At 63.3% G+C, this 57,671-nt stretch carries 57 protein-coding genes and 2 tRNA genes (1 of these 59 cut by a window edge); 23 read left to right on the top strand and 36 right to left on the bottom strand.

All coding sequences use genetic code 11. The features are described from left to right. Positions 1–109: 109 nt before the first annotated feature. From CPI83_RS26315 to CPI83_RS26345, 7 genes are all read right to left on the bottom strand, one after another. Entirely contained in the window at positions 110–532 is a 423-nt protein-coding gene (locus CPI83_RS26315; protein WP_021342697.1) for a DUF2752 domain-containing protein, read from the bottom strand. Positions 533–562: 30 nt separating this feature from the next. Continuing rightward, a complete protein-coding gene (locus CPI83_RS26320) occupies positions 563–1,132 on the bottom strand; it encodes an RDD family protein (RefSeq protein WP_030535670.1) in 570 nt (189 codons plus the stop codon). 121 nt (positions 1,133–1,253) lie between these two features. Continuing rightward, positions 1,254–1,326, bottom strand: a tRNA-Thr gene (locus CPI83_RS26325). 30 nt (positions 1,327–1,356) lie between these two features. Further along, complete coding sequence (locus CPI83_RS26330) at positions 1,357–2,586, bottom strand: DNA polymerase III subunit delta' (RefSeq protein WP_019746652.1); 1,230 nt, start codon at positions 2,584–2,586, stop codon at positions 1,357–1,359. Between the two features lie 33 nt (positions 2,587–2,619). Then, positions 2,620–5,556 (bottom strand): type I DNA topoisomerase, encoded by a 2,937-nt coding sequence (gene topA, locus CPI83_RS26335; protein WP_097387957.1) that lies wholly within the window; start codon positions 5,554–5,556, stop codon positions 2,620–2,622. A 192-nt stretch (positions 5,557–5,748) separates the two neighbouring features. After that, a complete protein-coding gene (locus CPI83_RS26340; protein ID WP_003946106.1) occupies positions 5,749–6,333 on the bottom strand; it encodes a hypothetical protein in 585 nt (194 codons plus the stop codon). A gap of 183 nt (positions 6,334–6,516) precedes the next feature. Continuing rightward, complete coding sequence (locus CPI83_RS26345; protein WP_003946117.1) at positions 6,517–6,720, bottom strand: cold-shock protein; 204 nt, start codon at positions 6,718–6,720, stop codon at positions 6,517–6,519. A 456-nt stretch (positions 6,721–7,176) separates the two neighbouring features. Between CPI83_RS26345 and CPI83_RS26350 the strand changes: the two genes are divergently transcribed. Continuing rightward, positions 7,177–9,465, top strand: coding sequence for a DEAD/DEAH box helicase (locus CPI83_RS26350; RefSeq protein WP_097388256.1), 2,289 nt, complete (start codon positions 7,177–7,179; stop codon positions 9,463–9,465). Between the two features lie 7 nt (positions 9,466–9,472). Here CPI83_RS26350 and CPI83_RS26355 read toward each other — a convergent pair whose 3' ends face one another. The 7 genes from CPI83_RS26355 to ssd form a co-directional block, all read right to left on the bottom strand. Next, a complete protein-coding gene (locus CPI83_RS26355) occupies positions 9,473–9,823 on the bottom strand; it encodes an Rv3654c family TadE-like protein (RefSeq protein WP_019746648.1) in 351 nt (116 codons plus the stop codon). Next, positions 9,820–10,179 (bottom strand): TadE family type IV pilus minor pilin, encoded by a 360-nt coding sequence (locus CPI83_RS26360; RefSeq protein WP_097387958.1) that lies wholly within the window; start codon positions 10,177–10,179, stop codon positions 9,820–9,822. Before CPI83_RS26360 ends, CPI83_RS26355 begins: the two co-directional genes overlap by 4 nt. After that, complete coding sequence (locus CPI83_RS26365) at positions 10,179–10,382, bottom strand: DUF4244 domain-containing protein (RefSeq protein ID WP_042446719.1); 204 nt, start codon at positions 10,380–10,382, stop codon at positions 10,179–10,181. Before CPI83_RS26365 ends, CPI83_RS26360 begins: the two co-directional genes overlap by 1 nt. A gap of 65 nt (positions 10,383–10,447) precedes the next feature. Beyond that, positions 10,448–11,032 (bottom strand): type II secretion system F family protein, encoded by a 585-nt coding sequence (locus tag CPI83_RS26370; protein ID WP_060939215.1) that lies wholly within the window; start codon positions 11,030–11,032, stop codon positions 10,448–10,450. Next, positions 11,029–11,817 (bottom strand): type II secretion system F family protein, encoded by a 789-nt coding sequence (locus CPI83_RS26375; protein ID WP_097387959.1) that lies wholly within the window; start codon positions 11,815–11,817, stop codon positions 11,029–11,031. The genes CPI83_RS26370 and CPI83_RS26375 overlap by 4 nt, the downstream gene beginning before the upstream one ends. After that, positions 11,814–12,995 carry a TadA family conjugal transfer-associated ATPase gene (locus tag CPI83_RS26380; protein WP_092765749.1) on the bottom strand — a complete coding sequence of 394 codons (1,182 nt, stop codon included), beginning with the start codon at positions 12,993–12,995 and terminating at the stop codon, positions 11,814–11,816. Before CPI83_RS26380 ends, CPI83_RS26375 begins: the two co-directional genes overlap by 4 nt. Further along, positions 12,992–14,086 carry a septum site-determining protein Ssd gene (ssd, locus tag CPI83_RS26385; RefSeq protein ID WP_019746642.1) on the bottom strand — a complete coding sequence of 365 codons (1,095 nt, stop codon included), beginning with the start codon at positions 14,084–14,086 and terminating at the stop codon, positions 12,992–12,994. Before ssd ends, CPI83_RS26380 begins: the two co-directional genes overlap by 4 nt. Positions 14,087–14,398: 312 nt before the next feature. On the opposite strand from ssd, the gene CPI83_RS26390 reads away from it, so the two are divergent. Beyond that, positions 14,399–15,217: an HAD-IB family hydrolase gene (locus tag CPI83_RS26390; RefSeq protein WP_019746641.1), complete on the top strand. Its 819-nt coding sequence runs from the start codon at positions 14,399–14,401 to the stop codon at positions 15,215–15,217. Positions 15,218–15,607: 390 nt separating this feature from the next. Here CPI83_RS26390 and CPI83_RS26395 read toward each other — a convergent pair whose 3' ends face one another. From CPI83_RS26395 to CPI83_RS26415, 5 genes are all read right to left on the bottom strand, one after another. After that, entirely contained in the window at positions 15,608–16,357 is a 750-nt protein-coding gene (locus CPI83_RS26395) for a hypothetical protein (protein WP_020905979.1), read from the bottom strand. 56 nt (positions 16,358–16,413) lie between these two features. Then, entirely contained in the window at positions 16,414–18,138 is a 1,725-nt protein-coding gene (locus CPI83_RS26400) for an ABC transporter ATP-binding protein (protein WP_020968270.1), read from the bottom strand. Positions 18,139–18,143: 5 nt separating this feature from the next. Next, the gene (locus CPI83_RS26405) at positions 18,144–19,100 is read right to left on the bottom strand and encodes an ABC transporter permease (RefSeq protein ID WP_019746638.1); all 957 of its coding nucleotides are present in this window, start codon (positions 19,098–19,100) and stop codon (positions 18,144–18,146) included. Next, on the bottom strand, positions 19,093–20,019 hold the full coding sequence (locus tag CPI83_RS26410; protein ID WP_019746637.1) for an ABC transporter permease: 927 nt from the start codon (positions 20,017–20,019) through the stop codon (positions 19,093–19,095). Before CPI83_RS26410 ends, CPI83_RS26405 begins: the two co-directional genes overlap by 8 nt. A 125-nt stretch (positions 20,020–20,144) precedes the next feature. Beyond that, complete coding sequence (locus CPI83_RS26415) at positions 20,145–21,761, bottom strand: ABC transporter substrate-binding protein (protein WP_097388257.1); 1,617 nt, start codon at positions 21,759–21,761, stop codon at positions 20,145–20,147. Between the two features lie 364 nt (positions 21,762–22,125). Here CPI83_RS26415 and acs point away from each other — a divergent pair, with 364 nt between their 5' ends. After that, entirely contained in the window at positions 22,126–24,057 is a 1,932-nt protein-coding gene (gene acs / locus CPI83_RS26420) for an acetate--CoA ligase (protein WP_029254340.1), read from the top strand. Between the two features lie 37 nt (positions 24,058–24,094). On the opposite strand, the gene CPI83_RS26425 is transcribed toward acs, so the two are convergent. Then, complete coding sequence (locus CPI83_RS26425; protein WP_070796560.1) at positions 24,095–24,520, bottom strand: MarR family transcriptional regulator; 426 nt, start codon at positions 24,518–24,520, stop codon at positions 24,095–24,097. 107 nt (positions 24,521–24,627) lie between these two features. Here CPI83_RS26425 and CPI83_RS26430 point away from each other — a divergent pair, with 107 nt between their 5' ends. From CPI83_RS26430 to CPI83_RS26450, 5 genes are all read left to right on the top strand, one after another. Then, positions 24,628–25,707 carry a substrate-binding domain-containing protein gene (locus tag CPI83_RS26430; RefSeq protein ID WP_020905975.1) on the top strand — a complete coding sequence of 360 codons (1,080 nt, stop codon included), beginning with the start codon at positions 24,628–24,630 and terminating at the stop codon, positions 25,705–25,707. Between the two features lie 110 nt (positions 25,708–25,817). Then, positions 25,818–26,438, top strand: a complete 621-nt coding sequence (locus CPI83_RS26435) for an AmiS/UreI family transporter (RefSeq protein ID WP_097387960.1) — start codon at positions 25,818–25,820, stop codon at positions 26,436–26,438. Positions 26,439–26,464: 26 nt separating this feature from the next. Next, positions 26,465–27,502, top strand: coding sequence for an aliphatic amidase (locus CPI83_RS26440; protein ID WP_019746630.1), 1,038 nt, complete (start codon positions 26,465–26,467; stop codon positions 27,500–27,502). A 10-nt stretch (positions 27,503–27,512) separates the two neighbouring features. Beyond that, positions 27,513–28,568, top strand: a complete 1,056-nt coding sequence (locus CPI83_RS26445; RefSeq protein ID WP_029254336.1) for an AAA family ATPase — start codon at positions 27,513–27,515, stop codon at positions 28,566–28,568. Positions 28,569–28,703: 135 nt separating this feature from the next. Further along, complete coding sequence (locus tag CPI83_RS26450; protein ID WP_019746628.1) at positions 28,704–30,389, top strand: allantoin permease; 1,686 nt, start codon at positions 28,704–28,706, stop codon at positions 30,387–30,389. A 55-nt stretch (positions 30,390–30,444) separates the two neighbouring features. Here the strand turns inward: CPI83_RS26450 and CPI83_RS26455 are convergent, their stop codons facing one another. Then, the gene (locus CPI83_RS26455; protein WP_019746627.1) at positions 30,445–31,836 is read right to left on the bottom strand and encodes an MFS transporter; all 1,392 of its coding nucleotides are present in this window, start codon (positions 31,834–31,836) and stop codon (positions 30,445–30,447) included. Between the two features lie 257 nt (positions 31,837–32,093). Between CPI83_RS26455 and nhaA the strand changes: the two genes are divergently transcribed. From nhaA to CPI83_RS26470, 3 genes are read left to right on the top strand one after another with little or no spacing between them, the layout of a single operon-like run. Further along, complete coding sequence (gene nhaA / locus CPI83_RS26460) at positions 32,094–33,344, top strand: Na+/H+ antiporter NhaA (RefSeq protein WP_003946111.1); 1,251 nt, start codon at positions 32,094–32,096, stop codon at positions 33,342–33,344. Next, entirely contained in the window at positions 33,341–33,850 is a 510-nt protein-coding gene (locus tag CPI83_RS26465) for a phage holin family protein (RefSeq protein WP_019746625.1), read from the top strand. The genes nhaA and CPI83_RS26465 overlap by 4 nt, the downstream gene beginning before the upstream one ends. 15 nt (positions 33,851–33,865) lie before the next feature. Continuing rightward, positions 33,866–34,801 carry an alpha/beta hydrolase gene (locus CPI83_RS26470; RefSeq protein WP_019746624.1) on the top strand — a complete coding sequence of 312 codons (936 nt, stop codon included), beginning with the start codon at positions 33,866–33,868 and terminating at the stop codon, positions 34,799–34,801. A 3-nt stretch (positions 34,802–34,804) separates the two neighbouring features. Here CPI83_RS26470 and CPI83_RS26475 read toward each other — a convergent pair whose 3' ends face one another. From CPI83_RS26475 to nth, 4 genes are read right to left on the bottom strand one after another with little or no spacing between them, the layout of a single operon-like run. After that, a complete protein-coding gene (locus CPI83_RS26475; protein WP_019746623.1) occupies positions 34,805–35,995 on the bottom strand; it encodes a MarP family serine protease in 1,191 nt (396 codons plus the stop codon). After that, positions 35,992–36,711 carry a CoA pyrophosphatase gene (locus CPI83_RS26480; RefSeq protein ID WP_019746622.1) on the bottom strand — a complete coding sequence of 240 codons (720 nt, stop codon included), beginning with the start codon at positions 36,709–36,711 and terminating at the stop codon, positions 35,992–35,994. The genes CPI83_RS26475 and CPI83_RS26480 overlap by 4 nt, the downstream gene beginning before the upstream one ends. Continuing rightward, entirely contained in the window at positions 36,708–37,361 is a 654-nt protein-coding gene (locus tag CPI83_RS26485) for a TlpA disulfide reductase family protein (protein ID WP_020905971.1), read from the bottom strand. Before CPI83_RS26485 ends, CPI83_RS26480 begins: the two co-directional genes overlap by 4 nt. 6 nt (positions 37,362–37,367) lie before the next feature. Next, complete coding sequence (gene nth / locus CPI83_RS26490; protein ID WP_003943471.1) at positions 37,368–38,153, bottom strand: endonuclease III; 786 nt, start codon at positions 38,151–38,153, stop codon at positions 37,368–37,370. Between the two features lie 80 nt (positions 38,154–38,233). On the opposite strand from nth, the gene CPI83_RS26495 reads away from it, so the two are divergent. The 6 genes from CPI83_RS26495 to CPI83_RS26520 all read left to right on the top strand — a co-directional run bounded on the left by CPI83_RS26495 (position 38,234) and on the right by CPI83_RS26520 (position 42,968). Continuing rightward, positions 38,234–38,506 carry a hypothetical protein gene (locus CPI83_RS26495; protein ID WP_019746620.1) on the top strand — a complete coding sequence of 91 codons (273 nt, stop codon included), beginning with the start codon at positions 38,234–38,236 and terminating at the stop codon, positions 38,504–38,506. A 255-nt stretch (positions 38,507–38,761) separates the two neighbouring features. After that, entirely contained in the window at positions 38,762–39,436 is a 675-nt protein-coding gene (locus CPI83_RS26500) for a Crp/Fnr family transcriptional regulator (RefSeq protein WP_003943506.1), read from the top strand. A 130-nt stretch (positions 39,437–39,566) separates the two neighbouring features. Continuing rightward, positions 39,567–40,037, top strand: coding sequence for a nuclear transport factor 2 family protein (locus CPI83_RS26505; RefSeq protein ID WP_019746619.1), 471 nt, complete (start codon positions 39,567–39,569; stop codon positions 40,035–40,037). 15 nt (positions 40,038–40,052) lie between these two features. Next, complete coding sequence (locus CPI83_RS26510; RefSeq protein WP_021342679.1) at positions 40,053–40,613, top strand: TetR/AcrR family transcriptional regulator; 561 nt, start codon at positions 40,053–40,055, stop codon at positions 40,611–40,613. An 85-nt stretch (positions 40,614–40,698) separates the two neighbouring features. Continuing rightward, complete coding sequence (locus CPI83_RS26515) at positions 40,699–41,991, top strand: carboxylesterase family protein (protein ID WP_042950498.1); 1,293 nt, start codon at positions 40,699–40,701, stop codon at positions 41,989–41,991. 50 nt (positions 41,992–42,041) lie between these two features. Next, positions 42,042–42,968, top strand: coding sequence for a LysR substrate-binding domain-containing protein (locus CPI83_RS26520; RefSeq protein ID WP_019746616.1), 927 nt, complete (start codon positions 42,042–42,044; stop codon positions 42,966–42,968). A 60-nt stretch (positions 42,969–43,028) separates the two neighbouring features. Here CPI83_RS26520 and CPI83_RS26525 read toward each other — a convergent pair whose 3' ends face one another. The 9 genes from CPI83_RS26525 to CPI83_RS31090 form a co-directional block, all read right to left on the bottom strand. Then, on the bottom strand, positions 43,029–44,387 hold the full coding sequence (locus CPI83_RS26525) for an MFS transporter (RefSeq protein WP_019746615.1): 1,359 nt from the start codon (positions 44,385–44,387) through the stop codon (positions 43,029–43,031). A 184-nt stretch (positions 44,388–44,571) separates the two neighbouring features. Next, complete coding sequence (locus tag CPI83_RS26530; RefSeq protein ID WP_020968257.1) at positions 44,572–45,567, bottom strand: amidohydrolase family protein; 996 nt, start codon at positions 45,565–45,567, stop codon at positions 44,572–44,574. A 3-nt stretch (positions 45,568–45,570) separates the two neighbouring features. Next, positions 45,571–46,092, bottom strand: a complete 522-nt coding sequence (locus CPI83_RS26535; protein ID WP_003943511.1) for a 3-hydroxyanthranilate 3,4-dioxygenase — start codon at positions 46,090–46,092, stop codon at positions 45,571–45,573. After that, positions 46,089–46,541: a RidA family protein gene (locus CPI83_RS26540; RefSeq protein ID WP_097387961.1), complete on the bottom strand. Its 453-nt coding sequence runs from the start codon at positions 46,539–46,541 to the stop codon at positions 46,089–46,091. The genes CPI83_RS26535 and CPI83_RS26540 overlap by 4 nt, the downstream gene beginning before the upstream one ends. Next, on the bottom strand, positions 46,538–47,311 hold the full coding sequence (locus CPI83_RS26545) for a fumarylacetoacetate hydrolase family protein (RefSeq protein WP_042950503.1): 774 nt from the start codon (positions 47,309–47,311) through the stop codon (positions 46,538–46,540). Before CPI83_RS26545 ends, CPI83_RS26540 begins: the two co-directional genes overlap by 4 nt. Before the next feature lie 42 nt (positions 47,312–47,353). Next, positions 47,354–48,829 (bottom strand): 2-hydroxymuconic semialdehyde dehydrogenase, encoded by a 1,476-nt coding sequence (locus CPI83_RS26550; RefSeq protein WP_020905966.1) that lies wholly within the window; start codon positions 48,827–48,829, stop codon positions 47,354–47,356. Between the two features lie 250 nt (positions 48,830–49,079). Continuing rightward, positions 49,080–49,865, bottom strand: coding sequence for an MBL fold metallo-hydrolase (locus CPI83_RS26555; RefSeq protein WP_046377838.1), 786 nt, complete (start codon positions 49,863–49,865; stop codon positions 49,080–49,082). Beyond that, positions 49,865–50,335 carry a RidA family protein gene (locus CPI83_RS26560; RefSeq protein ID WP_019746608.1) on the bottom strand — a complete coding sequence of 157 codons (471 nt, stop codon included), beginning with the start codon at positions 50,333–50,335 and terminating at the stop codon, positions 49,865–49,867. The genes CPI83_RS26555 and CPI83_RS26560 overlap by 1 nt, the downstream gene beginning before the upstream one ends. A 5-nt stretch (positions 50,336–50,340) precedes the next feature. Next, the gene (locus CPI83_RS31090; RefSeq protein WP_003943454.1) at positions 50,341–50,505 is read right to left on the bottom strand and encodes a hypothetical protein; all 165 of its coding nucleotides are present in this window, start codon (positions 50,503–50,505) and stop codon (positions 50,341–50,343) included. Between the two features lie 53 nt (positions 50,506–50,558). Between CPI83_RS31090 and CPI83_RS26570 the strand changes: the two genes are divergently transcribed. Then, positions 50,559–51,572 carry an ArsA-related P-loop ATPase gene (locus CPI83_RS26570; RefSeq protein ID WP_019746607.1) on the top strand — a complete coding sequence of 338 codons (1,014 nt, stop codon included), beginning with the start codon at positions 50,559–50,561 and terminating at the stop codon, positions 51,570–51,572. Continuing rightward, a complete protein-coding gene (locus CPI83_RS26575) occupies positions 51,572–52,750 on the top strand; it encodes an ArsA family ATPase (protein ID WP_029254327.1) in 1,179 nt (392 codons plus the stop codon). The genes CPI83_RS26570 and CPI83_RS26575 overlap by 1 nt, the downstream gene beginning before the upstream one ends. Before the next feature lie 19 nt (positions 52,751–52,769). Here the strand turns inward: CPI83_RS26575 and CPI83_RS26580 are convergent, their stop codons facing one another. Next, a complete protein-coding gene (locus CPI83_RS26580) occupies positions 52,770–53,093 on the bottom strand; it encodes a WhiB family transcriptional regulator (RefSeq protein ID WP_019746605.1) in 324 nt (107 codons plus the stop codon). A 293-nt stretch (positions 53,094–53,386) separates the two neighbouring features. Here CPI83_RS26580 and CPI83_RS26585 point away from each other — a divergent pair, with 293 nt between their 5' ends. Then, the gene (locus CPI83_RS26585; protein WP_097387962.1) at positions 53,387–55,759 is read left to right on the top strand and encodes a transglycosylase domain-containing protein; all 2,373 of its coding nucleotides are present in this window, start codon (positions 53,387–53,389) and stop codon (positions 55,757–55,759) included. Positions 55,760–55,853: 94 nt separating this feature from the next. Here the strand turns inward: CPI83_RS26585 and CPI83_RS26590 are convergent, their stop codons facing one another. Beyond that, a complete protein-coding gene (locus CPI83_RS26590) occupies positions 55,854–56,330 on the bottom strand; it encodes a GatB/YqeY domain-containing protein (RefSeq protein WP_003943491.1) in 477 nt (158 codons plus the stop codon). A 132-nt stretch (positions 56,331–56,462) separates the two neighbouring features. Between CPI83_RS26590 and CPI83_RS26595 the strand changes: the two genes are divergently transcribed. The 3 genes from CPI83_RS26595 to CPI83_RS26605 form a co-directional block, all read left to right on the top strand. Beyond that, on the top strand, positions 56,463–57,431 hold the full coding sequence (locus tag CPI83_RS26595) for a metallophosphoesterase (RefSeq protein ID WP_097387963.1): 969 nt from the start codon (positions 56,463–56,465) through the stop codon (positions 57,429–57,431). A 54-nt stretch (positions 57,432–57,485) separates the two neighbouring features. After that, positions 57,486–57,559: transfer RNA gene (locus CPI83_RS26600), tRNA-Pro, on the top strand. 74 nt (positions 57,560–57,633) lie between these two features. Continuing rightward, positions 57,634–57,671: the 5' end (the start) of a hypothetical protein gene (locus tag CPI83_RS26605; protein WP_019746603.1), read on the top strand. Its footprint extends 286 nt past the window's final position; the window shows 38 of its 324 coding nt (coding positions 1–38); it begins with the start codon at positions 57,634–57,636; its stop codon lies beyond the right edge, outside the window.

Raw genomic sequence — 57,671 nt, forward strand, 5'->3', positions numbered from 1 at the left:
CGTCGTCCTTCTTGCCGAAGACACGTCGTGCCGTCGGAATCAGGATGATCAGCGCGCCGAGCAGAACGATGAGCGAAAAAACCTGCAGTGCCATGTCGACCTCTTACCGTCACGCCGGCGCGAGCCAGCTCCCCCACGGGGTGTTTCGAACAACCGTAAATGCAACGAGAACTCCGAGCACCACGATCGTCACAGTCGGCCGAAGCACGATCATGCGATCCCGCGTGCCTTTCCAACGGCGCACTGTCCAACCGATCCACGCGATCACCAACACCGCGACAAACGGCACGATCAAGACATTGCTGGACACTGCGGCGCCAACATCCAGATTAGTCAGGTCATTGACCGCACGAAGGCCACCACACGCCGGGCACCACAATCCCGTCAACGCGTACATCGGACAAACGCCGTAACTACCCGCACTGTGGGGATCACGGAAGTGGAGTACCGCGGCGGCCGTCACCGCCACTGCAGCAACACCGACGGGTGCGGCCAGCGCGCGTCGTCGACTTGCGACCACTTCCAACTCCATGACACCCACTGTAAGAGACCTCGGCAGCGACTAGCGCGCGCGAACGACTACCGACCGGACCACCATGTCGTGCCAGCACTGGTGCTTCGAGTCCCAGAGCGGCCAGAGATAGTTGAGGAAGCAGGCGCCACCCAGGATCGCCATCATGATCCAACGAAGCAGCGCCATCACCGGGCCGAGAGGCACACCGTCGGACTCCCGAATCACCGAAATTCCCAGCCACTTCTTGCCGAGCGTCTGTCCGGTGTTCCCTTGCCTGAAGACGAGATTCCACACCTCGATCAAGAAGATCGCCAGTATGCCGACGACCATGACGATCACCCCGACCGGATTACCGCCTTCAGCGCTCACGCTGCCGTCGTCGTATGTGGTCACTTCGGATCCGGAGAACGCGATCACTGCTCCGATGCCCGCGAGGATGACGCCGGGGAGCGGAACGACAAAGCCGTCGAGAATTGACGCGAGCACCCGAGAGATCCAGCTTGCGTACGGATAGGCGGGCGTCGGCGGCTGAAAACCCTGCGGCGGCATCGGCGGCATCTGCCCGTACGGCGGCTGATTCTGCGATGGATGGCCTGGTCCCCAGTTCTGATCCGACATCGAGGTCTCCCCTGTTCAGGCACGTGTTCGCCGAACTCAGGATAAACCGCACATACGCAAGAATTGGGAACTAACGACAAGAGCCCCACATCCGGATTTCCGGGTGTGGGGCTCTTGGCCGAGCTGCCTGAGAGAATCGAACTCTCGACCTTTTCATTACGAGTGAAATGCTCTACCGACTGAGCTAAGGCAGCGTGCCTTTCGGCGGTGGCGAGTCTATCTGGTCAACCCCCGGATCGCGAAAACGGGGGTCGGAAAGCGGCTCCGATGGAGGCAACCATCGCATCGAGCGCCCACTGCAACTTGACGTTGAAGTCGACGGCCTCGCGGCATTCGAGCACCGCTTCGATGCACTTGAGCAACCCCTCCGGGGACGTGCGTGCAGCCAACTCGGCGGCCTGCCGAGCCATGTCGGGATGGGTCGCCGTCGACGTCGACCCCAGCGAATAGGAAAGCGCGTCCCGGTACATGCCGGCCAGGTCGATCAGCGTCCGGTCGAGAAGATCGCGGCGGGCCCGGGTGTCGCGCGATTTCTGACGCGCTTCGAGGTCCTTGATCAGACCAGCCGATCCGCGCAGAGTCCCGGCTGTTCCCTTGCCGGTTCCACCACCACCCAAGGAGACCTTGAGCTCCTCGAGTTCCTGTTCCTTGAGTTCGGCGTAGAACGCCTTGGTGTCAGCCTCGATCGACTTCACCAAGTTCTCTGCGGCCTTGTACGCCGTCGAAGCACCGATCGCGTCTGCGGCTAGCCGAAGCGAACGCTGACGCTCGTCCCGCGCGCTCTCGTCAGTGGCGAGGCGCCGCGCCCGACCGACATGTCCGCCGCTGATCGATGCGGCGATTCTCGCTCGCTCCGGATCCAGCCCGTCGCGGTCGATCAGTACCTGGGCGATCGATTCGACGGACGGCGTCACCAACGGCATGTGCCTACACCGCGAACGGAGGGTGACAGACATGTCTTCCGGATCGGTCGTCGGCGCGCAGAGCAGGATGACCGTGCGGTCCGGTGGCTCCTCGACAACCTTCAGCAGGGCGTTGGCTGCGCCTTCGGTCAAACGATCGGCATCCTCGACCACGATGACCTGCCACCGCCCCGTCGTCGGCCGACGCGAAGCGATGTTGACTATCTCGCGCATGCCTTTGACGCTGATGCTCAGGCCGTCGGGGATGATCCGTCGTACGTCACCGTGGGTTCCACCCATCGTCGTCGTACACGCATGACACTCACCGCACCCTGGTGCACCGTCGGAGGTGCATTGCAGGGCTGCGGCGAAGCAGAGAGCAGCAACCGAACGACCAGAGCCGGGTGGCCCGGTGAAGAGCCACGCGTGGGTCATCTCCGAGCCGCTGGAATCGCCACGAGCCGACAGCGCAGCATCACGCAGGCTCTGCTCGACGTCGTGCTGACCCACCAGCCGACCGAACACACCTCGTTCGGCCACTTCAGTACTCATGCAAAAACCCTAACCGTCGGCACCGACGAAGCCTTACGAGTCCTTCTTCGCGGGAGCCTTCTTGGCGGCAGCCTTCTTGGCCGGGGCCTTTTTTGCGGCTGTTTTCTTGGCAGCGGCCTTCTTTGCCGGAGCCTTCTTGGCAGCAGCCTTCTTCTTGACCGGGCCGCGCGCACGACGATCAGCCAGCAACTCCGACGCACGAGCATCAGAAATGGATTCGACGTCGTCGTCCTTGCGGAGGCTGGCGTTGGTCTCGCCGTCGGTGACGTACGGACCGAAACGGCCGTCCTTGATCACCATCGGCTTCTCGCTGACCGGATCGACGCCCAACTCACGCAACGGAGGCGTTGCCGACGCCTGACGCCCACGACGCTTCGGCTCGGCGTAGATCTTGAGGGCCTCGTCGAGCGTGACGGTGAACATCTGCTCTTCGTTGGCGAGCGAGCGTGAATCCGTGCCCTTCTTCAGGTACGGGCCGTAACGGCCGTTCTGCGCGGTGATCTCTTCCTTGGATTCGGGGTCGACACCCACGACGCGCGGAAGCGACAGCAGACGAAGCGCATCTTCCAAGGTGATCGTCGCCAAATCCATGGACTTGAGCAGCGATCCCGTCCGCGGCTTGGGGCCCGCGACCTTCTTGGCAGCCTTCTTCGCGGGTGCCTTCTTGGCTGCGGCCTTCTTCACCGCAGTCTTGGTACTGCCCGAACTGATTTCTTCCGGCTCGGGAGCGGAGACGGGAACGATGTCCGGTTCCGGCTCGGCCGGCGGTTCGGGCAGGATCTCGGTCACGTAGGGACCGAAGCGGCCTTCCTTCGCGACGATCTCGTGGCCCGTCAGTGGGTCGACGCCCAGCTTGCGGCCCTCTTGAGGCGTCGAGAACAGATTCTCGGCGTACTCGGGAGTGAGCTCGTCCGGCGGCAGGTCGTCGGGAAGATTTGCCCGCTGCGAGATCAGATCGCCTTCGGGATCGTCCGGGTTCTGAACCATGCGCTCGAGATACGGGCCGAACCGGCCGACGCGCACGTGAACCTCGCGGCCCTCGGCGTCGTCGAAGAGACGGATGGAGTTGACCTCGCGAGCGTCGATCTCCTCGAGGTTGACACCGACCATCTTCTTCAGCCCGCCCTCGCGGGCGACCGATCCCTCTGCGCCTGTCTCGCCGCCGAAGTAGAAGCTGCTCAGCCAGTTGCCACGCTGCTCACGACCGCCGGCGATCGCGTCGAGATCGTCTTCCATTCCTGCCGTGAAGTCGAAGTCGACCAGCCGGCCGAAGTGCACCTCGAGCAGTCCGATGACGGCAAACGCCACCCAGGACGGAACCAGCGCGCTGCCACGTTTGTAGACGTATCCGCGATCGAGGATGGTCTTGATGATCGACGAGTAGGTCGAAGGACGGCCGATGCCGAGTTCTTCGAGCGTCTTGATCAGGCTGGCTTCTGTGTAGCGAGCGGGCGGGTTGGTGCTGTGCCCGTCCGGATCGAGCTTGGTGGCCGTGACTTCCTGGCCCTTGACCAGTACCGGAAGCCTGGATTCGGCGTCGTCGGACTGACCGCCGGCTTCTTCGTCGACACTTTCGACGTAAGCCTTGAGGAAGCCGGCGAACACGATGGTGCGACCCGAAGCGGAGAACGTGCAGTCCTCGCCGGTGCCTGCCGTGCCGGAGATGCGGAGCGTCAGCGTCGTACCGCGGGCGTCGGCCATCTGCGAAGCGACGGTCCGCTGCCAGATCAGTTCGTACAGCTTGAACTCGTCGGAATCGAGCTTGGAGTGCAGCTGACCCGGGGTCTGGAACACGTCGCCGGCGGGGCGGATCGCCTCGTGCGCTTCCTGCGCGTTCTTGACCTTGCGGGTGTACTGACGCGGCGTCGGATGCACGTATTCCGGACCGTACAACTCGGTGGCCTGCGCTCGAGCGGCTGCAATCGCCGACTCCGAGAGCGTCGTCGAGTCGGTACGCATATAGGTGATGTAGCCGTTTTCGTACAGACGCTGCGCGATACGCATGGCGCGCTCGGACGTGAAACGAAGTTTGCGTCCGGCTTCCTGCTGGAGAGTCGACGTCATGAACGGCGGGTAAGGCTTGCGCGTGTATGGCTTGTCCTCGGCGGAGGAAACCGTGAGGTCGACGCCCTGCAACGCTTCCGCGAGACGACGCGCGTACGCCTCGTCGAGCACGGTGACTGCGCTGCCCTTGAGCTTTCCGTCAGCTCCGAAATCACGGCCGGAGGCGACACGCGAACCGTCGACGGAGACCAGGCGAGCACCGAAACTACGCGGGCTGGCCTCCGCACCGGCGTCGAGTGTCGCGGAAATGTCCCAGTACGACGCCGACTTGAACGCCATGCGCTCGCGTTCACGCTGGACGATGACGCGAGTGGCCACCGACTGGACGCGGCCGGCCGAGAGCTTCGGCATGACCTTCTTCCAGAGAACCGGGCTGACCTCGTAACCGTAGAGACGGTCGAGGATGCGGCGGGTTTCCTGAGCATCGACGAGGTCGGTGTCGAGTTCGCGGGTGTCTTCGGCGGCAGCACGGATTGCCGGCTCGGTGATCTCGTGGAAGACCATTCGACGAACCGGAATCTTGGGCTTGAGAGTCTCGAGGAGATGCCAGGCGATTGCCTCGCCCTCGCGGTCGGGGTCAGTTGCGAGGAAGAGCTCGTCGGCGTCCTTCAACAGAGACTTGAGTTCGGCGACCTTGCCCTTCTTTTCCGGGCTCACGACATAGAGCGGCTCGAAGTCGTGATCGACGTTGACGCCGAGACGGGCCCATGACTCGCCCTTGTACTTGGCCGGAACGTCTGCTGCGCCGCGCGGCAGGTCGCGAATGTGACCGACCGATGCCTCTACGACGTAGTCCTTACCGAGGTAGGGAGCGATTTTGCGCGCCTTGGTCGGTGACTCGACGATCACGAGGCGACGAGGGTTACCGGACGCTCCCTGACCGCTGCCGTTGTCCGCTTTAGCCACCTGCTGCCCGAGCCTTCCTTTGGACGTTCACTGCCGTCGGCAGATCTTCAGAACTAGACGTGTGGAGCAAGTTATACCCCGTGTCTCTCTTTACAGAGTGACATACCCGCAAGACATTCGTGCAGATCAGTACAGTATGGGCTCCGTCGGACACGCGGCATGAGCACCGTCGGACGCGAGGCAAGAGCACTGTCAGACGTGCGGCCAGGCGACCGAAGTGTCGACGTGTTTCGGCGCCTCACCGAGGTATTCGACGAGCTTTGTCAGTCTCTTCTTTCCCGACACACGGAGCCCCGGGCCCGGTGTCCGGTTACCCAGTTGAGTCGGCGCGATACCAACCCGCATCAAGGCCTGAGCCAGCGGTGCGTGCGTCTCCTTGGCATGGGGGTCGAGGCCGAACACGAATCGCTCGCCGCCTTCTTCGAGCCTGCCGGCCGCGACGGCCCACACCCGGAGTTGGCGGGAGTTCGGTACCCAACCGACCGGCACCGCCTTCACAGCTCCCTTGGTCCACTGCACGGACAGCGGAAGGAGTGCGGGCGTCGACTGAGTGCGGACCAATGGGCTGCCTTCTTCACTACGCGTCACCTCGGCCCCGAGTCCGCACTGCGCGATCAACTCGGCAACGGCCTGCGCTCTCCAGTCCCGATCCACGACGATCGAGATCCGGGCACGGTCCTCCGAGGTCACGACCTGACCCGGTCCGGCCAGCATTCCGGCGAGGTCCGTCACGGCAGGTGGAATCGACTCGGCAGAGAAAAAGGACAGTTGGCTCACAGAGTGAAACGTAAGCCACGAAGGTACTGACGGCATAGACGACCGGCCGTGGTCGAACAGCTGCGTGCATTACCTCGGACAGAGAAAGACTGGCTCAGCCCGAAAAGATTTGTCCCCCACCGCACGGATGCGATGGGGGACAAATACTGTCCGAACTAATCGCTCAGCGAGTGAGCGGAAAAATCAGACCGCGCGAACGCCGGTAGCCTGGGGACCCTTGGTGCCCTGGCCGACCTCGAACTCCACACGCTGGTTCTCCTCGAGGGTACGGAAGCCGTTGCCCTGAATTTCGGAGTAGTGAACGAAGACGTCTGCGGAACCGTCTTCGGGAGCGATGAAGCCGAAGCCCTTTTCAGCGTTGAACCACTTCACAGTGCCCTGTGCCATGCTTTTCCTTCTCTTTCTAACACCGGATTCGGTGAACAGCCCTTACAGTCCACCGGGCCGGTTCCGACCGCTGTACGTCTTTATTTCCCCCTCAGGAAAGGCAGAGCACCGCGCCCGCAACAACGATCCTGCGAGCGTGCACTTTCTCAAGCCTACGAACACAGAAGCTGCGACCGATTGTCAGTCAACCATGTTCTCCGCGTGCACAACAGTCGAAAAGGGAACTAAAAACGTTAAAAGTTCGCTACGAGAAAAACGGCCCACGATCGTGGCTTCCCGCTTGCGCGCCGACCACCCGGTTCCACCAAGACCGCCGGCCGTTGCGTATCATCAAAACTGCAGGTAGCGACAGTTTCCGATTGCCGCCACACCCCAACGCCGAGCCCGGAGAGTCACGTGAACGCACCTTCCCCGATCCCCGCCCCGGGAGGGAAGCCTGGCGACACCTACGGGCAGATGCTGCTCGATCGCGTCGTCGCCGGGGTCAGTGGAAGCGAAAAACCACTGATGTTCACCGCGCAGTTGCCTGCTCGCGTAGCCGAGTTCACCGAATGGCCGGAGTGGGTGCACCCCAGCGTCGTACGCGCGCTCGCCGAGCACAGCGTGCGGTCCCCGTGGATCCACCAGAGTGAGGCCGCCGACCTTGCTCACGAGGGAAAACACGTGGTCGTGGCCACCGGTACGGCGTCGGGTAAGTCACTGGCATACCAACTCCCGGTGCTGACGGCCATGGCGACCGATCCGCTCGCAACTGCCCTGTACCTCTCCCCCACCAAAGCGCTGGGCTCGGATCAACTGCGAGCAGTGCTGTCCCTCACCGACTTCGACGTCGAACTTCGCAGCACGAACGCCAGTGCGTACGACGGCGACACCTCGCAGGAACTCCGCACCTGGGCACGCGAGAACTCACGCTGGCTCTTCACCAACCCCGACATGATCCACATTTCGCTGCTCCGCACCCATCAGCGATGGGCGCACTTCTTCCGCAACCTGAAATACGTGATCATCGACGAATGCCACTCCTACAGGGGAGTCTTCGGATCCAACGTCGCGCTCGTGATCCGGCGACTTCGCAGGATTGCAGCGCGCTACGGCGCCGAACCTACCTTCATCCTGGCCAGCGCGACCACGGCAGATCCCGGCGCAGCGGCCTCGCGGCTCATCGGCGCACACTGCAGCGAGGTCACGGAAGACGGATCGCCTCACGGCCCACGCACCGTCGCACTGTGGGAGCCGCCGCTACTCGAGGCATTGACCGGCGAAAACGGTAGCCCGGTACGACGTCCCGCGGGCGCGGAAGCAGCGCGGATCATGGCTGACCTCATGATCGAGGGCGCCCGTACTCTCACCTTCGTCCGCTCCCGCCGCGGTGCCGAACTGACCGCGATGGCCACCAAACGTCTACTCGCCGAGGTGGACCCGGACCTCGCCGAGCGAGTCGCGTCGTATCGCGCCGGATATCTGGCCGAGGACCGTCGCGAACTGGAAGCTGCGCTCGCCGACGGCACGCTGCTGGGCGCAGCCACCACCAACGCGCTGGAGCTCGGCGTCGACATCGCAGGCCTCGACGCCGTTGTCGTGGCAGGCTTCCCGGGGACCGTTGCCTCGTTCTGGCAGCAGGCCGGTCGCTCCGGGCGACGCGGCGAGGGTTCACTCGTCGTGTTGATCGCCCGCGACGATCCACTCGACACCTACCTCGTTCACCATCCGTCGGCGGTACTCGACAAACCCGTCGAGGCGACGGTGACAGATCCCGGAAATCCGTACGTCCTGGGACCACAACTTCTCTGCGCTGCAATGGAACTCCCACTTTCCGATGCCGAGGTCGACGCTTTCGGGGCTCTCGAGGTTCTGACCAGGCTGTCGGAGGAAGGCAAGATCCGGCGCCGAAAGCACGGATGGTTCGTCACCGCCGATTCGAACCCCCACGGCTCTTTGGACATTCGCGGCGGTATCGGAACTCAGGTGGCCATTGTCGACGGTGAATCCGGCCGGATGCTGGGTACTGTTGACGCGGGCCGCGCTCCCGCCACAGTTCATCCCGGTGCCGTGCACATTCATCAAGGCGAGACCTATGTCGTCGATGAACTGGACCTCGACGTCGGACTCGCATTGGTACACACCGAGAATCCGGACTGGACCACCTCGGCCCGCGAGACCACCGAAATCACGATCACCGAACAACTCGAGCACAAGAACTACGGCGACATCGCCGTCGCTCTCGTCCAGGTCGAGGTGACACATCAAGTCGTCGGGTACCTACGACGGTTGACTTCGGGTGAAGTCCTCGACTCGATCGAACTCGACATGCCCGCACACACTTTGCCCACCAGGGCAGTGATGTACACGGTCACGCCGGAACTACTCGAATCCATCGGGGTGCCGCCCGAACGGTTCCCCGGATCACTGCATGCCGCCGAACATGCCGCGATCGGCCTGCTGCCACTGGTGGCGATCTGCGACCGCGGAGACATCGGCGGCGTATCGACGGCGATGCACGCGGACACCGGACTCCCGACCGTCTTCGTCTACGACGGTCACGCCGGCGGCGCCGGGTTCGCCGACCGGGGGCACAGCGAACTGTCACGGTGGCTCACCGCGACGCGCGACGCCATACTCTCCTGCGAGTGCGCTCACGGATGCCCGTCCTGCGTCTATTCACCCAAGTGCGGCAACGGAAACGACCCACTCGACAAAGACGGCGCGGTCAAGGTTCTGACCGCCGTCATCGATACGATCAGCTGAGACACGATCAGCCGATCGGACCCGCACGAGCGTAGGCCTGCGCGTCGCCGATCCCGAAGCCCGACAACAACACCGGTGCACGTATCTCGACAACTACATCCCACCCCTGCACCTCACATTCCGCGAGCACCGTACGCATACGCTCCGCGATCGCCGCGGACTTCGCACACGCAGACGCCTCACCTCCGTCCAAGGCGCCCGCACCGCCGAGAGCCGAAAGATCAGCGGCCGACTGAGCAGTGTGCCGGGCCACCACCGCGGACCCGACATGCAGCATCCCACCAGTCACCATCACGATCGCTGCCAGAACGCAGCACGCCAGAACCGTGGCAACACCTTCGTCGTCACGTAGGTTCACCCCTCTTCCACCCCTGACTCCACAGCTGCCACCGCCTCGGAAGAAATGTCGACCAACGGCAGCAACGTAATCTCGGCGCTGACAACGGCAACGGCAAAGCCGTCAACGATCTCCACCGAGATCGACGCATCTTGGGGTGCGATCCGGCGGGCCGTGGCGACCGCAGACTCACGATCACCACGTGCCACCAACCGCGCGGCCTCACGAGCGGCGTCGACACACCGAACCTGCATCGACACCGCGAGGACACCACCGATACACAGCACGACCACCGTGACGATCGAAGCCAGAGCAATCGCGGCCTCGACCGTCACGGCGCCGTCGTCGGCTTGCCGAATACCTCTCGTGGACAACATCACACAGCTGTCTTGAGTGCCTTGTCGATGATGCCCGTCAGCGCCGAGACAATGGAGTCGCCGGTGACAACCGTGTACAGGACGGCACCGAATGCGGCGGCCGCAATCGTGCCGATCGCATACTCCGCGGTAGACATACCGTCGTCCTCCGTTACCAACAGCGCAAATCTGGCCGACACCGTCCTGAGCGTCTTCGAAATCATTTCTCCCCCTTCAATCGAAACCTGTGGCAGCATCTCTGCCACAGGAGCTTTCATACGGATCCGGCTCACAACAGGCCGTTACCGAGCACAGTCGTGGCAAGCCCGATCACCACCGGGACGATGCCCAGGGCGATGAACGCCGGCAGGAAACACAGTCCGAGTGGACCGCTGATCAGCACTCCCGCACGTTCGGCCGCGGCAGCAGCCAGATCCTCGGCGTCACCTCGACTGCGCTCGGCGAGTTCTGCCATGGACGAGGACAGCGACGAACCCGAACGGGCGGAACGCCGAGCCATTCTGGCGAGCGCCTCGGTATCGGGATCGAGCGCGGCTTCGCTCCACGCGGCGTCAGGGTCGGCACCGAGCGCGAGAAGGTCGGCGACGCGACTGAGCGTGTCGGCCATCGGTTTCGGTGCCGTCGACGCCATCGCTGTGATCGCGGCGGAGACGGGAAGCCCCGCTCGCAGGCAGGCCCCGAGAAGGTCGAGACTTGCGGCAACCGCGAGCGGATCCGGCTTGTCCGGGGCTGAAACCGAATTTTCTGTTGTTGTGTCCGCGAACAGAATTTCTGCCGCCCTGGCCGAAGCGCCGCGGCGAGCGGGAATGATCGCGAGCGCCAACGCGATCATCGCCACGGATGCCCAACTCACGACGTGACCTTCGCAGTTATCCGGTCGGTCCAGAGCAAACCAGCTGAGACACAGGCAGTTCCGATCACGAGCAGCACGCCGCCGAGCCCACCTCCGAACAGCACGCGCAGAGGCGACGCCCCCATCAACTGGCCGAGGCCGATCCCCAGCAGCGGTAGAAAAGCCAGCACCGCAGCCGTCGCCCGAGCGCCCGCCAACCCGGCCTCGGTGCGCTGACGAAAGCGTCTACGCCCCAACATGTCCGTCCGGACGGCGCCGAGTAGTTCAGCCAGAGCCAGACCGTGTTGGTCTGCGACCCGCCAGACGGATCCGATACGGAAGAACTCACGCTCGATGCACGAATCCGGTACCGCGAAGGCCGCCGCGGCAGAACCACCGAGACGCGCCCTGGCCCCAGCGGACCGGAACACCGCACTTACTTCGCCGCTACATTCCTCGCCTGCAACAGAACTGGCAACTGCAGGATGCGCGCCGACGCTCAGCTCGGCGATCAGCACCTCCAGACCGGAGAGCAGCATCTTCTGTGAGAGGTCCCGGTTTTCGGCCGCCTTCGCGCGGCGCCCACGAAAGATCAAGGTTCCGGCGAGGACGACCGCCGCGCATCCTGCCGACAAGCCTCCGAGAACCCATGCAGCCGACACCGCGAAAAATGCGGCGACCAACTGCCACGGAATCTGCCGGGAGGGCTTGCGGATGCTCGGGGCGTACGTAGCGAGCCGAGCACGTGAATCCCGCACCGGCGCAATCGAGACCGCCAACGCGAGGACCAGGAAGGAAACTGTCACGTCCCGACCTCTCGATTGCGAAGCCGGAACATCCGCTCGAGCCGCTCACGACCCGAACCGCCGTCCGGCCATGCCTGCATGATTTGTACGTATCCGTCCGCACCGCGATCGATGACGCCGATCTGTTCGAGACGCCTCGATCCGTCGGCCAACCGGTGCACGTGCAGGATCACTTGAACTGCCGCGGCAAGTTGACTGTGCAACGCGTGGCGATCCATACCGCCGAGCGCAGCCAACGCCTCGAGTCTGGCCGGCACCTCTTCGGGCGAATTGGCGTGAACGGTGCCGGCGCCGCCGTCGTGGCCGGTGTTCATCGCCGTGAGCAGATCCGTCACCTCTGCACCGCGGACCTCACCGACGACGATGCGATCGGGACGCATCCGCAGTGCCTGCCGAACCAGATCGCGCACCGTCACCTCTCCGACGCCCTCGACGTTGGGAGCCCTGGCGACGAGGCGGACGACGTGCGGATGCGGCGGCGCTAGTTCGGCCGCGTCCTCGACGCAGACGATTCGCTCGCGCGGGTCGACGGCGCCGAGCATGGCGGACAACAACGTGGTCTTTCCCGCGCCGGTCCCGCCGATCACCAGGAAGGCCAAGCGGCACGAGATGATGCGATCGAGGAGTTCGCGCGCGTCCGGTTCCACGGCGCCGTGAGCACACAGCGCGTCGAGACCCTGTGTTGCGGGCCGCAGCACTCGCAGTGACACGCAGGTTCCGCCCTGGGCCACCGGTGCGAGTACGGCATGAAGTCGTACCCCGAAGTGCCCGTCGCCGACGCCCCGCAGACGGCCGTCGACCCACGGTTGGGCGTCGTCGAGGCGTCGACCTGCCGACAGTGCCAACCGCTGCGCCAGTCGACGCACGGCTGCCTCGTCGGTGAACCGCACCCCTGACCTTTCGAGGCCGACCCCGCGGTCCACCCAGACCTGATCCGGCGCGGTCACCAGTACGTCGGCGACACCGGGTTCGTGCAGCAGTGGTTCGAGCGGCCCTGCGCCTGTCAGTTCCGTCTGGAGCACCCTGACGACCTCCAACAGATCCGTGTCCGCCAGAACGCCGGAGGACTCGGCTCGCACGGCGTCGGCAACGGTGGCCGCCGTCGGCTCGGCGACCGACGACGCCGTCAGCCGCTCGCGAACTCGGTCGAGCAGTTCTGTCGTGACCAACGCACTCATGCCGCAGCCCTGCGCGGGCGTGCGCCGGATTCGACGGCGTCGAGTACCGCTGTTGCCACCGCACTCAGCGGACAACCTCGGGTCAATTCGAGGCCACCGCGCTCGAGCATCGGCGCCAGCGAGCGGTGGCCGCGCATCACGGCCGTCAGCGGCAGGCCGAGCATGTCTGCCACATCGGCGCCGCGTAGGCCTCCCGGCGCCGGCCCACGCACGACGAGCCCGACATTGGAGTTGTGTCGCACCACCCAGGCTCCGACCTTCTCGGCAGCGACGCACGCAGCCACGGTGGCCGGAACCACCACGAGAACCAAATCCGACATCTCCAACGCGGCCTGACCTACCTCGCTGGGATGACGTGGCACGTCGCAGACCACGAGTCCGCCGGAACTGCGACCTGCGTCCAGCACGGCGCGAACGGCGGTCACTGTCGGACCGTCGATCTCGCGGCGACTGCTCGCCAGAACCCTCAAGAACTTTCCCTTTGCCGGCAGGGCATCGCGCAGCGCATCCGGGGCCAACCGCCCGCCCTCGACGGTCAGTGCACCCCAACGCAATCCGGGGGTCGTCTCGATGCCCAACAGCACATCAGCGCCGGAGCCGAGGGCGTCGACGTCCACCAGTAACGTCGGGACGTGACGTGCCGCCGACGTCAACGCGACAGCCGCCGCAGTTGCCGAGGCTCCGCCGCCGCCACAACCACCCACCACGCTCACGACGGTGCCGTCACCACTCACGTCTACGTGGTCGGCCAGAACTGCGACCAACGCGTTCTCCTCTTCCGGCAGGGACAGAACGCTGTCGGCTCCGATCGCGGTGGCGCTCTTCCAGTCGTCGACGGTCGGTGTGCCGTCGCACACGAGGAACACTCGCGTTCGTTTAGGGGAACGAGCCAGAGCATCCCGCGCAGCCGACGCGTCCAACACGACCGCCGAGGCCCGGTTCCACTGTTGCCGGGAAACGGGATGCTCGGCCTCGTCCAGACGGCGGTCCACCGCGGCAGCGACGCGTCGCACGCTCGCGAGGACCTTCGCGTCGTCGACGAGAACCAGAATGGGAGCCCCGGTTTCCCGAGAGTTGATCGTCGTGTTCATGACTGCAGAGCCTGAACGAGCACCGGCACCGAAAACAGTGGGTCGAGAGAGCCTGTGGACAACTGGGAAGTTGTGGAGAAACAGGCCTGAGACAGAGGACGACCCCCGCCAATGGGGGGAGGAGGCGGGGGCCGTCTGAGTTCAGCCCCGGGGGGTCGGGCTGAACTAGTTCGAACGAATCGAACAGCAACGATCTTACACCCGCCATTGGCGAGAAATGCAAGCCTGAGCTGCACTGAACTGCTGTTTTTCGCCGAAAGAGGACGCTTGCCGAGGAGCACACGAACCGCCTGTCGGACTATCCTCATTCCTGTGACCGACAAGCCTGCGAACGGACTGAATACCGGGCGGACAGCCGCTTTCTTCGATTTGGACAAAACGATCATCGCGAAGTCGAGCACCCTGGCGTTCAGCAAGCCATTCTTCGCCCAGGGTCTGATCAATCGACGCTCGGTTCTCAAGAGCAGCTATGCGCAATTCCTGTTTCTTCTGTCCGGCGCCGATCACGATCAGATGGAGCGCATGCGCGAGCACCTGACTGCGATGTGCGCGGGCTGGGACGTGGAACAGGTGAAGGCCATCGTCGCGGAGACTCTGCACGACATCGTCGACCCACTCGTCTTTGCCGAGGCGGCCGATCTGATCGCAGATCACAAGCTGCGTGGACACGACGTCATCGTGGTGTCGGCGTCGGGCGAGGAAATCGTCGCGCCGATCGCCCGCGCCCTCGGCGCCACCCATTCCGTGGCGACGTCGATGAGGGAAGAAGACGGCCACTACACCGGCGAGGTCGACTTCTACTGCTACGGTCCGGGCAAGGTCGAGGCGATGGAAAAACTCGCCGCGGAATACGGCTACGACCTCGCCGCCAGTTACGCCTACTCCGACTCGGTAACCGATTTGCCCATGCTCGAGGCGGTCGGACATCCCACCGCAGTCAACCCCGATCGTGCATTACGCAAGGAAGCGGCCGTAAACGGTTGGCCCATACTGACTTTCTCGAACCCGGTCTCGCTTCGCGCGCGATTGTCAGCCCAGTCCACGACGACGGTCGCCACAACTGCAGCGGTGGGAATCGCAGCTCTGGTGGCCGGCGCCATGACCTTCGGGCTACTGCGTCGGAAACGCTGAAATCCAATGCCCACAAACAAAAATTGGTACTTGCTGTGAGCCCGGACACAGGGTACAAAGGAGTTACGGAAGAACGGAAGGCCAGGAACGGCTCGGAAGAGAAGGACCGTTTCCCCAACCGAAATTCCTAGCACGGGCACTAGGGCACCCACGCGGAGCACAAGCCACTATAAGGGCAGAAGCGTTGTGGGCCTGCGAGATTCGTTCAATTTGAGCGAGGACCCCGCACCGGTTGCGGGGACGACCTCAGAAAGTGCGATCCCTCGCCGAGGCCACCCACACAACCCACCGAGCACGCTTGGTAACGAGTAGTCCGTGGTGACGGGCGGCGAAGTCGATTTATCGGCAGCGCCGCCCGTTCGTTATGTGCCGGCCCCGCCCTGTTGCAGACTATCCAGTCGCCGCGTCGGCGATCGAAGTCGCTTCTCGCGCACCGGCTTCGAGAGCTCCGCAGCACAAGATCACCCAACTGCCGACACCCGCTGGATTTCCCGAAGCGAATCCAGCCGCGCCGTCCGTGTACGCCTGCGGCCGCCGAAGCCAACTGACCTCGGGGACTCCCAGATTGTGCGGATCCAACCCGGACGAGACCGCAACCAGACGCGAAGCCGCACGTGCAACAATGCCGTCAGCGGTGCCGAACGGGCTCAGCGCCAAGAGTTCTCCGTGCACGACGGCCGCCAGAACCGGCGCCGGTGCACTGGTTCCGCCGGTAACGAGTTGCGCGAGAGCGTCCAACCGCTCCCCCACTCCGCGATCCGACCGTGGCCGCCCCAGTTGATCCGCGTCCTCGACGAGGTCTGCCGCGGCCAGCAGGTGCAGCCGGGCCAAAGCCTGCAGCGGGGCGCGCTTCCACGTCGACTCCATGAGGGGAAGACTGTCGCCGTCCAGAGCCTGAGCCACGCGCAGAGCACCCGCGAGAATCGGATCACCGGCCATGCCCTCGGCCGGCAATTCGGTGGTGCCACCGGCCAGCGATGCGGAAGCTCGCGCAGCGCGAACCGCGGCTTCGGCGGCAGTGGTGGGCCAACCGCGACGGTTGGTCTTGTGCCGATGAACCTCACCCAGAGCGTCGCGCGCATGATCGGCGGCGGCGCGTACGCCTGGAAGATCGACGAGGGGCTGCAAGGGGTCCGTCACGATCAACGACGGTACCCTTGCAGCCCCTCTGCGGACTTGCCTACCTACCTGTTGCGTCAGCTTCCCAGCGTGATGGACCCGCCGGGAATCGCGTCGAGCAACTTGCGGGTGTAGTCCTGTTGCGGATTGCCGAACACGTCGTCGATCGGTGCCGATTCGACGATCGAGCCACGCGACATCACCAACACGTTGTCCGCGATCTGGCGAACCACGGCCAGGTCGTGCGTGATGAAGAGGTACGTCAACCCGAACTCTGCCTGCAGGTCGTTGAGCAGGGTCAAGATCTGATCCTGCACGAGCACGTCAAGAGCGGAGACCGCCTCGTCGCAGATCACGACCTCCGGTTGCAGTGCCAACGCTCGCGCAATTGCGACGCGCTGACGCTGTCCGCCGGAGAGCTCGTTCGGGAACCGTCGCATGACCGACTGAGGCAGACCGACCTTGTCGAGAAGTTCGCGGACGCGAGCCTCCCGTTCTGCTTTGGTCCCGACCTTGTGGGTACGCAGCGGCTCTTCGATCGTGCGGTAGATCGAGTACATCGGGTCGAGCGTGCCGTAAGGGTTCTGGAAGATCGGCTGCACGCGACGACGGAACGCAAAGGTTTCCTTCGCACCGAGTTTGGACACGTCCTGACCGTCGAAGACCACGTTGCCTGCGGTGGGCTCGAGCAAACCGAGAACCATCTGCGCGACCGTCGACTTACCGGAACCCGATTCGCCGACGATTGCAGTCGTGGTTCCGCGGCGGACCTTGAAGGACACGTCGTTCACGGCGGTGAAGTCGGTGGTCTTGCGGAAACCCTTGCGCAGCTTGAACACCTTGGTCAGATGATCGACGACAAGAACGTCGTCGGTCGCCTTGCCGAAGGACTCTGCCGCACTTTCCTCGGCCTTGACCGCTTCGGCGACCTCTTCCGCCTGTTCGCGAATCTCGGCGCGCGCCACCGACGAGCTGAGCCGCTTCGACGCCAACGACGGCGCAGCAGCGACCAGCTTCTGCGTGTACGGATGCTGCGGGCGCTTCAGAATCTCCAGCGCCGGACCGGATTCGACGATACGACCCTTGCTCATCACGATCAGATGCTCGGCGCGCTCGGCGGCCAAGCCCAGATCGTGAGTGATGAGCAGAACGGCGGTGCCGAGTTCCGTTGTCAGACCGTCTAGGTGATCGAGGATCTGACGCTGGACCGTGACGTCGAGCGCCGACGTCGGCTCGTCCGCGATCAGGAGCTTCGGACGAGCGGACAACCCGATCGCGATGAGTGCGCGCTGACGCATACCGCCCGAGAACTCGTGCGGGTACTGCCCCAACCGGCTCTCGGCCTCCGCGAGTCCTGCCTCCTCGAGCAGTTCCGCAGCCCGAACCTTGGCTGCCTTGCCCTTGGCGATCCCGTTGGCGGCCAGTGCTTCCTCGATCTGGAAGCCCACTTTCCACACGGGATTCAGATTCGACATCGGGTCCTGCGGAACCAAACCGATCTGGCTTCCCCGGATGTGGACGAAGTCCTTCTCCGAGACCTTCGAGATGTCCTTGCCGTCGAAGATGATCTCGCCTGCCGTCACCTTGCCGGTGCCGGGAAGCAGATTGATGATCGAGTGGGCGGTAGTGGACTTACCCGAACCCGATTCGCCGACGATCGCGACAGTCTGACCCGGGTAGACGGTCAGGCTGACGCCTCGAACTGCCGGAACCGGACCGGAATTGGACTGGAAAGACACCTCGAGATCACGAATCTCGAGCAACGGAGTTTCCTCCGAGGTGAGAGTTTCCTTGGTGGTCATCGTGCTCACCGCTTCCGCGACTTGGGATCGAGGGCGTCGCGCAGAGCGTCACCCATCATGATGAATCCGAGAACGGTGATCGCCAAAGCCGTTGCCGGGTAGAACAGAATGGTCGAACCCTGACGCAGCGTCACCTGAGCGTTGCTGATGTCGCCGCCCCACGAAACCTCGGTGGACGGAAGACCGATACCGAGGAAGGACAGCGTCGCCTCGGCAACGATGTACGTACCGAGCGAGATGGTGGCGACCACGATGATGGGCGCCAACGAGTTCGGGATGACGTGGCGGATCAGTGTCTTGAGCTTCGAGACACCCAACGCTTCCGAGGCCATGACGTAATCGTTGTTCTTCGCCGAGATCACCGCGCCTCGAGCGATTCTTGCCATCTGCGGCCAGCCGAAGAGCGCCAGCACGCCGACGACGGTCCAGATGGTGCGATCGGTGAACAGCTGCATCAGGACGATGGCAGCCAGGATCAGCGGGATGCCGAAGAAGATGTCGGCGACACGGGAGAGGATCGAATCGGTCCATCCGCCGTAGAAACCGGACAGCGCACCGAAGATCACGCCGATCACCAGCACCGACGCCGTGACACCGACGCCCACGAGTACGGATGCGCGAGCACCGTAGATGGTGCGCGAGTACACGTCACAGCCCTGGCGGTCGAAACCGAACCAGTGCCCTGAGGTCGGCCCCTGCATGCTGTAGGTCAGGTCGCAGAACCGCGGATCGGTGCTCGTGAACAAGCTCGGAAACGCTGCGATGACGATGACCGCGAGGATGATGATCGTCGAGATGATGAACAGGGGGCGCTTGCGTAGGTCGCGCCACGCATCGGTCCACATGCTCGTCGGCGCCTGATCGAGTTTGACGGCGTCCGTCTCCCCCGGTGCCGCAACTTCGGGCGGTGCCACGAAATGACTTTGCCGGACTGCGCGTCCGGTCTTCACGGTCTCAGACATAGCGGATCCTCGGATCGAGCGCGGCGTACAAGAGGTCGACGAGCAGATTCGCGATCAGGTAGATCACGATCAGGATGGTGACGAACGAAACCACCGTCGGCGCTTCACCTCTGGTCACGGCCTGGTAGATCGTGCCACCGACGCCGTTGATGTTGAAGATGCCCTCGGTGACGATGGCGCCGCCCATCAACGTCGCGAGGTCGGCACCCAGGAACGTGACCACGGGGATCAGCGAGTTGCGCAACACGTGCACGCGAACCACTCGTCCACGGGAAAGTCCCTTGGCGGTAGCGGTGCGGACGTAATCGGCAGTCAGATTCTCCGCCACGGACGTTCGGGTCAGTCGCAGTACGTACGCAAACGAGACCGAACCGAGAACCAGGGCAGGGAGCAGGAGATTGGTGAAGCTGGTGTTGCCACCGACCGTCGGCGGGACGATGCCCCATTTGACGCCGATGAAGAACTGAGCCAGGAAGCCGATCACGAAGATCGGGATGGCGATGAGAACGAGGCTGAACAGCAGGACGGTGCTGTCGAAGAATCCGCCCTTACGCAGGCCCGCGATGAGGCCGAAGCCGACACCGAAGACCGTCTCGACGATCAGTGCCATGAAGGCAAGTTTCATCGTGATCGGAAATGCCTGTGCCAGAACTTCACTGACAGGTCGTCCGGAGAACGACGTGCCGAAGTCCAGCGTGAAGATGCCCTTCAGGTACAGCAGGTACTGCTGATAGAAGGGGAGATCGAGGTGGTAGCGCTCCCGAAGCTGTGCTGCCACAGCCGGACTGAGCGCCTTGTCGCCCGCCAACGCGGCAATCGGATCACCGGGAAGCAGGAAGACCATGGCGTAGATCAGAAGAGTGGCCCCGAGAAAAACCGGGATCATTTGAAGCACTCGGCGACCGATGTACCAGAGCATCGGATCACCTCCTTGTCGATGATCGTGTACGTCAGCGGACAGTCCGGTGTGAACACGAGTTCGGGACGGCAGGCAGGGCGCCTGCCGCCCCGAACTCACGTTTCAGATGCGGATCGTTCTACGCGTCAGTTCTTTTCGATGTCTTCGTAGACCGGAACACCGTTCCAGCTGATGGTCACGTTGGAAACGTTCTCCGACCATCCACTGGCAGCGTTGCGGTACCACGTCGGAACTGCGGGCAGGTCCTTGAGCAGGACTTCCTGGGCCTGATCGAGCAGTTCCTGAGCCTTCGCCTGATCGGTCTGGCCGGCCGATTCGCGCAGGAGGCGGTCGAACTCGGGGTTGGAGTAGTCACCGTCGTTGGAGCTGCCGCCGGTCTGGTAGTTCTGCGCCAGGAAGCCGTACTGCTGCGGGTAGTCGCCCTGCCAACCGGAGCGGAAAGAGCTCTGGATGGTGCGGTCGGTGGCTTCGGTGCGGATCTGAGCGAAGGTGGCGTACTGCTTGCCCTTCGCGTCGATACCGAGGGTGTTGCGGATGCTGTTCGCCGTGGCATCGACCCATTCCTGGTGTCCGCCGTCGGAGTTGTAGGCGATCTCGAAGCTGCCGGACCACGGTGCGATGGCGTCGGCCTTGGCCCAAGCAGCCTTGGCCGCCTCGGGATCGAACTTCACGTTGCTGTTACCGGTCAGCGAGTCGTTCCAGCCCTTGATTGCGGGGCTGGTGAAGTCGAGTGCAGGCGTCCTGGTCTTGTTGAAGATCTGCTGGGTGATCTGATCGCGGTTGATCGCCATCGAGATCGCCTGACGGCGGAGCATGCCCTCTTCGCCGCTGAAGTGCGGCAGGCGACCCGGGATCGTGAACGTCTCGATGGTTGCCGACGGCTGGTTGACGGTGCGTCCGGGCAGGTCCGACTCGAAGGTCGTGACGGCGCTCGGCGGAACCTGGTCGAGAACGTCGACGTTGTTGGCCAGGAGATCGGTGTACGCCGTGTCGAGGCTGTTGTACATGATGAAGTCGACGCCGGCGTTCTTCGGCTTACGGTTGCCGTTGTAGTCCGGGTTCACGACGGTGTCGATGCGGACGTTGTGCTGCCACGCGCCGGTTCCGTCGAGCTTGTACGGGCCGTTGCCGATCGGGTTCTCACCGAAGGCGGTCATGTCCTTGAACGCGACCTCGGGCAGCGGGTAGTACGCCGTGAAGCCGAGGCGATCGGGGAACGCCGACTCGGGCTGCTTGAGTTCGATGGTGAAGGTGGAGTCGTCCACGACCTTCAGACCCGACATGGTCTGTGCCGTCGGAACCTCGGCGGCAACTTCGTCGTAGCCCCTGATCGGATCGAAGAACGATGCCTGAAGCTGAGCGTTGGTGGAGAGGGCTCCGTAGTTCCACGCGTCGACGAACGACTTCGCGGTGACGGGGGTGCCGTCCGTGAAGGTCCAACCGTCCTTGAGCTTGACGGTGAAGTTCTGACCGTCGGTGCTCTCGATGGACTCGGCAACCTCGTTCTCCGTACCGCCGTCTGCGGTGTACGAAACGAGACCGGAGAACAGCGAGTCGAGGACGCGGCCGCCCATGTTCTCACTCGTGTTCGTGGGGATCAACGGGTTCTGAGGCTCGCCCGCCCAGGCGTTGACGACGCCACTGGACGATCCGCCCGACGAATCGCCGGACGAACATGCCGTGATCAGCACTGCCGTCATTCCGAGCGCGACCGCGCCGGTCGCTATGCGTGAGATACGCAAAGGAATTCCTTCCACATCTAAGTGACCCCGAGCATGCTCGCGGCCTGCCGACAGCCGTAACTGCCGGCGTCGTGTCGCCTACAACTGAAAGTGAACGTGACTTCGAGTTGCGGTCGAATAATGGTTTGACAATAGACACATCGAACCCGAAGCGCGCACCGCACCCATTGTTGGAAAATTGGGGGTAATTGAATTCGGGCACATTCATTCGTCGGCGGAAGTGACCACCCGTCGCATCGATTCGACCGATCGTCGCAGGACAACGGGTTGCAACGTGATGCAACGGTGCGTTTGAGCGAGCTTGTGACTACCCTCACACGGAGTCAGAAAAGTGTCGATCAATGTGGAAAGAAGGCCGTCAGCCATGACAAGCGCAGCCGAAACAGACGTCCCCCAGGCATATCCGCCGAGCGCAGAGTTCGCTGCGGCCGCCAACGCGGGACCGGAGTTGCAGGCTGCCGCAGATACCGACCGCCTCGCTTTCTGGGCGAATCAGGCTGAGCGCCTTCACTGGCACGAGAAATGGACCGACGTCCTCGACTGGACCGACGCCCCCGTCGCCAAGTGGTTCGTCGGCGGCAAGCTCAACGTCGCCTACAACTGCGTCGACCGCCACGTCCTCGCCGGCAACGGCGACCGCGTCGCCATCCACTTCGAAGGCGAACCCGGCGACAGCCGCGACCTGACCTACAACGACCTCCTCGCCGAAGTCAGCCGCGCCGCAAACACTTTCACCGACCTCGGACTCGTCGCCGGTGACCGCGTCGCGATCTACATGCCGATGATCCCCGAAGCGATCGTCACCATGCTCGCCTGCGCCCGCCTCGGCCTGACCCACTCGGTCGTCTTCGCCGGATTCTCCGCCACCGCCCTGCGCTCACGCATCGACGACGCCCAAGCCAAGCTCGTCGTCACCGTCGACGGCCAGTGGCGACGCGGCGCCGCAGCACCCATCAAAACAGCGGTCGACGAATCCGTCGCCGGCGCCGACTCCGTCCAGAACGTGTTGGTGGTCAACCGGACCGGCATCGACGTCGAGTGGACCGACGGCCGCGACCTGTGGTGGCACGAGACCGTCGCGCAGGCCTCGCCCGAGCACGAAGCGCAGGCCTTCGACGCCGAACATCCCCTGTTCATCCTCTACACCTCCGGCACCACCGGTAAGCCCAAGGGCATCATCCACACCTCCGGCGGCTACCTCACCCAGGCGTCGTACACCCACCACAACGTCTTCGATCACAAAGCGGGACAAGACGTCTACTGGTGCACCGCCGACATCGGCTGGGTCACCGGACACTCCTACATCGTCTACGGCCCCCTCTCCAACGGTGTCACCCAGGTCGTCTACGAAGGCACCCCCAACTCCCCGAACGAGCACCGCCACTTCGACATCATCGAGAAGTACGGCGTCTCCATCTACTACACCGCACCCACCCTCGTGCGGACGTTCATGAAGTGGGGCCGGGAAATCCCCGACGCCCACGACCTGTCCTCGATCCGCTTGCTCGGATCTGTGGGCGAGCCCATCAACCCCGAAGCGTGGCGCTGGTTCCGCGACGTCATCGGCGGCAACAAGGCTCCCATCGTCGACACCTGGTGGCAGACCGAGACCGGCGCGATCATGATCTCCCCGCTGCCCGGTATCACCGCCACCAAGCCCGGATCCGCGATGGCACCACTGCCGGGCATTTCCGCGAAGATCGTCGACGACGACGCCAAGCCCCTCGGCCCCGGCGGCAACGGTTACCTCGTCCTCGACGAGCCGTGGCCGGCGATGCTCCGCGGCATCTGGGGCGACATGGACCGCTACCGCGACACCTACTGGTCCCGCTACGCCGAGGAAGGCTGGTACTTCGCCGGTGACGGCGCCAAGTACGACGACGACGGCGCCCTCTGGGTCCTCGGCCGCGTCGACGACGTCATGAACGTCTCCGGTCACCGCATCTCCACCTCCGAGGTGGAATCAGCACTGGTCAACCATCACGGAGTCGCCGAAGCCGCCGTCGTCGGTGCCGCGGACGAGACCACCGGACAGGGCATCGTCGCGTTCGTCATCCTGCGCGAAGGCGTCGAAAACACGGGCGAGGTCCTCATCGCCGAGCTCAAGGCTCAGGTCTCCACCGACATCAGCCCCATCGCCAAGCCCCGTCAGATCACGATCGTGCCGGAACTGCCGAAAACCCGATCCGGCAAGATCATGCGCCGCCTCCTGCGCGACGTCGCCGAAGGCCGCGACCTCGGAGACACCTCAACCCTGGTCGACCCCAAGGTATTCGACGCAATCCGCGGCAAGTAAGGCCAGCGGCCCCTGTGCGCCTTTTTGGTAGTCCCCACTACCGGAAAGGCGCACAGGGGCGGAGCCCCTCTCGCAACTTCACTTCCTCTTTCGACGTCAGCCAAGACTCCTCGGCCACGCGAATGTCTGCGGCAACCCGCTTGTGCAGAGACTTTCCGCGCGAGGAGAGAAATACGCGCACCTTCCGGCGATCGTCCTCACCGACCTCCCGATAGATCAGCGCAAGCGAGACCAACTTGTCCGCAACTCGCGTCAGCGTCGGAGCCGGCGTACCCGTCCGATCGCGCAACTCAGCCATCGTCAGCCCCTCGGTCGACGCCAGGGCTTCGAGCGTCATCCAGTGATCGAGAGTGAGATTCTCAGCCGCCAGCGTCTTCTCCGCCGCTGCCGCGGCCATTCGAGCCGCTCGGACCAGCGTGGTCGTCAGCGACGCGTCAAGAATTCCGGAGTCACTTTTTCCCACTGATCGCTCCCCCGCTGTTGCGTACTTCACACTTCTCGGGCAATACTTTCAAATGAAATGATAGTAACCCAGGCCAGGCCGCTGGCTTCCGATTCCGGCGGCGACGCATGAGCGCTACCGGCGCGCTCGAACGCGCGCGCAGCGCAGTGTGGCGCCTGGGCATGGTGGTTCCCCTCCAAGGACCGGCCGGACTGTTCGGTCCGTCGTGTGAGGCGATCAGCGAATTGGCCGCCCGCGATCTCAACAACTCCGGCGGCGTACTGGGACGCGAAGTCCAGATCGAAGTGATCGACGGCGGCGCCTCGCCGGGCGTCGTCGCAGCCCGCGTGCAACAGCTACTCGACGCAGGTGACATCGACGCCGTCAGCGGTTGGCACATCTCCTCGGTCCGCCACGCACTCGCACCGGTGGTCGCAGGCCGTATTCCGTACTCGTACACCTCGCTCTACGAGGGCGGCGAGGTCAGACCAGGAATCTACTGTTCAGGCGAAACACCACGACAGCAGATCGCGCCGGCACTGAAGTGGCTGCGCGACAACGTCGGAGCGCGCAAGTGGTTCGTCGTCGGCGACGACTACATCTGGCCTCACAGCTCGCTCGGGGCCGTGAGGCAATTCGCCACCGAACTCGACCTCACCCTGGTCGGCGGTTCGTTTGTCGATCTGGGGCGCGGCAACATGAAGCAGTTGGTCGAGACCGTCTCGAACTCCGGTTGCGACGGCGTGATCATGCTCCTCGTCGGGCAGGACGCCGTCGACTTCAACCGAGCCTTCGCCCGCCGAGGCCTCGACGAGTCGATGATCCGGTTCAGCCCGTTGATGGAAGAAAACATGCTGCTCGCAAGCGGCCCCCGCGCAACCCGGAACCTGTTTGCGTCGGCAGCGTACTTCCGCTCGATGGTCGACGGTAACTCCATGGACCTGCTCGGGCGCTACATCGCACTGCACGGCGCGCACGCTCCGGCACTGAACAACGCTGCCGAGTCGTGTTACGAAGGGATACATACCCTTTCGGCCCTGGTTCGACGCGCCGACAGCACCCACCCGCACGCCCTGGACGCCGTCGTCGAAGGCGCCGCGTACGACGGCCCTCGCGGAACCGTCGAGTTTCGCGATCGCGTTGCACGACAGAAGATTCAGTTGGCCGTCGCCGACGGACTCGACTTCTCGATCATCGCCACCCTCTGAAACCTTCCCCGGAGATCCACCTCTTGACTTCTGTGGCGCGCATCACTTAGTTTCATTTGGAATCATTTCATTTGAAAGTAACCCGTCCCGAAAGTAACCGGAGGTGCCCGATGGGCAGTGTTGGTTTGCTTTACGTGGGAGCCGTCCTCTTCGTCAACGGACTGATGCTGCTCGGCACAGTTCCCGTTCGATCCGCCTCGGTCCTCAATCTCTTCGTCGGCGCACTTCAATGCGTCGTCCCCACCGTTTTGTTGATTCAGGCACAGGGAGATTCGAACGCCGTCCTGGCGGCCTCAGGTCTCTACCTGTTCGGATTCACCTACCTCTACGTAGGAATCAGCAATCTCGCCGGCTTCGAACCGGAAGGAATCGGGTGGTTCTCACTGTTCGTCGCGTGCGCCGCGCTCGTGTACTCCTTCCTCTCGTTCACGGTGAGCAACGACCCCGTCTTCGGGGTCATCTGGCTCGCATGGGCAGCACTGTGGACGCTGTTCTTCCTGGTGCTCGGCCTCGGCCGCGAGAACCTCAGCCGCTTCACCGGCTGGGCAGCAGTCCTGCTGAGCCAGCCCACCTGCACTGTTCCTGCCTTTCTGATCCTGACCGACAACTTCCACACCACACCCGCGGTAGCCGCCGGTTGGGCCGGCGCGCTTCTGGTTCTCCTCGGCCTGGCCAAGATCCTCGCCGCACCCAAAGCCGCAGTACCCCAGACTCATCCAGTCTTCAACTGATCCACACAACCAAGGAGTGAAAGACAATGCGACACGGTGACATCTCCTCGAGCAACGACACGGTCGGCGTAGCAGTAGTCAACTACAAGATGCCCCGCCTGCACGATCGCGCCGGAGTTCTCGAGAACGCGCGCAAGATCGCCGACATGATGATCGGCATGAAGACCGGACTCCCCGGAATGGATCTGGTGGTATTCCCCGAATACTCCACGCAGGGAATCATGTACAACGAAGAGGAGATGTATGCGACAGCGGCAACCATCCCCGGTGACGAGACCGCAATCTTTTCCGCCGCTTGCCGCGAGGCCGATACCTGGGGAATCTTCTCCATCACCGGTGAACAGCACGAAGACCACCCGAACAAGCCGCCGTACAACACGTTGATTCTCATCGACAACAAGGGCGAAATCGTTCAGAAGTACCGAAAGATCCTGCCCTGGTGCCCCATCGAAGGGTGGTACCCCGGCGACACCACGTACGTATCCGAGGGTCCCAAGGGCCTGAAGATCTCGCTCATCATCTGCGACGACGGCAACTACCCGGAGATCTGGCGTGACTGCGCAATGAAGGGTGCAGAACTCATCGTCCGCTGCCAGGGCTACATGTACCCCGCCAAGGACCAGCAGGTGATGATGTCCAAGGCAATGGCCTGGGCCAACAATTGTTATGTGGCAGTTGCCAATGCAGCCGGATTCGACGGCGTCTACTCCTACTTCGGACACTCCGCGATCATCGGGTTCGACGGTCGGACGCTAGGTGAGACCGGAGAGGAGGAATACGGAATCCAGTACGCGCAGTTGTCCGTCTCAGCCATTCGCGACGCACGCGAGAACGATCAGTCCCAGAACCACATCTTCAAGCTCCTCCACCGCGGATACTCCGGTGTCCACGCAGCAGGTGACGGAGACAAGGGCGTCGCTGACTGCCCGTTCGAGTTCTACAAGCTGTGGGTCACCGATGCCCAGAAGGCTCAGGAACGCGTCGAGGCCATCACCCGAGACACAGTGGGCGTAGCGGACTGCCGCGTCGGAAACCTGCCGGTCGAGAAGACAATCGAAGTTTAAGGATCTCGCTGTGCCGTATATCACCGACATGCTCCATGACCGGAACAGTTCAGCACCACCACCAGCCGAGGAACGATCCGAACCCGTACCGGTCGGGGCCTTCGACGCTCGCAATCTCTCGAAAGCCCTCAGTTCCAAGATCGTCGGACAACAGGCCGCCGTCGACGCAGTGGTTCGGGCGATTTCGATCGCGCATGTCGGTGCCACGGATCCGACGCGTCCGCTCGCCAACATCCTTCTGGTCGGCCCCACCGGCGTCGGCAAGACGGAGTTGGTGCGGCGCGTGGCCGCGGAACTCCGGTCCGGGCCCGACGATCTGTGCCGCATCGACATGAATGCTCTTGCGCAAGAGCATTATGCGGCGTCGTTCTCCGGGGCACCGCCTGGGTATGCCGGCAGCAAGGAGTCCTTCACACTGTTCGACAAGAACACCGTCGAGGGCGATCCGTACACCCCCGGAATCGTCCTGTTCGACGAAGTGGAGAAGGCCGACCCCACCGTTCTACGTGCGCTCCTGCAGGTCCTCGACAACGGCGAACTCCGGTTGGCGAACGGTCAGCAGAAGATCTCGTTCCGCAACAGCTATGTGTTCCTGACCTCGAATCTCGGTTCTGCTGCGGTGGCGGAACGTCGACGGTCCCGGGTGCGGCAGCTCGCCGATCGCGTCCGGATCGATCGACCACACCATGGTCACCACTTGGTGCAGCGCGCTCTCGAGAAGTTCTTCGACCCCGAGTTCTTCAACCGCATCGACGAAACCGTGATCCTCGACGAGTTCGACGAACAGACCGCGGAACAAGTGACCCGGCTCGAGATCGAACTGATCACGACTCGGTTGGCCAGGAGAGGCGTCGACGTCGACGTGGACGACAGCGCCGTCGCTCTGTTGCAACGGCGCGGATTCGATCCGGTGTACGGAGCACGTGGCCTGCGCCGGACCATCCGAAACGTCTTGGCCGACCCGGTGGCCGCCGCCGTTCTCGACCTACGACCAGTCGGGACGCAGCCACTCGCCTTGCAGGCGCGGGCAGTTGGTGATCAGATACAGGTAAAGAAAGTCCCATGAGTGCTCGCTCACGTTGCGGATCGAATCCGCAACGTGGGCGACACATTTCAAACATGTCCGCGTAACGCCACCTCCCTAGGTTGGGTGCCTGCACCACAAAGTGCACATGCACAGGCACCCAGGGGAAGTGACGTCATGACAGCAGTGAACGAGCAGGTGTCCGCCGGCGCACCGGACAGGGCAGATCTCGGTGAGAACGCCGCACTGAAGGAGACTCTGGAGGACTACACCCTCCGATTTGCGCCACGCAGCTACCGCAAATGGGGAACCGGCGTCGTCGCGACCTCCGCGCTCGGCGGAATCGCGTATCTCGCAGACTTCTCGATCGGCGCCAACATCGGCATCTCGTACGGCACCGGTAACGCATTGCTGGGCATCGCCGTGTTTGCCGTCGTCATCATGGCCACCGGCTTCCCACTCGCCTACTACGCCGCGCGATACAACATCGACCTCGATTTGATCACGCGCGGAAGCGGTTTCGGCTACTACGGCTCGGTGGTCACCAACGTCATCTTCGCGACGTTCACCTTCATCTTCTTCGCGCTCGAAGGTTCCATCATGGCCCAGGGTTTGAAACTGGGGCTCGGGATCCCACTCTCGATCGGATACGCGGTCTCGACCCTGATGGTCATTCCACTGGTCATCTACGGAATGAAGGCTCTGGCAAAGCTCCAAGTGTGGACGACGCCTCTGTGGCTCGTCATGATGGTGCTGCCGTTCCTGTATCTGCTGTTCAAGCACCCAGATTCGGTGAGCGCGTTCTTCGCCTTCGGCGGTGAGGACGGCGCAAACGGCAAGGGCGTCAACTTCGGATCGGTGATGCTGGCCGCGGGTGTCTGCCTGTCGCTGATCGCACAGATCGCCGAGCAGATCGACTACCTACGCTTCATGCCGCCCAAGACGCCGGAGAACACCCGTCGTTGGTGGGCTGCAGTAATTCTCGCGGGGCCCGGCTGGGTCATCTTCGGCGCGTTCAAGCAGATCGTCGGACTGTTCCTCGCCGTGTACATCATCGCGAACGTCGTCGACGGATCTTCGATCGCCAACCAGCCCGTGCACCAGTTTCTCGAGATCTACCAGGACATGATGCCGCACTGGCTGGCCATGACCCTTGCCGTGATCCTCGTGGTCATCAGCCAGATCAAGATCAACGTCACCAACGCGTACTCCGGCTCACTGGCGTGGACCAACTCGTACACCCGCGTCACCAAGACCTACCCGGGACGCATGATCTTCGTTCTGGTCAACCTGGCGATCGCACTGATCTTGATGGAAGCCAACATGTTCGACTTCCTCAACACGATCCTGGGCTTCTACGCCAACTGCGGTATCGCCTGGGTCGTGGTCGTCGCCTCGGACATCGCGATCAACAAGTACTGGTTGAAGCTCTCCCCGAAGGTCCCCGAGTTCCGACGCGGAATGCTCTACGACGTCAACCCCGTCGGCTTCGTGTCGATGCTGCTGGCCGCGGGTATTTCGATCCTGGTGTTCTTCGGCGCATTCGGTTCGGCGATCAAGCCGTTCTCCCCAATCGTCGCGATCGTCATCGCACTGGTGATGCCGCCGGTCCTCGCCGTCGCCACCAAGGGCAAGTACTACCTGCGGCGCACCGACGACGGCATCGATCTGCCGATGTTCGACGAGTACGGGAACCCCTCGGGCGAAACGCTTCTGTGCTGCGTCAGCGGCATCGAGTTCGAGCGACCCGACATGCTCGCGTCGAACGTTCCCGGCCCCAACGGCGAGAAGCAGTACATCAGTTCCTTGGCCTTGAGCACCGACAAGACCGGTGAGCACGTCCTGCCTGCTCAGCTTCCCTGACAACTGCTGTGCGCCTTTATTAACCGCCGGGGGTTAACAAAGGCGCACAGCAGGGTTATGCCCCTACATCGTCTAGCGACTCACCCTTTGTCTCGCGCATGACCAGCAGCGCAACAAAAGTCAGCGTCGCAGCTACGAGGAGGTAGATGCCGACCCAGCCGACGCCGTAGTTCTTCGCGAGGTAGACGGCGATGAACGGCGCCACCGCAGCGCCCAGAATGCTGGCGGTGTTGTACGCGATTCCCGAGCCCGTGTAGCGGACATTGGTCGGGAAGAGTTCCGGGAGAACGGCACTCATCGGTCCGAAGGTCAAGCCCATGAGCAGCATGCCCACGATGAGGAACGCCAACATGCGGCCGTCGTTCATTCCGTCCGGTTCGAGGAACACGCCGAAGGTCAAGCCGAACACCATGATCAGGCCGGTGATGATCAGCAGTGTGATACGACGCCCGTAGCGGTCGGCGAGCCAACCCGAGACCGGCACGGCGGCAGCGAAGAAAACGACTGCGATGAGCTGCAGGACAAGGAAATCGGTGTATTTGAAGCCTGCGCCAGTTCCGCCGTCGGCCGCCGTCTTGCCGGTTCCGTGGCTGAGCACCCAGGTGGTCATGATGTAGAAGAGCGTGTACGTCGCGAGCATCACGAACGTACCGATGATCAGCTGACGCCAGCTGGTCTTGAATACCTCGGCGACCGGGGTCTTGACCTTCTCGCCGCGCTCGACTGCACGCGCGAACACCGGGGTCTCTTCGAGCTTGAGCCTGACGTACAGGCCGATCATCACCATGATTGCGCTGAGCAGGAACGGAATTCGCCATCCCCAGCTCAGGAAGGCCCCTTCGAGGTCCGGGCTGGAATTGTCGTGGTTCATGAACAGCGTGATGATCAGGAACAGTCCGTTGGCCATGAAGAAGCCGATGGGTGCACCGAGCTGCGGCCACATCGCCGCCCAGGCCCGCTTGCCTTCCTTGGCCGTCTCGGTCGCGAGCAGAGCCGCGCCAGACCATTCGCCGCCGAGTCCGAGGCCCTGGCAGAAACGCATGAGCGCCAACAACGCCGGGGCCAGCAGACCGATCTGGTGATAAGTGGGCAGCAGTCCGATGAGGAAGGTCGCGATACCCATCGTCAGCAGCGAGCCGACGAGAGTTGCCTTGCGTCCGACGCGGTCACCGAAGTGCCCGAAGAGAATCGAGCCGAGGGGACGGGCGACAAACGCGAGTCCGAACGTCGCCAACGACGCGAGAAGCGCGGTGGTGTCGTTGCCCTTCGGGAAGAACAGGTGCGGGAACACCGATACTGCCGCTGTTGCATAGATGTAGAAGTCGTAGAACTCGATGGACGTACCCACCATGCTGGCAACCACGATTCGGCTGCGCGGCACTCCGGCGACGGTATCTGCGTCGCTGCCCTCCGGCTTGGGTGGGTTCTCACTGACTGACGTGCTCAAAACATGCTCCTGCGCCGTTATACGAAAATTGTCCAATTGGTGGGATGGTGTCCCAATCAGTAGGAATTGAACACCCGCGGGGTTTTCCGGCGCAAATTCGGTTCGCTAATTCGGCTCAGCGAGCAATCCGCGATAAAATCCCGTAAAGGTGAGCCGGGAAGTCTGGTCGGCACGTGCATTCGATGCTTTACAACGTCGATCACGTTCATGTCTGTTGCATCCGAACTCGGGTGCACGAACAAAGGTCGTCCCCACGCGTGATCTCCACTTTGCGTTCCGAACTGTCCCGCTATCTCCGCACCGAAACGGTGGGCGGATCGATACTGCTCATCGCCGCTGCCGTCGCTCTGATCTGGGTGAACTCACCTTTCGGTGAGAGCTACATCGCACTGCGCGACTTCCAGATCGGCCCGTCTGCACTCCATCTGGACCTCAGCCTTGGCACCTGGGCGCAAGACGGACTGCTTGCCGTCTTCTTCTTCGTCGCCGGCCTCGAACTCAAACGCGAACTGGTGGTCGGCGAGCTCGCGGACCGCAAAGCCGCGATGCTCCCGATCATCGCGGCGTGCGGCGGCGTCCTGGTCCCCGCGATCATCGCGGCGTCCATCGGCTTCGGCACTCCAGGTATGGACAAGGGCTGGGCCATTCCCGTCGCGACGGACATCGCTTTTGCCCTCGGCGTGCTCGCTCTCACCGGATCGAAGATCCCCGCAAGCGCCCGAGTCTTCCTGCTCAGCCTGGCCGTCGTCGACGATCTGCTCGCCATCATCCTCATCGCCGTACTGTTCACCGGCTCCCTCGCGATGTTGTGGCTGCTGACCGCGGCCGCAGCCCTCGCTGTCTACGCCTACGCCCAGCACAAGCGCATCACGACGCCGTTCCTCTACGTCCCGCTGGCTCTACTGACCTGGTACGCGATGCACGAAGCGGGGATACACGCCACACTCGCGGGCGTCGCGCTCGGCCTACTCACCCGTGTCAGGCGCGATCCGGACGAGGAGTACGCGCCGGGCAGCCGCCTCGAGCACCGCATTCAGCCGTACTCCGCAGGCTTCTGCGTCCCCGTCTTCGCACTGTTCGCCTCCGGTGTTCCGATCAACGCCGCGGTACTCGGCGACATTTTCACCGACCCCGTCGGGCAATCGGTTGTCGTCGGCCTTCTGGTCGGAAAGACCGTCGGAATCTTCGGAATTTCCCTGCTCGCGATCAAATTGGGCATAGCCACCAAGCCCAAGACACTGGAATTGAGAGACATGTTTGCCCTCTCAGTTCTCGGTGGCATCGGGTTCACCGTTAGCCTGCTTGTAGCAGACCTCGCATTGGACGGGGTCGGCGATGGCAGCGAGGCCGAGATAGCGAAGGCCGCAGTTCTCGTGACATCGTTGGTGGCATCGCTGATCGGATCAGCGCTGCTGTGGCGACGTGGACGAGTTCATGCGGCTCGAGACGACGCTTCCACCGCCATTGCCACGGACGCGAGAGAACTACCTGGAGAGGTCGACAAGTGAGCTTGACCAACGGAGAGAGCCAGCGCTTCACCGGAGATGGAGTACCGAACACGGTCTCGTCCATCCCTCTCACCGATGTGGACGCCCGCACGCCGGGTGAGGCCACCATCGGGGCCCTCGTCAAGGACGCGACCGCACAGGTCTCCACCCTCGTGCGCGCCGAGGTTGAACTTGCCAAGGCCGAGGTCACGGGCGAGGTCAAGAAGGGTCTGCAGGGCAGTGTCTTCTTCATCCTGGCCTTCACGGTTCTGCTGTTCAGCTCGTTCTTCTTCTTTTTCTTCCTGGCCGAGATGCTCGATACCTGGGTGCCGCGCTGGCTGGCGTTCCTCATCGTCTTCCTGATCATGGTGGTGACCACCGCGATTCTGGCGCTGCTCGGTTATCTGCGTGTGCGCAAGCTGAGGGCTCCGGAGAAGACGATCGAATCGCTCAAGCAGGCCAAGAACGTCCTTCCCGGCAGCCATGACGACGCAAAGCCGTCTGTCGATTTCAACGCGCGCCGGTAGCGAGTCTGATCGAAAGTGGCAGCCCCAGATCCATCCACCGTCAGGTTCGACGGCCCCTGGATTCACCGGGACATTCACGCCAACGGCATCCGGTTTCACGTCGTCGAGGTAGGCGACGCGGAGCCGGATGCTCCGTTGGTGGTCCTGTTGCACGGATTCGCCGATTTCTGGTGGTCCTGGCGCCATCAGTTGACGGCACTGTCGGAGCAGGGATTCCGCGTCGTCGCCATGGATCTTCGTGGGTACGGCGATTCCGACAAGCCCCCTCGCGGCTACGACGGTTGGACGCTCGCCGGTGACGTAGCCGGTCTCATTCGTGCGATGGGTTACGGCAAGGCCACGCTGATCGGTCATGCCGACGGCGGGTTGGTGTGCTGGGCGACCGCGCTCCTGCATCCACGCCTGGTGCGGTCGATCGCGTTGATCTCGTCGCCACACCCGATGGCACTCAAGAAAGCAGTCGTGCGCGACCCATATCAGCGCCGCGCGCTTTTGCCCTCTTTCCTGGCCTATCAGGTACCGCTACGCCCGGAACGTCGGTTGACGGCCGACAACGGCGCCGAGGTGGAGCGTCTGGTTCGCTCGCGGTCCGGCCCCACCTGGCCGCAGCAACCCGAGTTCGCGGACGTGATGACCAAGATGCGGGCCGCGATCCGGATCCCGGGCGTCGCGCATTCCACGCTGGAGTACCAGCGCTGGGCGTTCCGCAGCCAGCTTCGGCCCGAGGGTCGTCGTTTCATGCGTTTGATGGATCAGGTTCTTCGCATTCCGATCGTCCAGATTCACGGCGAACTCGACCCGTACGTGCTCACCCGTACCGTGCGGCGCGACAAGCATTGGGCTCCCGGCGAGAAACTGCGCACCATTGCCGGAGTTGGTCACTACGCGCATCAGGAAGCCCCCGAGCGCGTCAACCGCGAACTCGAGGACTTCCTCCTTACGGAGAAGTGACCGCTACAGAATGCAGGCGCCTGTCGGCACCGGCGTCGACGCCGAGGCAGCCGCGTTCAACTGGCGCGATACTTCCTGGGCGGTGAGGACGAATCCGGTGTCGCTGTCGTCGACGGCGGCACCGAACACGACGCCGAGGACGCGCCCCTGATCGTCGACCATCGGCCCACCAGAGTTGCCCTGCCTAATGGATCCGCGGACGGTGTAGACCTCACGTTGAGTGGTTCCGGCCTTGTAGATGTCCGGTCCGTTCAGGTTCAGGACCTCACGAACGCGGGCTGCGCTGGCCGTGTACGGACCGCCGCCGGGGTAACCGAGCACCAACGCGTTGTCGCCGGTCTGAGCCTGCTCCGGAGCAAACGGCAGCACCGGTGCGTCCAGTCCGGGAACCGCCAGAATCGCGATGTCGACGGCGGAGTCGAAGAGAACCACCTGCGCGGGCAGCGCGCCCTCCATGGTGTCCACCGTGATGCTCTCGGTTCCGGCAACCACGTGTGCGTTGGTCATGACGCGTTCGGGGGCGACGATGAATCCGGATCCCTCGAGCGCGCGCTGGCAACTCGGTGCGACGCCGTTGATGCGTAGAACACTCGGACGCAACTGCGCCGCCAACGGACTGGCCAGAACGCTCGCGTCGGGTGCTTCGACCTCGGTGATGGGCGTACGCCCGAACGGGCCGATGACGTCCGGCAGACCGGAGGTGTCGAGCAACGCCGAAAACTCCGTCGGGATGCGGCGCAGCCACTGCGGCGCCAGTTCGTCCACGCTGGCGAGAACATCCGAACCACGAACAGCGGCGGCAATATTCGGCTGCGACGAAGAAGTGAGCGGAATCGCGAGCAACCACGCCGCGACCACGACGGCCACCGCCTGTAGACCCGCACCGATGACGCTGTCGACGGATCGCGCCGTCGGACTGTGCATTCCGCTGCGCGCCGCGCGTCCGAGCACCATGCCGGCGACTTCGCCGATGATGACCAACACCACGATCAGCGAGATGCCCGCGAGGATGCGCAGCTTGCCTTCGGTGACGTGCACGAGCAGGTGTGGCGCCAACAGAATTCCGGCGACGGCACCGAGGATCACGCCGACGAACGCCAACGCCGACGCCACCGCACCCTGACGCCATCCGGACGTGGCCGCGATGAGGGCGACCAGAACGATGGCGATGTCCACCCAACGAGAACCTGTCATCGCGGCACCGCCGAATCCTCGACACCTTCACCGAACTCGGACAGCGCTGTGTCCAGGTCTCTCACGTCCTCGTAGTTCCACGGAATCTCCCAGCCCGACACCGTGAACAGCGCCGCGAGGATTCCTGCTGTGAACCCCCAGACCAGCATGCCGTCGGCGCGGAACGCCGGGCCCTGGTATCCGAGGGGATGGCGAACCTGAAACCGGTTGTCGGGGTCGAGCAACGTGCGCAGCGGCACCCTGGCCACCCGTCCGACCTCGCCCTCGTCCTGAATCCCCACCGTCGTCGGCTGCTCCCAGTAGCCGAGCACCGGCGTCACGTCGAAACCCGACGGCGGGATGAAGATCTCCGGCAGCACGGTGAGCGGCTGAACTCCGCTCGGATCGAGCCCGGTCTCCTCCTGCGCTTCACGCAGCGCGGTGCCGATGGGGCCGTCGTCGCCCGGATCGGCGGCGCCGCCCGGGAATGCGACCTGTCCGCTGTGCTGACGCATCGTCGACGCCCGTTGGGTCAGCAACACGTCTGCGCCCTCCGGCAAGCCGCCGACGGCGAGAGGGTCTGCCTCACGCGGTCCGCCGAAGAGCACGAGCACCGCGGCCGGACGCGTGACGGTCCCGCGCGGCGCGCGACGCTCGAGGACGGGGTTGATCCGGTGTGGATCGGTGGGCTCGGTGCTGGCGACAGCTCGCAACCACTCGGGAACCGGTGTGCTCATACGACGACTCCCAGATATTGCGCCGCAGCGGCGGCGATTTCGTCCGCACTGCGGAAAGGTTGAGGCAAGACCTTGGCGACTGTTCCATCCGCGCGCACGAGCACTGACACCGGCAGCACCGGCGGTGCGCCCACTGCGATCCGTACCTTGCCGTCACCGTCCTGGACGCCGGGCAAACGCACCGAGTAGTCGATGAGTCGCGTCAAAGCGTTCTCCTGATTCGGATCCGAATGCACCGTCAGAACGTTGATGCTGCCCTCGGCGCGCTCCGCGAATTCCTGAAGGTACGGAAGCTCTTCGGCGCATGGCGCGCACCAGTACGCCCACAAGTTGAGCAGAGTCGGTTTTCCGCCGACCGCTGCGGCAAGGTCGACGGGCCGACCGTCTGACACGCAGTCGAGGGTGATTCCGGCCAGCGCCGAGCCGGCCGGAGCTTCGCCCGTCGGAGTCGGACAGGGAGCCAGTGAGGCCTGGCTACGGAGTTGATCGAGCGATTCCGACGACGGAGTGAACGTCGGCGGCTGATACGCGGACGACGACGGACCCGTGGACGTGGGCGTCGTGTCGTCTCCCCCGCGCGGCCAGATCGCCACGACGAGAGCCGCGACGACCACGAGCGCAGCGAGAGACCATCTTCCAGCACTTGTCATCGGCGATCACAACCCTGCCAGGGCGAGCAGATGGTCGGTCTCGGGGCCTTTCACCAGGGCCGCGGCCTCGGTTTTGTCGGTCGGGCCGAGTCCGTACGACGGGCAGTCCTTGGCGAGAACGCACACCCCGCACGCGGGCTTGCGCGCGTGGCAGACCCGTCGGCCGTGAAAGATCACGCGGTGCGAGAGCAGTGTCCATTCCTTACGTTCGATCAGTGCCCCGACGGCGTGTTCCACCTTGACGGCATCTTCTTCCTCGGTCCACTTCCACCGACGCACGAGCCGACCGAAGTGGGTGTCGACGGTGATTCCCGGGATGTCGAAGGCATTGCCCAGCACGACGTTCGCGGTCTTGCGTCCGATGCCTGGGAGTTTCACCAGATCTTCGAGCTTGTTCGGGACCTGACCGTCGTGGCGTTCGAGTAGCGCCTGACCGAGTCCGATCAACGACGTCGTCTTGTTCCGGTAGAAGCCGGTGGAGCGGATGTACTCCTCGAGTTCGGTCCGATCGGCTTCCGCGTATGCCTTCGCGTCGGGATAGCGGGCGAAGAGCGCCGGCGTGACCATGTTGACGCGGACGTCGGTGCATTGCGCCGACAGGATTGTCGCCACTGCCAGTTCCAACGGAGTCGTGAAGTCGAGTTCGCAATACACGTGCGGGAAAGCCACAGCGAGCTCGCGATTCATCCGACGCGCCCGGCGTACCAATCCGAGGTGTGATTCTTCCTTCCGCGCACCCCCCGAACGCGGTTTCTTCCGCTGCTCTGAACTGCCTGTCGGGGTGGTCTGCACTCAGACAACTGTACGGATACGACATGAGTGGAGACTCCGTCGTGTCGATTCTGAGACCTTCGACGTGTTTACTTCCCCCTATGCAAGGACTCGCAGTAATTCTCTTTCCGCTACTGCTGATGCTCTTTGCCCTGGCGATGGAACGAGTCGAAGGGCGATTGCGTCGGCTCTCGGTTCAAGAGCACGAAGTAGAAGACTTCCTCGATCAGGCAAGTCACGACGACGTCGCCCGCCTGGCAAGCGATGGGTTTCCCCATGCGTTCGCTCGCTTCCACCGGAAGCGGAAGGGCCGTCAGTCGGAGGCTCCCGAGAGCGCCAGCCTGGGCGAAATTCGGACACAACGGGCAAGTTGACGGCCATACAAAGTAGTCACCGCAGCGGATTCCGGAAGAATTTTCGGCTCTTACGTGGCATCAATCACTCGTCGCGAGCTATCGGGACGTAGACTTCGATGCCGTACCTGTTGCATTGAACACAGATTGCATTGGACACAGTGTCTCACTCATGAGGGCTGAGCCTGTGTACGACGGTTTGTGCGCAGCGCGGGTACAAAGATAGTTAGCGCAAAAATGACACCACAAACGAACAAATCCCAACAAGGAGCGCACGTGGACGACGTCCTGGCAAGAGCCGGCATCTTCCAAGGAGTCGAGCCCTCAGCGGTAGCGGCGCTGACAAAGCAGCTGCAGCCCGTCGACTTCCCCCGTGGACATGTCATCTTCAACGAAGGTGAACCCGGTGACCGCCTGTACATCATCGTGTCCGGCAAGGTGAAGATCGGTCGACGCTCACCCGACGGTCGCGAGAACCTACTGACGATCATGGGCCCGTCCGACATGTTCGGCGAACTGTCCATCTTCGACCCCGGCCCCCGCACCTCGACGGCTACGACCGTCACCGAGGTTCGCGCCGTGAGCATGGACCGCGACGCTCTCAAGGCATGGATCCAGCAGCGCCCCGAGATCGCCGAGCAGCTGCTGCGCGTTCTCGCCCGCCGACTGCGTCGTACCAACAACACCCTGGCCGACCTGATCTTCACGGACGTTCCCGGCCGTGTGGCCAAGGCGCTCCTGCAGCTCGCGCAGCGCTTCGGCACTCAGGAAGGTGGCGCCCTGCGCGTCACTCACGACCTCACGCAGGAAGAGATCGCCCAGCTCGTCGGCGCTTCCCGCGAGACCGTCAACAAGGCGCTCGCCGATTTCGCACACCGCGGATGGCTGCGCCTCGAAGGCAAGAGCGTTCTGATCTCGGATTCCGAGCGTCTGGCTCGTCGCGCCCGCTAGTTTCTTCCTTCTCGACACTTTCGGCCGCTCCCACTTCGGTGGGGGCGGCCGAAGTCATTCCCTGGACTCTTGTTGTACCTATCGGTAAAGTGTGTACCAATAGGTACACATCCGATCGAGAGGCCACGCAATGACCGTCCGAGCACCGATTCCGCCCTTCACCCACGAAACCGCCGTCCAGAAGGTCCGCCTCGCCGAGGACGGATGGAACTCACGCGATCCGCACAAGGTGTCGCTGGCCTACACGCCGGACAGTTGGTGGCGCAATCGGTCGACGTTCGTCACCGGCCGATCCGAAATCGTCGAACTTCTGACCGAGAAGTGGACCCGCGAGCTGGACTACCGGTTGATCAAAGAGTTGTGGGCACACGGCGACGACCGCATCGCCGTGCGATTCGCGTACGAGTGGCACGATCACGACGGGCAGTGGTTCCGCTCCTACGGCAACGAGAACTGGGAATTCGACGCGGATGGCCTCATGCACCACCGTCATGCCAGCATCAACGACGTCCCCATCGCGGAGTCCGAGCGAAAGTTCTTCTGGGATTCGACCGGACCACGCCCGCACGATCATCCGGGCCTGAGCGAGTTGGGTCTGTGATGAAAGGATGAATCCATGGCCAGACAGGTAGCTGAACGCTCGGACACGATCCCCGCCCTCGCGAACGTGTTTCGAACCTACGGGTTCGACGGAGCAAGCCTGGCCGTCATCACCGAACACACCGGTTTGGGCAAAGGCAGTCTCTACAACTTCTTTCCGCGAGGAAAGGAAGAGATGGCCGAGGCCGTACTCGACGAGGTCGACGGATGGTTTCGCACCGAAGTCTTCGAACCGCTTCGAGCAGAGTCGGTTCCACCGCGGCAGCGCATCGAGAGCATGTTCGCTACCGTCGCCGACTACTTTCGGTCAGGGCAACGCATTTGCCTGTTCGGCGCATTTGCACTCGGTGAAGAGCGAAACCGCTTCGGCGCCAAGGTGCGAACCTACTTCGACGAATGGACAGCAGCTCTCGAGGCGGCACTCGTCGGCGCCGAAGATTCCACCGGACTCGCCGAAGAAGCCGTGGCCGGAATCCAAGGCGCAATAGTGATGTCCCGAGCCCTGGACGACGGTGCCGTATACAGCCGAGTGACGACGCGACTCGAAGATCGACTGGTACAGGCACTCACGCCGTAACGCATATCGCACGACCACAAAGGCATTTGTGCCGCGGCATGCACCTGGCATGCTCGAAAAGGTATGCACAAGAGGAAAGGAACCCATGCCCTCGTCCGAGACGGTGATCGCATCCACAGCTTCGGGGAAGATCCGCGGCCTAAAGCGTGACGGTTCCTACTACTTCGGTGCGATCCCCTACGCCCGCGCACCGCGCTTCGAGAAGCCGCGGCCGGCGGGACCGTTCTCCGACGTTTTCGACGCCACAGCGCTTGGAACGGTCTTCCCCCAACCACCTTCACGGCTCGAGCGCATCATGGGGCCACCGCTCCCAGAACCGGAGCAGAGCGAGGACAGCTTCACCGTCACCGTCACAACCCCGTCGCTGACCGGTCATCGCCCGGTGATGGTCTGGCTTCACGGTGGCGGTTACTCCAGTGGCGGCGGCTCCCTCCCCTGGTACGACGGCCACGCTTTGTCAGCCGAGGGCGACGTCGTGGTGGTGTCGGTCAACTACCGCGTCGGCGTGCTCGGATACCTCCTCCTCGACGGCGTCAGCGAAGGCAATCTAGGGGTCCACGATCAGATCGCAGCGCTCGAGTGGGTGCGCGAGAACGTCGAGGCATTCGGCGGCGACCCAGACTCGGTCACCGTGTTCGGGCAGTCGGCCGGCGCTCATTCGATTGTGAATCTGTTGAGCAGTAACAACTCTCGAACTCTTTTCCATCGAGCAATTCTGCAGAGCACCCCACGGCCGGACCTCAATTTCACGCAGGCTGCCGCGATCGAGAACGGTGAAGCATTTGCCCGACTGCTCGACGGAGATCCTCGGACCGCGCCACTCTCCCGCATTCTCGACGCATTCCGCAGCACCGCAATCGAGTTCAGCCGGCGGTCCCCCAATGTCGTGCAACCGCCCTTCGCACCGATTTCCGAACTGGATCCGGTGATCCGAACTTTCGAAACAGCGCCGGACGTCATCGTGGGATACACCCGCGACGAGGGATCCGCTTTCGTGCGCGACGTAGCGGGAGTACCCGATCCCGAACGCGTCGCCGAAAAGGCACTGACACAGAACATGTTTGCCGAACCGGCGATGGAGCTGGCCGACGCCTTCACAGCGGCCGGCGCGTCGGTGTACACGTATCGCTTCGACTGGGCACCGACGGACGACGTCTTCGGAGCCACTCACTGCATCGAACTGCCCTTCGTGTTGGGGACCGACCAGTCCTGGAAGAGCTCACCGATGCTGGGCAGCAGCGACTGGCAGAGCATCGACGCACTGGGCCGTCGGATACGCCGGCACTGGACGTCGTTTGCGCACACGGGAAGTCCGGACAGCAGCGAAACCTGGGAGAAGTACACCTCGGCCCAACCGATCGGAATCACCTTCTTCTGAGCAACTTCGGGCGCCTACCCACTCGCGGCAATCCCGTCTAGGATTGCTCCATGGACATGCCCAAGCTCCTCGACGGGCGACTCAAACTCCGCCATCTCCTGCTCGTCGACGCATTGAGCCGTCAGGGCAGCGTGGTCGGCGCCGCTGCCGCACTTCACATCACACAACCCGTCGCGACCCGCAGTCTGCACGACATCGAGTCCATTCTCGGTGTCTCGCTCTTCGACCGCGGCCCACGCGGAATCACCCCGACCATTTTCGGCGAGGCCTTCACAACTCATGCGCGGGCCGTGATCGCGCAGCTGACCGAAGCCGGGCGGCACGTCGTCGAACTTGCCGACGCCAATCGCGGAACCGTCATCGTGGGAACACATCTCGCCGGATCCAACGTGCTGCTTCCCGGCGCTATCGCGCGCCTGAAGGTTCACCACCCGCTGCTCACCGTCATCGTGCGCGAAGGCACGCCCGAACAGTTGCTCACCGATCTGGAAGCGGGCCGAATCGATCTGATCGTCGGCCGGCTCACCTCACCTACCGATGACACCGCGATAAGACGGAACCTCTACGCGGAGTCCGTCGAACTCGTCACCCGCGTGGATCACCCGCTCGCTCACCGCGAGGACGTCCAACTCGAAGAACTACGCGGCTTCCCCTGGATCCTTCCCGGGGTCGAGACAGTGCTCCGCCGCGAGCTCGAGGAGTTCTTCGCCCGCAACAGCCTGCCGTTGCCCGAAAACCGCGTCGAGGCAACCTCTTTCCTCACCGTGCGCCAGCTGCTGGTCGAGACCGACATGATCGCGGTCCTACCGAGCCTCATCCCCCGCGACGACGCGCGCTTGACCACCCTGTCCATCACACTCGATCCGATCGGGCACAGCGTCGGCATCACTTCCTCGGCGACTCGCACGTCGAGCCCGTCCGCGCAGGCCCTGATCGCGACGCTGGAGTCCTTTGCAGCTGAGCTCATGCGACCGTGAAACGCCGATCGGCCCGTTCCCCGCGAGGGGGAACGGGCCGATGTCGGATCAATCCAGTACTCAGGCGTTTTCGGAGACGCGAATCTCCTCGTGCTCCAAGCCCCGCGACGAATCGGGGACAATCTTGAACAGTGCGATGGCGCCGACCAGGCTGATAGTGCATATCGAGGCGAGGTACCAGGTGACGCCTACCGAAGACCCGGTGGCGTCCAGCAGTGCGGTGGCGATCATCGGCGCCAGTCCACCGCCGAGAATCGCACCACTCTGAAGGATCAGAGACGAACCGGAGTAGCGGACCTTGGCCGGGAAGGTATCGGCGATGATGCTGCCCTGAACGCAGTGGGTGACCGGCACGATCAGACCCATACCCAGGAACGCGATGACAGCGACCACTTTGTTCTCGGTGTTCAGTAGCGGGAAGAACACGATGCACCACAACAGGATTGCGGCAGATCCGCCGATGAACATGTGTCGACGCCCGTACTTGTCAGCGATCTTGGTCCAGAACGGGATGGAAAGGAACCACAGGACTGCGGCCGCGGTCACGCTGAGCACCAGGAATTGCTTGTCGTAGCCCAGATGTTGAGTTCCGTACGACAGGGTGAACACCATGAAGGCGTACGCCACGGCGGAGTTCGCCAAGCACGCGGCAAGCGTGAGAGACAACCGGGGGAAGCCGACCTTGAGCGACTCGCGCAGCGGGAAGCGGACTATTTCGCCCTTCTCCATGATCCCGGCGAATGACGGCGACTCGGTGACGCGCAGGCGAATCACCAGACCGATCGCCACCAGAACGAAGCTGAGCAGGAACGGGATTCGCCAACCCCACGAAGCGAATGCCGAGTCCGACATCACGGCGTTGGTCGTCAGGAAGATGCCGTTGGCGAGAACCAGTCCGGCGGGTGTGCCCATCTGCGGGAAACCTGCATAACGATTCTTCTGCCCTGCCGGCGCGTGCTCCATCGACATGAGTGTCGCACCGGCGCCTTCACCGCCTAGACCGATGCCCTGAACGACGCGCATGGCCACCAGGAGGACGGGCGCCCAGAATCCGATGGAATCGTAGTTCGGGATGAGGCCGATGAGTGTGGACCCGACGCCCATCATCACCAGGGAGACCACGAGTGTGGCCTTGCGCCCGATCCGGTCACCGAAGTGCCCGAACACGAGCCCACCTACCGGCCGTGCGATGAATCCGACGGCGAAGGTGCTGAAGGCAGCCAGCGTGCCGGCCGTGGGGCTCAGGCTCGGAAAGAATTGTTTGTTGAAGATCAGCGCGGCGGCTGTGCCGTAGAGGAAGAAGTCGTACCATTCGAGAGTTGTGCCGGCCAGAGTTGCCATGGCAACTCGGCTACGGGCAGCTTTCTCCGGCAACGGCTTTCCGTCACTCGTTGTGCTGTTGGATATCTTGTCTGACATCGCGGAACCTATCGATTGGATGGGGCAGGCGGACGATGAAATCTGTAGTCACCGACCCCGTCTTCGGGATTGTCGGCATCACGAGCGTCGTCGATCGTTGTGTTTGGAATTGTGCTCGCTCGAGACATGACTCACAAATGCCGAATTCACCGTCCGCCATACCGGAAAGGGTATAGCCGGGGTCTCAGACGAGACCCAGGAAGCGTTCGGCATTCCCCCGCGAAATCAGTTGGCGCGCAGTATCGTCCAAGAACTCACTCTTGCGAACCACCTCACCGACCGGACGCTCCCCCAAGGGGTACGGGTAATCACTACCCACCATCACACGGTCCACCCCCACCGTGTCCACCAGCAGTCGCAGTGCGCGCTCGTCGAAGACGACGGAATCCACGTAGAACCTACCCAGGTAATGCGAAGGCGGGAACTCCGACGTACCGATGATGTCGTTGCGGCCGTGCCAGGCGTTTTCCATCCGGCCCAACCAGAACGCGAAAGATCCACCACCGTGCGCAAATCCGATCTTGAGACGATCGTCGATCTTGTCGAACACCCCACCGAGAATCAGCGCGAGTATCGACAGATGCGTTTCGGCCGGCATCGCGGTGAGCCACTGCGCCATCCAGCGATCGAGGCGCGGAGAGTTGGCCATGTCCCACGGGTGCACGAATACCGGCACGTCAAGCGACGCGCAGTGCTGGAGAAACGTCACCACGCCCTCGCTGTCGAGGTCCAGATCGCCCACATGATTGCCGATCTCGACACCGCGGTGCCCGTTCGCGATGCACCGCTCGAGCTCACGGCACGCTGCGTCGGTGTCTTGCAGAGGCACCTGGCAGAACGGAATCAACCGATCCTTCGCCGGCTCCACGATCTCGAGCGCGAGGTCGTTGAAGATCCGTGCGATGCGACTTGCCTGCTCGCCGCTTCGGCCGTAATTGAAGAATGCCGGCGTCGGCGAGACGACCTGCGTGTGCACGCCGTCGGCATCCATGTCCCGAAGCCGCACCTCGGCGTCCCAGGCATCGGACTGGATGCGGCGGAACTCCTTGGTGCCCATCATGATCATGGCTTCGGTCTCCGACTCGACCTTCAGCCACGGCGCTTGCGGCCCCGCGTCTTCGGTCAGATCCGGCCACCCGTTGGGCACGTAGTGGGTGTGGATGTCGATCAGGTTGCTCATCACTCAGCCCTTGCCGGGATGGAGCGTGCCGCACTTGTCACACGTGCGGGCTTCTTCGCTCTCGTAGAACTTGACGAACACCGGCGGAAGGTCGGCCACGATGTCGCGCACCTGAAGTTCGACCTCGTGAATCTTGTGATCGCATTCGAGGCAGTACCACTGGAACTTCTCGAGCGTGCCTTCCTTGCGGACGCGTTCGATGACCAGGCCGATGGAGCCCGCGGTGGGACGCTGCGGCGAATGCGGAATGTCTCCCGGCAGCAACCAGGTTTCGCCCTCACGAATGTCGACACGCTGAGGACCGTCCTCGGTCATGACGTTGACGTGGATGTCGCCTTCGAGCTGGTAGAACCACTCCTCGTACGGATCGAGGTGGTAGTCGGTCCGCTGGTTCGGTCCGCCGACGACCTGCACGATGAAGTCGTCTCCGAGCGCCATCGTCTGATTGTTGACAGGCGGCTGCAGCAGGTGGCGGTTGTCGTCGATCCACTTCTTGAAGTCGATGACGGGAGGAATCGTGGTCATGATGCATTCTCCGTATCTTCGGACGCTGAGCGCTTGGAGGCGGGCACGTACGCCACGCCGGAAATTTCGATGAGCAGATGCGGGTGGGGCAGTTGGTGAACAGCCACAGTCGTTCTCGTCGGACCGTTTTCGTCGAACAGTTCGGCGTACACCTCGTTGTATCCACCGAAGTCGTTCATGGACACCAGGTAGGAGGTGACCTGAACCAGATCACTGAGTTCTCCACCCACTTCGGCGAGGATTGCCGCCATGTTTTCGATGACGGCACGCGTCTGCGCCCGAATGTCGAGCGCCGTCGTCCCCATCTCGTCGACCTCGACGCCGACAAACGTGTTGTCGGGTCGACGCGAACTGGTCCCGGAGACATAGACGAAATCGCCGACCACCTTGACGTGGGGGAACTTTCCGCGCGGCTTCGCCAGCTTCTCGATGACCTGCGCCCCACTCATCGCTTCACACCTTTCACCGTGACGGTTCCGAGTCCGTCGATCGTGCACTGTGCGACGCCCTCGTCGAGTCGCACAGCTGCTGTGGCGGCACCGGCCAGAATTACCTGACCGGCGCGCAACGGAATTCGGCGTCGGCGGGCGATGTCGAGCAGGGCATGCAAAGCGCGTGCCGGATCGCCGAGAATGGCCGACGTGGAACCGACTACCGTCTCGCCGCCGACCTCCATACGTACGGAACGGTCTTCGACGTTCTGTAGCGGCAGCCACCGCCCGATCACATACCCGGCAGCGCTGGTGTTGTCGGCGACGACGTCGGTGTAGGTGAAGCGGAAGTCGCGATAGCGCGAGTCGATGATCTCCATTGCGGGAGCCAGTGCATCGACGCAGGTTTCGATGTCGACGTTCGGATCGTCGAGATCGACGTCCTTCGACAGACGGTATGCCACTTCGGGTTCGATCTTGGGATGAATGAACGTCCTCAGGTCGACTTCGCCGCCGTTGCTCACGCACATCGCGTCGGTCAACTGACCGACGATCACTTCGGAGACACCCATCTGCGCCATCTTCGCCTGGCTTGTGAAGCCGAGCTTGATACCCACAATCGATTCGCCACGGCTGGTTCGTCGTTCGAGGAGTTCGTTCTGGATCCGGTAGGCCTCGTCGATGTCGATGGTGTATTCGTCGGCGAGGCTCGGGGTGTCGGTGCGAGTCTGCGCAGCGTCGTCGAGGCGACGCGCGAGCGCGGATACGGTGTCTTCGGGGGCTGTCATCACGCCTCGCTCATTTCTGGAAAACTTTTGCGGTTTCGATGTTCACAGTTGCACACATACATTCGTCGGTTCGGTGTAGAAGTGCAGCGAGGACTCGCCACCCTCACGTCCGATGCCGGACAGGCCCATGCCGCCGAAGGGAGATCGCAGTTCGCGGGTGAACCACGTGTTGACCCAGGAGATTCCGACGTTCATCTTCTGCGCGACGCGGTGTCCACGGCGCAGGTCGTTGGTCCACACAGAGGCAGCGAGGCCGTACTCGGTGTCGTTTGCCAGGGCGATCGCCTCGGCTTCGGTCTCGAACGGAATGAGTGCTGCGACGGGTCCGAAGATCTCCTCGCGCACGACGCGATCCTTGTTGGTCAAGCCAGTCCACAGGGTGGGTTCGATCCACGATCCGCCCGACAGTTCCTGTCCGAGGTCCGGAATACCGCCGCCGGTCAGCACTTTCGCGCCTTCCTGCTCGGCGATCTCGAAGTAGTCGAGAACCTTCTTCCGGTGCGCCTGCGAAATGAGCGGTCCGGTCGTCGTTGCATCGAGCGTCGGGTCGCCCAGACGCAATCCTGCTGCTCGCTCGACGAGTCCACCGGCGATGTCGTCGAAAATGCTGCGGTGCACGTACACCCGTTCGGTGCACAGGCAGACCTGGCCGGTGTTGGTGAACACCGACTTGGTCAGACCCGTCAACGCTTCGTCGATGTCGACGTCGTCGAAGACGATCGCGGCGTTCTTGCCACCGAGTTCGAACGAGACCGGACGGACTCGCGGCGCAACGGTTTTCATGACATGCGAACCGGTTGCCGAAGAACCGGTGAAGGTGACGCCGTCGATGCCGGGGTGCGTGGTGAGGAACTCGCCGGCGGAGTTCGCACCGAACCCGTGGACGACGTTGTAGACACCGGCAGGCAGGCCGACTTCTTCGAGTACCTCGGCAAGCAACGACGCGGTCGCTGGGGTTTCCTCGGAGGGCTTGACCACCACGGAGTTTCCGCACGCGAGCGCGGGCGCTACCTTCCAGGTCAGGAGAAGCAGCGGCAGGTTCCAGGGAACGATGACAGCGACGACGCCGAGCGGCTTGCGGATCGCGTAGTTCAACGCCTGCTTGCCACCCGCGAGATCCGTGACAAACGATTCCTGTCCGGCCGCGGCGACGATGTCGGCGAAAGTGCGGAAGTTCGTCAGGGCGCGCGCGACGTCGAGTTCGCGTGCCTGTGTGATCGGCTTGCCGGTGTCCGCCATTTCTGCGGCGACGAACTCTTCGAATCGCTCCTCGATCCGGTCGGCGGCGCGTCGCAGCAGAGCCGTCCGCTCGCGGACCGGCGTATCGGCCCAACCGTTGTCCAGAGCACGTCTGGCAGAGGTCACGGCCCGATCGACCAGGGCCTTGTCGGCCTCGTGGACCCGGGCGAGAACACGGCCCGTTGCTGGGTCGACCTGATCGAAGCTCGACGACTCGTCGGGTTCGACATAGGAGCCGTCCACGTAATTGCGGATCCATCCGTCGCATTGTGAGGTCATGGACTAACTATTGGCCCGTGACCCATATCAAACAAATGCAAAAACTGCCGCCAGCTATACCTCGATCGGCATAGATGGCGGCAGTTCGGCTACACAACTCAGCTCATCATGTCGGCGCCGAGCGCCTCAGCGGCGCAGAATGTCGGCGCCGAGCGCCTCAGCGGCGCAGAATGTCGGCGCCGAGCGCCTCAGCGGCGCAGAATGTCGGCGCCGAGCGCCTCAGCGGCGCAGAATGTCGGCGCCGAGCGCCTCAGCGGCGCAGATACGCCAACTGCACGTTGACGGATTTCTCCGCCACCGGCCACAGTTTCGGGTCCACGTCGGAGTAGACGTGCTCGACAACCTCGCGCACCGATGCCGACTCCCCCAACGTCGTCAGAGCGTCCCGCACCTGGGCTAGACGCTCCTCGCGGTGAGCGAGGTACTGCTGCGAAATCGCCTGCAGATCGGGCAGGTCCGGACCGTGCCCGGGAAGAACCGTCAGTCCTTCGCCGAGTGCGGCCAACGACCGCAGTGATGTGAGGTAATCCCCCAGATCGCCGTCGGAGTCGTCCAGAACTGCTGTGCCGCGGCCGAGAATGGTGTCGCCCGTCAGCACGCTCGCATCGTTCTCGATGACTATCGACACCGAGTCAGCGGTGTGTCCTGGAGTCGCGAGGATCCGCAGCTTCAGTCCCGCCACCTCGATCACTTCACCGTCGACAAGCGCCGAAGCACCCCCGCGCAGAAAAGTGGGGTCGACGGAACGCACCGGAGCCGAGGTCAATTCATGGAAACGGTCCACCCCGCCGGTGTGGTCGTAGTGCCGGTGCGTGATCAAGGTCAGCGCAACCGGACCGATACCAGCGACACGTTGCAGGTGTTCCTCGTCGTTGTCGCCTGGATCGACGACTACACACTCGACGCTGCCGGGAGCATGCAGAATCCAGGTGTTCGTACCGTCCAGCGTCATCATGCCCGGATTGTTCTCGAGCAAGACCGAAGCGATGTCGGTGACGCGGCGAAGCTGCGCGTAGGCGGGATGGACCGTCGACATCAGCGAACTTCGACGATCAGTTCCACCTCGACCGGAGAGCCGAGGGGAAGCTCTGCCACGCCGACTGCCGAACGAGCATGGATACCGGCGTCGCCGAGCACCTCACCGAGGAATTCGGAAGCGCCGTTGATCACGCCGGGCTGACCGGTGAATCCTTCGGCGGATGCCACGAAGCCGACAACCTTGACAACGCGAACGACGTTGTCGATGCCGACCAGGGCGTCGATGGCAGCGAGAGCGTTGAGCGCGCAGGTGCGAGCCGCAGCCTTGGCGTCGTCATCCGACACGCCCGCACCGAGCTTGCCGGTCAGCGCCAGTTTTCCGTCGACGAACGGGAGCTGACCCGACGTGTACACGTGGTTGCCGCTGCGAACCGCGGGAACGTACGCAGCAACGGGTGCCGCGACGGCGGGAAGTGCAATGCCCAGTTCGGCGAGACGCTCCGACCAGGTCTGTGTTGCCTCTGCCATGTGATTCAGCCCTTCGGACGCTTCATGTACGCGACGTGCTGCTCGCCCGACGCGCTCGGCAGGACTGCCACGAGTTCCCAGCCGTCGACACCCCAGTTGTCGAGAATTGCCTTCGGATTGTGGACCAGCAACGGAGTCACGGTGTATTCCCAGGAAGTTATTTCGCTCATGCGGTGAGCCTATCCCGCGTACATCTTCGGCCCCAGACTTATAGGCTCGCGGTGTGGTTGCATCCCAAGATGAGCTGAGCAGGACCTGGCCCGAGTCTGCGACGAAGGCCCGCCTGCACTTTGTGTCGGGTAAAGGCGGAACCGGTAAGTCCACGGTTGCCGCCGCGTTGGCGCTCGCGTTGGCCGAGGGCGGCAAGCGCGTTCTCCTCGTGGAGGTCGAGGGCCGCCAGGGAATCGCGCAGCTCTTCGACGTACCGCCGCTTCCACCGCAGGAGACCAAGGTCGCGGCCGCCGAAGGTGGCGGTGAAGTGATGGCTCTGGCCGTCGACATCGAGACCGCGTTCCTCGAATACCTCGAAATGTTCTACAACCTCGGCTTCGCCGGCCGGGCAATGCGTAAGTTCGGCGCCATCGAATTCGCCACCACCATCGCTCCCGGCCTTCGCGACGTTCTGCTCACCGGCAAGATCAAGGAGTGCGTCATCCGCACCGATCGAACCGGCAAACGCGTGTACGACGCCGTTGTCGTCGACGCTCCCCCGACCGGACGAATCGGCAGCTTCCTCGACGTCACCAAGGCGATGGCCGATCTCGCCAAGGGCGGCCCGGTGCACTCCCAGAGTGAAGGCGTCGTTCGGCTGCTGCACTCGCCGGAGACCGTCGTACATCTTGTTGCACTTCTCGAAGCGCTGCCCGTTCAGGAAACTGCCGACGCCGCCGCAGAACTGGCGCGCGACGACCTCAACCTCGGTGCCATCATCGTCAACCGCGCCAGCCCGAGGTTCTTGCCCGAAGACCAACTCTCCGGTGCCGCTGCCGGCGATATCGACGCGGCTTCGATCCGGTCGACACTCTCGGACGTCGGCATCGATCTGTCCGACGACGACTTCGCAGGCCTGCTCACCGAGACGATCGAGCACGCGTCGGTGCTCGAAGCTCAAGAATCCAGCGCCGAGAAGCTCCGCGAGATCGACGGGGCTCGGGTGCAACTTCCCGCACTCGCCGACGGCGTCGATCTCGGTGGGCTGTACGAGCTTGCCGAATACCTCACGGAACAGGGCGTGTGATGACCGAGACCACCGAGAACGTGACGGTCGGCAGTTCCAGGACCGGCCGACGCGCAGCTCCTGCCCTCGATATTTCGGCGATCATCAAGGACCCGACGGCCCGGATCGTGGTGTGTTGCGGCGCAGGTGGCGTCGGCAAGACCACGACGGCCGCGTCCCTGGCGTTGCGTGCAGCCGAAGAGGGCCGACGCGTAGTCGTCCTCACCATCGATCCGGCCCGCCGCCTCGCACAGGCCCTGGGTGTGGCCGAACTCGACAACACTCCGCAGCCGGTGAAGCTGGGTCCCGAGGCCACGGGCGAACTGCACGCAATGATGCTGAACATGCGTCGGACTTTCGACGAGATGGTCATCGAGCATTCGAGCCCTGAGAAGGCCGAGCAGATCCTGGCGAATCCCTTCTATCAAACCGTTGCCACATCGTTCTCCGGAACGCAGGAGTACATGGCGATGGAGAAGTTGGGGCAGCTGGCGTCGAACGACGCGTGGGATCTGGTGATCGTCGATACCCCGCCGTCGCGCAATGCGCTCGACTTCCTCGACGCCCCGCAGAGGCTCGGCACATTCCTCGACGGACGGATGATCCGGCTGCTCTCTGCACCCGGCCGTGGCCTGACCAGGCTCGTGGCCGGCGCGATGGGCTTGGCACTGAAGGGTGTCTCGACCATCGTGGGAAGCCAAATGCTTTCGGATGCATCGGCATTCGTGCAGTCGCTCGACTCGATGTTCGGCGGTTTCCGTGAACGCGCAACGAAGACCTACGAGTTGCTACGTCAGCCGGGGACTCATTTCCTGGTGATCGCAGCGGCCGAACCCGACGCTCTTCGCGAGGCGGCGTTCTTCGTCGATCGCCTTGCGGGCGACTCGATGCCGTTGGCCGGTCTGGTTCTCAACCGCACGCACCCGACATTGACGGCTCTGCCTGCCGATCATGCGGTGACCGCCGCCGACAAACTGGAAGCGAAGGAAAGTGCGACCGAGGCCGAAGCCCTCACCGCAGCCGTTCTCCGCATCCATGCCCATCGGGCAGTGATCGCGAAGCGGGAGATCGCCTTGCTGAGTCGATTCACCGCAGCTCACCCGAGGGTGCCGCTGATCGGTGTTCCGTCGCTACCGTTCGAGGTCTCGGACCTCGAGGCGCTGCGCGCGGTGGGAGATCAGCTCACTCGTAAGGGCTGATCCCCCCGATCGGCCTGGATCAGACTGCTGAGTGATGCTGGCGCTGGTCTTCGAAGAACTCGGACCAGGAGTCGACGTCGGGGTGCTGCTTGAGCAGTGCACGGCGCTGACGCTCGGTCATTCCGCCCCACACACCGAACTCGACACGATTGTCGAGAGCATCTGCTCCGCACTGCATGAGGACCGGGCAGTGACGGCAGATGGTGGCCGCCTTGCGCTGCGCGGCGCCACGAACAAAAAGTTGGTCGGGGTCGACCTCGCGGCATCGTGCCTTAGTTACCCAGGCAATTCGTGCCTCGGCCTGCTCGATGTCCAAACGGCTACTCGGGGTGGCTGTGTACATTCTGGGTCCCCTCTACAAAGTCTGACCGTCGCCATAGGGCGAGCAGCGCACCATCTCAGCCGTCCCCGCGGTAGCACGGTGAAAGCTGAGACACATTCGTGATCGAGTGTTACGTCGATCACACTGATCACAATTTAGGTAAAGAACGGCCCTAACGCAAGACGCTCGGGAGCATTTTTTGGTACGGCAGTACAAAGCGCGTGTTCAGAAGGTTTTGAACACCCCCAAAACACTGAAACCGGTTCCAATGGGTGGGCACACGTACTCTGTAGATCGTGTCGATTGCAAAAACAGTGGCGAAGCTCGCCGGAAGCTCCGCATTGGCGGGTGTCCTGGTCGCAGGGGTGATGTTCCCAGTGGCGGGCGGATTCGGATTCGCGTCCAACCGCGCCGCCGATACCGTCGACAACGTCTCGGCCGAACTGGTCGAAGGCACGGTCCCCGCGGTGTCCACCATGGTCGATGCGGCAGGCAATCCCATTGCCTGGCTCTACGACCAACGACGCTTCGAAGTCCCGAGCGAGAAGATCTCCAACAACATGAAGTTGGCGATCGTCTCCATCGAGGACCGCCGGTTCCCCGACCACAAGGGCGTCGACTGGCAGGGAACGCTGCGTGCCTTCCTCACCAACACGACGACCGGTGAAGTGCAGCAGGGCGCGTCGACACTCGATCAGCAGTATGTGAAGAACTACCAACTGTTGGTCGTGGCCAAGACGGATGCCGAGCGCCGCGCTGCCATCGAGACCACCCCGGCCCGAAAGATCCGCGAGATCCGGATGGCCCTGACGCTGGACAAGGAACTCACGAAAGACGAGATCCTCACCCGGTACCTCAACCTCGTACCGTTCGGCAACGGATCCTTCGGCATCCAGGACGCGGCTCAGACCTACTTCGGCGTCGATGCCGCAGATCTGACCGTTCCCCAGTCGGCGATGCTTGCCGGCATGGTTCAGTCCAGCTCCGCACTGAACCCGTACACGAACGTCGAGGGCGTGACCGAGCGTCGTAACACCGTGCTCGACACCATGATCACGAACATTCCGGATCGTGCCGACGAGTTCCGCGCAGCCAAGGAAGAGCCCCTCGGCGTCCTGGAAACCCCCAACAACTTGCCGCGCGGCTGCATCGCTGCAGGCGATCGCGGATTCTTCTGTGACTACGCACTGAAGTACCTCTCGGACGCCGGAATCACCCGCGACCAGATCAACGAGGGTGGTTATCTCATCAAGACGACTCTCGATCCGCAGGTCCAGGCGTCCACCAAGGCCGGACTGAACGCGAACGCGAGCGCCAACCTCGACGGCATCGCGAACGTGATGAACGTGATCAGGCCGGGCCAGGATTCACACAAGGTCATCGCGATGGCCAGCAGTCGCACGTACGGTCTCAATGCCGACGCCGACGAAACCGTCCAGGCACAGCCGTACTCCCTTGCCGGTGACGGTGCGGGTTCCGTCTTCAAGATCTTCACGACGGCTGCGGCGATGGAGAAGGGCCTCGGTATCAACGCGACGCTCGACGTGCCCAAGCGATTCGAAGCCAAGGGCATGGGTAGCGGTGGTGCGGCCGGTTGCCCGGTGTCGACTTACTGCGTGGAGAACGCCGGCAACTACCCGCCGACGCTGTCGGTGACCGACGCGCTGGCACAGTCCCCCAACACCGCTTTCGTCAAGCTCATCGAGGCAACCGGCGTCACGCCGACCGTCGACATGGCCGTCCGTCTCGGCATGCGCTCGTACGCTGATCCCAACACCTCGGGCTTCGACGAGCGCAGCATGGCCGACTTCCAGAAGGAACAGAACCTCGGTTCGTTCACCCTCGGTCCCACCTGGATCAACCCACTCGAACTCTCCAACGTCGCGGCCACTCTCGCCTCGCACGGCAAGTGGTGCCCGCCGAGTCCCATCGATTCGGTCTTCGACCGCTACGGCAAGCCGGTGGCCGTCACCGAGCAGGGCTGTGAGCAGGTTGTCGAGCCCGGCTTGGCAGACACACTCGCCAACGCCATGAGCCGTGACGACGTCGGCGCCGGTACGTCTGCCGGAGCTGCAAGCAGCGCCGGATGGAGCCTGCCGATGTCGGGCAAGACGGGTACCACCGAGACCCACAAGTCCTCGGCGTTCCTCGGCTTCACCAACAACCTCGCTGCTGCCGTCTACATCTTCGGCGACTCCCCGACGCCGGGAGAGATCTGCTCTAGCCCGCTGCGCCCCTGCTACAGCGGCAACCTGTACGGCGGTACCGAACCGGCGAGATCCTGGTTCGCGGCAATGAACCCGGTCGCCAACAACTTCGGGCCCACCTCGCTGCCTCCGATCGACGAGAAGTACGCACGGGGATCGCAGAACGGCCAGGTTCCCGAGGTTGTCGGCCTGAGCCAGTCGGCGGCGACGTCGCGGTTGCAGGCGTCCGGCTTCACGGTCAATTCCGTGACGACGGCGTCCGGAGCACGCGCGGGAACGGTCACCGGAGTTTCGCCGTCCGGGTCCGCGATCCCGGGTTCGACCGTCACGATCTACATCAGTGACGGTTCCGTGAGGGCTCCGGCAGCACCCGCATCCCCCGCAGCCCCGGCACCGGCACCGGCACCGGGCGCGACTCCCCCGGATGCGACTCCGCCCGGAGGTGAACCCGCACCGCCTGCGGGGACCCCGCCGAACTGACGGCCCTGAAAACTGACGGCTCTGAAAACAAGAACGGCCGCGATCTCCGAGCGACTCGGAGATCGCGGCCGTTTTCGATTCTGGTGGCGCGCTTCTACAGGCGGGACTTCACTGCTGCAGAGATACGGGCGCCATCGGCCTTGCCCTTGGCCAGCGCGCTGGCGGCCTTGATGACCTGGCCCATCTGACGCATCCCCGGACGCTCACCGAGCTCCTCGGACACCTGAGCGAGGGCGGTGTCGACGACGTCGACAAGCTCGGCGTCGGTCAACGGCGTCGGCAGGTACTCGTCGATGATCTGAGCTTCGGCGCGCTCTTTCGCGGCAAGCTCACCGCGGCCGTTCTCGGTGTAGATCTCGGCCGATTCGCCGCGCTTCTTCGATTCCTTTGCAAGGACTTTGATGATTTCTTCGTCGGTGAGGACGCGCGCTTCCTTACCGGCCACCTCTTCGGTCTGGATGGCTGCCATGAGCATCCGAAGGGTGGCTGTACGTAGCGGATCCTTCGCCTTCATGGATGCAACCATGTCGGTTCGGAGGGTGGCTTTGAGCGATGGTGTCGTGTCGGACATGGTGGAAACGTTACGCGCTCGGCGTTTCGAGCGTGCCGATAGTTACCTCCGCCCGGACACAATTCTCTGTGGAATAGCTGCAAATGGCGGCGAGAGCGACGCAGAAGAACGCCACACCCGTATCCTTGAGAGGTGTCTTCCCAGTTCCGCACCAATCTGACCCGCACCGCACTTGGTGCCGCGGGCGCCGCTGCACTAGGGATCGGGTACGCATCCGGCATCGAACGCAATGCATTTGCACTGCGTGAGGTGACGATGCCAGTCCTGGCGCCCGGTTCGTCGTCGCTGCGGGTCCTCCATCTCAGCGACCTGCACATGATGCCGAACCAACGGTTGAAACAGAATTGGTTGCGTGAGCTCGAAGGCCTCGACCCCGACCTCGTGGTCAACACCGGCGACAACTTGTCGCATCAGCGCAGCGTCCCGGCAGTGGTCCAGGCGCTCGGTGATCTGTTGGCTCGGCCGGGTCTGTTCGTCTTCGGCAGCAACGACTACTTCGCTCCGAAACCGAAGAACCCACTGAGCTACATCTTCAACAAGGACAAGCGCATCACCGGGGATCCCCTCCCCTGGGGCGATCTGCGGGCCGCGTTCACCGAACGTGGATGGCTGGACATGACCCACGTGCGCCGCGAACTCGAAGTGGCCGGTATTCGCATCGCGGCCGCCGGCGTCGACGATCCGCACCTGAAGCGTGATCGCTACGACACCGTCGCCGGAACACCCAATCCCATCGCCCAGCTCAAGCTTGGTCTGACGCACTCGCCCGAACCTCGAGTTCTCGATCGGTTCGCCGACGACGGTTACGACCTTGTGCTCGCCGGCCACACGCACGGTGGTCAGCTGTGCCTTCCGTTCTACGGCGCGTTGGTCACCAACTGCCAGATCGATCGATCCCGGGTGAAGGGGCCGTCGAAGTGGGGCGCGCACACCCAGCTGCACGTCTCCGCGGGCATCGGCACTTCGCCGTGGGCGCCGGCGCGCTTCTGCTGCCGCCCCGAGGCAACTCTGTTGACTCTGGTTCCGGCCACCAGGCGCGAACCGGAGCACGTCTCCGCACACAGTTCCGCAGAGTCTCCAGCGTCGGTTCTACGCAACTGACCTGCGGATTTAATGTCAGTCGACTCGGTAATGTAAGCTAACCGAGGTTCGACACGGGGTGTGGCGCAGCTTGGTAGCGCGCTTCGTTCGGGACGAAGAGGTCGTGGGTTCAAATCCCGCCACCCCGACAGTGAAGAACAGTAATCGAGGCCCTTCCGCTCACGCGGGAGGGCCTCGATTGCGTTGACGATAAGGTGAAGCCGTGGCATCCCAACCAGACTTTGCGCACAACGACATGGC

The organism is Rhodococcus sp. H-CA8f, from assembly GCF_002501585.1.
Classification (GTDB): domain Bacteria; phylum Actinomycetota; class Actinomycetes; order Mycobacteriales; family Mycobacteriaceae; genus Rhodococcus_F; species Rhodococcus_F erythropolis.

Coding starts and splice junctions, on each gene's coding strand:
- CPI83_RS26315 (WP_021342697.1), bottom strand. CDS start 532: ATGGAGTTGGAAGTGGTCGCAAGTCGACGACGCGCGCTGGCCGCACCC.
- CPI83_RS26320 (WP_030535670.1), bottom strand. CDS start 1,132: ATGTCGGATCAGAACTGGGGACCAGGCCATCCATCGCAGAATCAGCCG.
- CPI83_RS26330 (WP_019746652.1), bottom strand. CDS start 2,586: ATGAGTACTGAAGTGGCCGAACGAGGTGTGTTCGGTCGGCTGGTGGGT.
- CPI83_RS26345 (WP_003946117.1), bottom strand. CDS start 6,720: ATGGCACAGGGCACTGTGAAGTGGTTCAACGCTGAAAAGGGCTTCGGC.
- CPI83_RS26350 (WP_097388256.1), top strand. CDS start 7,177: ATGCTGCTCGATCGCGTCGTCGCCGGGGTCAGTGGAAGCGAAAAACCA.
- CPI83_RS26360 (WP_097387958.1), bottom strand. CDS start 10,179: ATGTTGTCCACGAGAGGTATTCGGCAAGCCGACGACGGCGCCGTGACG.
- CPI83_RS26365 (WP_042446719.1), bottom strand. CDS start 10,382: ATGATTTCGAAGACGCTCAGGACGGTGTCGGCCAGATTTGCGCTGTTG.
- CPI83_RS26380 (WP_092765749.1), bottom strand. CDS start 12,995: ATGAGTGCGTTGGTCACGACAGAACTGCTCGACCGAGTTCGCGAGCGG.
- ssd (WP_019746642.1), bottom strand. CDS start 14,086: ATGAACACGACGATCAACTCTCGGGAAACCGGGGCTCCCATTCTGGTT.
- CPI83_RS26400 (WP_020968270.1), bottom strand. CDS start 18,138: ATGACCACCAAGGAAACTCTCACCTCGGAGGAAACTCCGTTGCTCGAG.
- CPI83_RS26405 (WP_019746638.1), bottom strand. CDS start 19,100: ATGTCTGAGACCGTGAAGACCGGACGCGCAGTCCGGCAAAGTCATTTC.
- CPI83_RS26410 (WP_019746637.1), bottom strand. CDS start 20,019: ATGCTCTGGTACATCGGTCGCCGAGTGCTTCAAATGATCCCGGTTTTT.
- acs (WP_029254340.1), top strand. CDS start 22,126: ATGACAAGCGCAGCCGAAACAGACGTCCCCCAGGCATATCCGCCGAGC.
- CPI83_RS26430 (WP_020905975.1), top strand. CDS start 24,628: ATGAGCGCTACCGGCGCGCTCGAACGCGCGCGCAGCGCAGTGTGGCGC.
- CPI83_RS26435 (WP_097387960.1), top strand. CDS start 25,818: ATGGGCAGTGTTGGTTTGCTTTACGTGGGAGCCGTCCTCTTCGTCAAC.
- CPI83_RS26440 (WP_019746630.1), top strand. CDS start 26,465: ATGCGACACGGTGACATCTCCTCGAGCAACGACACGGTCGGCGTAGCA.
- CPI83_RS26450 (WP_019746628.1), top strand. CDS start 28,704: ATGACAGCAGTGAACGAGCAGGTGTCCGCCGGCGCACCGGACAGGGCA.
- CPI83_RS26475 (WP_019746623.1), bottom strand. CDS start 35,995: ATGACAGGTTCTCGTTGGGTGGACATCGCCATCGTTCTGGTCGCCCTC.
- CPI83_RS26480 (WP_019746622.1), bottom strand. CDS start 36,711: ATGAGCACACCGGTTCCCGAGTGGTTGCGAGCTGTCGCCAGCACCGAG.
- CPI83_RS26485 (WP_020905971.1), bottom strand. CDS start 37,361: ATGACAAGTGCTGGAAGATGGTCTCTCGCTGCGCTCGTGGTCGTCGCG.
- CPI83_RS26495 (WP_019746620.1), top strand. CDS start 38,234: ATGCAAGGACTCGCAGTAATTCTCTTTCCGCTACTGCTGATGCTCTTT.
- CPI83_RS26505 (WP_019746619.1), top strand. CDS start 39,567: ATGACCGTCCGAGCACCGATTCCGCCCTTCACCCACGAAACCGCCGTC.
- CPI83_RS26510 (WP_021342679.1), top strand. CDS start 40,053: ATGGCCAGACAGGTAGCTGAACGCTCGGACACGATCCCCGCCCTCGCG.
- CPI83_RS26515 (WP_042950498.1), top strand. CDS start 40,699: ATGCCCTCGTCCGAGACGGTGATCGCATCCACAGCTTCGGGGAAGATC.
- CPI83_RS26520 (WP_019746616.1), top strand. CDS start 42,042: ATGGACATGCCCAAGCTCCTCGACGGGCGACTCAAACTCCGCCATCTC.
- CPI83_RS26525 (WP_019746615.1), bottom strand. CDS start 44,387: ATGTCAGACAAGATATCCAACAGCACAACGAGTGACGGAAAGCCGTTG.
- CPI83_RS26530 (WP_020968257.1), bottom strand. CDS start 45,567: ATGAGCAACCTGATCGACATCCACACCCACTACGTGCCCAACGGGTGG.
- CPI83_RS26535 (WP_003943511.1), bottom strand. CDS start 46,092: ATGACCACGATTCCTCCCGTCATCGACTTCAAGAAGTGGATCGACGAC.
- CPI83_RS26540 (WP_097387961.1), bottom strand. CDS start 46,541: ATGAGTGGGGCGCAGGTCATCGAGAAGCTGGCGAAGCCGCGCGGAAAG.
- CPI83_RS26545 (WP_042950503.1), bottom strand. CDS start 47,311: ATGACAGCCCCCGAAGACACCGTATCCGCGCTCGCGCGTCGCCTCGAC.
- CPI83_RS26550 (WP_020905966.1), bottom strand. CDS start 48,829: ATGACCTCACAATGCGACGGATGGATCCGCAATTACGTGGACGGCTCC.
- CPI83_RS26555 (WP_046377838.1), bottom strand. CDS start 49,865: ATGTCGACGGTCCATCCCGCCTACGCGCAGCTTCGCCGCGTCACCGAC.
- CPI83_RS26560 (WP_019746608.1), bottom strand. CDS start 50,335: ATGGCAGAGGCAACACAGACCTGGTCGGAGCGTCTCGCCGAACTGGGC.
- CPI83_RS31090 (WP_003943454.1), bottom strand. CDS start 50,505: ATGAGCGAAATAACTTCCTGGGAATACACCGTGACTCCGTTGCTGGTC.
- CPI83_RS26575 (WP_029254327.1), top strand. CDS start 51,572: ATGACCGAGACCACCGAGAACGTGACGGTCGGCAGTTCCAGGACCGGC.
- CPI83_RS26580 (WP_019746605.1), bottom strand. CDS start 53,093: ATGTACACAGCCACCCCGAGTAGCCGTTTGGACATCGAGCAGGCCGAG.
- CPI83_RS26590 (WP_003943491.1), bottom strand. CDS start 56,330: ATGTCCGACACGACACCATCGCTCAAAGCCACCCTCCGAACCGACATG.